A 57,671-nucleotide genomic window follows, 5' to 3' on the forward strand; every position below is an offset into this window, starting at 1 on the left:
CGGTGGCTTGAGCCTGGTCATGGACGATGCTGGCTTGCAACTGCGCCTGGTTAGTCTGCTGCGCTGCGGCACCACGCTCCCGGGCGATCAGGGCCTGGGCGCCAATCTGCGCCGCTTGCACGCCGTGATAGGCATTGGCGGCGCCGGCCGGCGGATGAATCGCTTCGACCACCGTTGCCAGAATTTCCACACCGCTGTCGAGCCTCTGCAAGTCAGCCTGTACTGCACGGCCGATTTCATCCGCCAGACTGACCCGATCGACACCCAGCAAACCATCGAGCGTCCGCGAGGCGAACTCATGCACCAGAACGCGGCTGGCGGTGCTGCCGATCAGCGCGGGCACATCGGCACTGTTGTAGGTGGCCGCCAGTGCCGCCGCGTCGGTAAGGCCGATGCGATAAATGAAACGTACGTCCATATTGACGATCTGGAAGCTCTGCTGGTCGGCTCGGCGGCTGGCAATGACTTGGGATTTTTCGTTCACATGACTGGCGTCCCACAATCGATTGGCAGCCGCGGGTGCCGGTCCTTCCGCTGAATCAGCCTCGGTAACCATCCGGTTGCCGCCGACGCTGGTGGCCAGTTCATGCACGACGCCGTTCTCGACGTTCAACACCCTGCCCAACGGCCACGGCAAGCCGACTTGCAGGCCAGGGCCGAATACTTCCACCGGTTTACCAAAGCGCTCGTAGATGCCCCGCCCTTGCAACGCAACCTCATGCACACCAGTCAGCAGCCACCCCACCAAGGACACTAGCGCCAGCACCGGCAAAAAGGCGCGACGCATGTAGTTGAACGCCCAGATCTGACGCAAGTCGATACCGAAATGACTGTGCAGCTCATGTTGCAGCGCCGACAACGGCTGTGGCGGCCAGCGCAGCAACTCGGCGATGACACTTCGGCCCAGCAATGATGGCTCCAGGGAATCCCGGCGCGGGCTGAACAACGACAGCAATGCGCGCAGTAACAATTCCGCCGCCACCAGAGCCGGCAGCACCCCCATCAGCACGGCCAGGCGCACCGGCCAGATGGACGTTTGTGCGGCGAACAGCACGCACAAGGCGCCCAGCACCAGTACGACAATCGCCACCCGGGTCAGCTGAGCCAGCGCCTGGGCCTCCGGCCATTGCTGAGGGGATTGCTGGACCCACTGACGCTCCAATACCAACAACCCGAACGCCAGCAGCAAAGAGAGCACCGCTCCCACACTGGCCGACACGCCGAGCTCGGTCGCAGGTAATTCCAGGTTCCAGGTTTGCTCCAGACTGAACAGCACCAGGAGTGCCCAACCGAGCAGCCACAATGTGGGGCCGCCGATGTGCTTGAGCAGGGCGATCCAACGGACACTGATTCGATCCAGCAGGCGCTCATACCAGCCATGGTCATCCACTGGCGGGGTTTCAGAAACCGGGATATCCATAACCGGCATCAGCGCCATGCCCCGCCACTGGGTGATCCACCAGGCCGATTGCAGACCCGCCACCAGCACCCATACTCCGGCACTTTGACTGACCAGCAGCGGCGGCCACATCGACTGCGGCGAGAACAACCCGATGAAAAACGCCACCACCAGACCCATGCCCGCTACGCCACCCAACCCGAAGGCGATCCGCCTCAAGCGACGCCCCTGAAAGAGCGCCTGCTGGAACCGCGGCAACTGGGCTACCTCTGCCCCCTCGACATCAAGATCGATTTGCATACCACCCCGACGCGGCTCTGTTACATATCGTTACCTTATAACGACTCTTGTGAAATTTATGTTTGAGCACCTTCTTGCAAATTCTCGACCCTGGCCCTTGACCGAGATATTCGAGAACGCACATATTACGATCATAATTTTTCTCAAGCAGAGCGGGAGAAGCGCCATGAGCAACTACGACGTGATCATTCTGGGCGGTGGCCCCGGTGGGTATAACGCGGCGATTCGCGCCGGACAGTTGGGCTTGAAGGCCGCCTGTGTCGAGGGCCGAGCCACCTTGGGCGGCACCTGCCTGAACGTCGGTTGCATGCCCTCCAAAGCATTGCTCCACGCCTCGGAGCTGTACGAAGCGGCCATGGGAACGCCATTCGCCAATCTGGGCATCGAAGTCAGCCCCACCCTCAACCTCGCTCAAATGATGAAGCAGAAGGACGAGAGCGTGGCAGGCCTGACCAAGGGTATCGAGTTCCTGTTTCGCAAGAACAAGGTCGAATGGATCAAGGGCTGGGGCCACATCGACGGGCCCGGCAAAGTGACGGTCACTGGTGAAGACGGCGGCAAGACCACACTGAGCGCCAAGGACATCGTCATCGCCACCGGTTCCGAGCCCACTCCCCTGCCGGGTGTGGCGATCGATAACCAGCGCATCCTCGACTCCACCGGTGCATTGTCCTTGAGTGAAGTGCCGCGTCATCTGGTGGTGATCGGCGCAGGCGTCATCGGCCTCGAACTAGGTTCGGTCTGGCGGCGCCTGGGCGCTGAGGTCACGGTGGTGGAATACCTCGATCGCGTCTGTCCTGGCGTGGATGGCGAGGCCGGCAAGACCTTGCAACGGGCCCTGGGCAAACAAGGCATCCAGTTCAAACTGAGTTCCAAAGTCACCGGCGCCACGTCTTCGGCCAGCGGCGTGCAATTGCAGGTTGAGCCTGCAGCGGGCGGCGAGACGCAGCTCTTGGATGCAGATTATGTGCTGGTCGCCATTGGCCGTCGGCCGTATACCCAGGGGCTGGGGCTTGAGAACGTCGGCCTCAGCACCGACAAACGCGGCCTGCTCGCCAACAAGGGCCACCGCACCGAAGCGCCCGGCGTGTGGGTGATCGGCGACGTGACATCCGGTCCGATGCTGGCCCACAAGGCGGAAGACGAGGCCATGGCCTGCATCGAACAGATCGTCGGCAAGGCCGGCGAGGTCAACTATGACCTGATCCCCAACGTTATCTACACCCGTCCAGAACTGGCCAGCGTCGGCAAGACCGAAGAACAGCTCAAGGCTGAAGGCCGCGCCTACAAGGTCGGGAAGTTTCCGTTCACGGCCAACAGCCGGGCCAAGATCAACCACGAGACCGAAGGTTTCGCCAAAGTACTGGCCGATGAACGGACCGATGAAATCCTCGGCGTACACCTGGTGGGGCCAAGCGTCAGCGAGATGATCGGGGAATACTGCGTCGCCATGGAGTTCAGCGCCTCAGCCCAGGACATCGCGCTGACTTGCCATCCGCACCCTACCCGCTCGGAAGCCTTGCGCCAGGCGGCGATGAATGTCGAAGGGATGGCGACACAGATGTAATGCGTGAACTTATCCACAACACGCGGGGAGCAAGGCTTGCTCCCCGCGTATCTGGATGTCTACAAAGCTTAACGAGCCAAATCCGGGCCTTGCGCTGTCGACGGCTGATCAATCCCAGCCCCAGCGCCACCACCAGCAGGCCACCGGCTATTTGCAGCCAAACCTTATAGGGCCGCAACACCGAACGAATCGGCTCCAGCGCCTGGGTCACGTAGCGTTTGTCCGCGTTACGAAAATCAGGATAAGGGCAGTGGCGGCCAAAATCCCAGGCCCACTCCACGTAAGGGCCATGCTGCACATAACGTTGATACAACGCACGTTGCTCCGCCAGACTGGAGTTGTACCCCACCGCGGCGCACAGCACCGCCGCAAACGCATGGCTGGTATGGGGCAGGTTGTCGGCCGCCTGGCTCGCCAACGCCGTGGCGACAAAACGGTAATGATAACGCGCGTCCGGTTGCGCGGCGCTGGCCTGCTGGCGTTGCCACTCGCCTTCGCTGATCAGCGGTCCAACCTTCAGGTCGGCGGGTTCAAGGCTATAGTTGCCGCCAAAGGTGGCGTAGTCCGGCGCCATCTCGTAACCGAGCAGTTCCATACCGTGGGTACGCGCGAACCAGGATGCATTGAAATACGCCTCGGCCCGTCGAGTGGGCCACCACCTGGACTCGGCCTCCTGGCGCAACTGCCCATACGCTCGGGCCTGGTTCTGTAGCTCGACGTTGTCGAAGTAGTCCGGCGCCTCGTCGTAGCGTCCTTCTCGGAGCAAGCGACGCCCCAGCAGATTGCGCAGGTTCGCGGCCACCGGCAGTTGCACGTAATTGTCGCGATCCTGCTGGCTCAACGGCGGCACCGCCGGGACTTGAGCATCGACGTACTGCTTGAGTTCGTCGACGGTCAGCACCCGCTCAGCGACCGTAGCGGCGTCATACCAATAAATGCTCTGGCTACGGTAGAGCTGATCGAAGGCTTGAAGGTAATCGCCCCGTTGCAAGGCCAGGATCGCGCTTTCGCCTTCGACCCGGCACTTGGGTTGCACGGACTCGTAATTCCAATCCGGCGTGCGTCGCTCGCCCCACGACTCGTCTTTGGGAAACGCCTGGGCGGCTTTGGCATAGGCCGCCGCCGCGGCGCCTTTGTCACCCTCGCGCACCGCCAGTTTGGCCCGCAGCCACCAGGCCAGCCCGCTATCCCCAGCCTTTTCCAGGACCGCCTTGGCGGCGACATAATCGCCTTGCTGATAATTCACCGCCGCCAGACGATCGGCATTATCGAGACTGTCACGGGTGCTGGCTTGCAGCAACTTGACCAGCCGCTTCTCGCCGGCCGGTTGCTCACCGAATGACCAACCGATACGGCTGAGCAACGAAGCGGTGAGCAGTTGCTGCACTGCTTTGCCTTTGAGCTGGCGCATCAACTGCTCGTCCGGCAGCTCGCTCAGATCACCGACCAATTGTTTCAACGAACTGTAGCCGACCTCGGAGCCCAGCCGGTTCTGGCTGGCGTAGAGTTCAATGGCACTGTTCCAATCGTCACGGGTGTAGGCAACCCGGGCTTCTTCGCCGAGGCTGGCGACACCCAGCTCCAACGGGTCACTGAAACCACTGATGCTCAACTGACGAGCCTGACGGAACGCCTCTTGAGCCTGCTCCAGCAATACGGCCGGTTCACCGTTGCCCGCCTCGCTGCTCATGGCGAACAAGGCTCGTCCCAGGGAATACGCGGCCCATGTGCTGCGCAACCGGCGCTCTTGCGATGGCAACGCGAGCAACTGACGGAACGAATCGACCGCCAGCGCATGCTCGCCGGCGTTGAAGGCTGTCGCGCCGATCGCGTACAACCGCAGTTCGGCAGGCAGATTCGCCGCTTCGGTGGTGACCTGCTGAACGTCGGTCAGCGCCCGCACCCGCTCCACCACCGCTTGCTGCGGCGGGGTCAGGCCAAGCCGTTCGGCCTTGTTGCGTTGTTCGACGTAGGCAGGCACATCACCATAACGCTGATCCGGGTTGGCCGTCGCATCGGTGGCCGACTTGAGCCCGGCTATGGCGTGGCCGAGGCGACTGATCTCGAAGCGAAAGCTGCCTTCGGGCAAATCCGCCAGCGATTGGCTGCGGTTATCCAGCAGGCGCATCGGGAAATCCGGTCCGCAGGCCAGCACCTGGCCCAACGGCAGGCTGAGGCTCAGACAGAGCAGACGACTGGGCCACTTACGGGTGGACATTGAAACCTCCTTGGTCAATTTTCGTACAGCGCGCCCAGCCAACGGCACGCTGGGCGCCGGCGGCCAGGCGGCCTTCCTGAATGCGGGTGAAGGTAAGCAGTCCGGGAGTTTGTTGCAACGTGTACCCCGCCAGCGCATCGGCACCGTCGCAGGCACCAACGACCAAGGTCAGGCGTTGCGGCCAGGGACTGTCGAGATTGCCCTGGTTAACCAACGCAATATCGTAAAGCCCGTCCTGTTCACGCACACGCAAGGCCAGGCGACTATCCAGGCGGTCTCCCCGCGCAACGGCACCGAGGGTGGTCAAGCTCCAGGCACGTCGGTCATCCGCCAGCGGCAGGCGAAACCAGATCAGCCCGGCCAGATGTGTCGGCGGGTCGGCCCGCAGTTCTGCCACCAGCCCGGCCACTTGCTGCGGGTCGGCCAGCAGCTCACGACGCTCGCCGCCTTGATCGATCGGCACTTCGCTTTCAACCACCGGCACACCACTGTCCTGAGTCAACAGCGCCATGCCGTAGGCTGGCAGGGCCAGATAGAACGGTCGCGTGGTAACACCGCTCCAGCGTTCGGCCCAGCGCAAAGCCTGTTTCGGGTCGAACAGCCCCTGCCGGGGATCACTGACCGCGTGGACCTGCAACACGCTGCTGTCCACCGTCCGCAGCAGCCCTGGCAACGCAGGGCTGTCGAGCCAGGCAGGTAATGCCGTGATGCTCAGCCCCAGCGTGGCGGGCAGGGCTTGCCGCAAGCGGTTCAAAAATGCGCCATAGGCAGGCAGTCGCGCACTACCGGCGTCGTGGTCGATCTCGATCCCTACTGGGGCCAGGCCTTGCGCTTGCCAGTCGCTCAGCAACTGCTGGATCTGCGCGATCACATCGTCCTGATCCAGAAATTTGAGCTGACCGTCCAGGCGTATCACTGCGATCAGCGGTCGACCGTCAGCCTTGAGCAGTTGCGCATCGATCCGCGCGCGGCTCCAACCGGCCCGGGGAAAGGCCTGCAAGGCAAGAATGCGCAGGCTGGAAAAATCCTTATGGCTTTGTTGGAGCGCCAGCACGTGGGCCGGCGTCCACTGGCGCTGCCAGACATAGAGTTGTTGATCGAGAGCCGGTGGCGGGGACTGTTCACAGCCGCTTAACAGCACTGCGGCAAGGATCAGCGATAGCCGGAAAAGAAAAGCCATGGAGTTTCAGCACCCAAAAAAGGCTGGCAGATTAACCCCTCCCGCGCCAGCCACAAATGAATTCATCCTCAGTCCCTGTCATCCAGGCTTACGCGCAATAATCACCTGACTCTTGGCCACCACCGCGTCCAGCGCCTGCTTGATCTGCGCGCCGCGTGGCGAATTGAGCACCGCTTGCCAGGTGTCGGCCCAATGGTTGAGCAACGGGTGGTCGGCATTGCTGAAATCGACTTTCGCTTCCCAGAACAACAGCATCCACATCGACCAGTAGAAACCGTACTGGCTGTGGCTCAACACCTCCAGCCCGGCCTCGCTGACCATCGCCTTGAACTGCTCTTCACTGATGATGCGAATGTGGTTGGGCTTCTGGAAATACTCCGGCGCGGCGATGTCTTTTTGCAGATCTTCGGAGCTGGGGTGCGGCACGCTCAACAGGTACAGCGCGCCGGGCCGGCCGACCCGGACCAGCTCGGCGAGAAACTGCGCCGGGTCGTCGACATGCTCAATGACTTCCGTGGACACCACGCGGGTGACCGTACCATCGGCAATGGGCAGCGGGTTGCAGTCGGTCACATGGCATTCGACGTCACGCGCCGGAGTGTCGCTCAAGCGCTGGCGGGTGGCCTCGACCTTGGCCGCGTCGATGTCGGCGATGATAATCTTCGCCCCGCGCATGCCACAAAAATGCACGTTGCCACCGTCGCCGCAGCCAACGTCCAGCAATATGTCCTCAGGCGCAACCGGGAAACCGCTGAACAGCTCTCCGGTTTGCTGATTGAACCAGCCGCTGAGCATCGCATCGTGCAACCCGAGCATATAGGGATCGACCTTGTCGGCCGCTGGTGTTGCGGGCGCGGGCGTACCCGTGGTGAGTTTCTTCAAAAGGCTCAGCATGAAGGGGCTCCAGAGACGGGAAGGACGGGACGGGCGGCACGCAGGCGTTCAACCAGTTGAGCTCCGCGCTGGCGCATGGGCATTTCAACCATCCGGTAGTTGAGTTCGCTCAACAGCCCGATCAGCGTCAAGGCACAGGCAAGGGCCAGCCAGGGATCACTCGCCACGTCCGGCGACCCCAACGGGGCGAAACGAAACCACAGCTCGCGCAGCAGGAAAAACACCGGGATGTGGATCAGATAAATCCCGTAGGAGCGGCTGCCAACCCAGGTCAACGCGGTTTTCAAAGGGCTGCGGGGCAGGAGATAGTCCCGGTCATAGGAGGCCACCCATACCAGCACGGCACTGAGCAGCGCGATGACCCCAAGACGGTAGAACGACAGATTGAAGTGTTCAGTGGCAATCCACGCCATCACGCCCCCCAAAACGACGATCAGCAACATCCCCGCTCCGGGCCAGCGCAGCCACTTGGGCTCGAACCGCCCGTACCCGTGCCGCAAGCTCCAGATCGACAGCAGCACGCCGAGGGCCAGGGCGTCGGTGCGGATCACCGAGAGCCATACCGCACGCCAGGTGAAAAACTGTACCAGCACCACCGCCAGCAACACCCAGACCAGATACCGGCGCGAGACGAACACCAGCAGCGGCAGAATCAAATAGAACTGCTCTTCCAGCGAGAGCGTCCAGTAAACAAAGCTCGCACCATATTCATACCGCATGAATGCATCGGCAAAACGCAAATTGGCGAATTGCAGAAAACCGGCCAGGGTCGCCTGTACGTTGGCTTGCACACTGCCAAACGCACCGGAACGATTAAAAAACAACGCAGCCAGCAGCATCAGCAGCAACCAGAGCCACGCCGACGGCAGCAGGCGAAACGCCCGGCGAATCCAGAATTCCCGGGCGGTGGCCCAGAACTGCCGAGAATTGTCACAACCGCGCAGTTGCGGGATCAGACTGCGGCCAATGACAAAGCCCGATATCGCGAAGAACAGATCCACGCCCCACCATAGTTGGAAGCTACCGGAAAGAGCCGACAGACGCGGCCATCCGCCGGGAAACGGCATGCCTTGTACGTGATGGAACAGCACACCCATCACCGCAACGGCGCGCAACAACTCGATGTCCATGATTCGCTTGCTGCTCATGCTGAGCTCCGGGTGGCAGGATCAGGTTTGCGGGCAATGATGACCTGGCTCTTGGGCATGAATTGATCGAGGACCTGCTTGATCGCCAGGCCATCGGGTCGTGTCAGCACGCCCTGCCAGAGAGTCGCCCAGCTCTCCATCAGCGGCGGGTAAGGTGCCTGGATCCGGTCACGCACCGCCCCCTCGAGGGCTCGTCCGGCCGCGCGTTCACTGGCCCAGAAAAAAATCATGCCCATGACCCAGAAAAAGCCGCTGGCCTGGCGATGCTCGATGACCAGCCCCGCGTCCTCCACCAATGCAGCGAATCGTTCGGCACTGAAAATCTGCACATGGTTGGGAGACTGGAAGTAACCCGGCGGTGCGATGCCCTGCTGTAAATGCTCGCCCACCGGGGCCGGCACGCTGAGCAGGTACTGCGCCCCTGGCCGGCCCATGCGCACCAGTTCGGCCAAGAACGGCTCGGGTTGGTCGACATGCTCGAGCACTTCCATGCACACGATTTTGTCAGCGCAGCCATCGGCCAGCGGCAGCGGCAGGCTATTGCTGACCAGACCCAGAAACGGCGCGCGGGTCTGGGCCTCGACCTGACGGGCCAGGCTGCGCACCTTGTCGTGCTCGCTGTCGGTAAAAATCACTGAAGCGCCTTGGCGTACTGCAAACAAGGTCGCCACGCCCTCCCCGCAACCAACGTCCAACAAGGTGTCCTGGGCGGTGATAGCAAAGCCTTTGAGCAGCTCGCCGCTGTCGTTGAGAAACCAGCCGTCGAGCATTGCATCGTAGAGGCCCACGTCACGGGGCGACACGGCGCCAGTCGATGGCGGCGCGGCAGGTACGACGGGCGGCCTGAGCCACGCCAGCAACCGCCCGATCATGGCTGCTGCGCGTTCCGGCGACGCTCCAATACCTGTTCAAAAAACACCCGCAGACGCTGCTCGGCGTTGGCCTGGCTGCAGAACGTTTCCAGACTGCGCACGGCATGGGCCGACATGCGGCGATAACGCTCGGGGTCGTTTTTGGCCGCGTCGTAGCTGGCGCGATAGGCCGAGCACAGCGAGTCCCAATCGGTGACATAGCGCAGGGTTCGAAACGCTGCACGCGGGTCATGGGGCCAGGCAGTCAGTTCCTCGGAGCACTCGACGACGAAGGCATTGTCGCGGTCGATGTAATCAGCCATCGCCGTGTTCAAGGGTGCAATTGCCGGCCGACCGCAGGACATGAACTCCATCAGGGGCAAGCACTGGCCTTCGCCGTAAGAGCAGTTGACCACATAGCGAGTGGCCTCCACCAACCGCTCATAGTCCGCGTCCGCCAGGTAACCGTGGATCAGCACGATGCGGCAGCGGTATGACTGGTTCTTGTAGACATGGTGCAGCATGTCGTTGAGTGCGGCAGTGACGTCGTGGTGGGTCAGCTTGAGTACCAGCGTTGCGTCAGGAACGTCGCGGAACGTCGCGCAAAATGCGCTGATCATGTCCTTCCAGTTCTTGCGTCCATCGTAAGGGTTGAAGACCGACGTATACACCACTCCGTCCAGAAGCAGCTCGCAATCCTGGGCCGGAGCATCAAAAACCAGCGCCGTACCGGCCTGGTGCGCTGGCGGGCCGTAGGGCCGCAAGTCGACGGTGCGGCTGTCGATCAACAGCCCGCGCAACTGCAGGCGCATGTGATCGACCGTAGGTCGCTGGGCCAGCATCGCACCGCGCGTGTAAAACCGGTCCCATACCGGAGCGGCAATGGCGACGATGGGGAAGTCCGCTCCCATTACCTCCCGCACGGCGTGGACGGTGAAGCTGGAATGGGTAATCGCCATGCCGGTCGCGCCAAGGACCACCCGCCAGTCGTGCCGCGGCTCACCCTGCCAGCTTTCGGTCGGGATGGTGCTGAACTCCCAGGCGAAGACGGGAATCGTCGGGCAGGCGTAGTGGGCATCTGTGCGATGGGGCGGGGAAAAGGACAGGAAGACACAATCCTCGCCGCGCCCCAGGCAATCGGCATATAGCTGATCGACTTCTTCTTCCGGCCGGGTCACTTCAATGACGTGTCCCAGCCGCTCCAGTACCGGGCGAAACTCCTTGAGCACGAAGTAATAGCTGTATTCGGGTTTGCCGAGGTTCGCCAGAATGTTGCTCTGATTGGTTTCCGAATAAACGATGATCAGCATGATGTGGAACTCACCTGGGCCAGCGGCGCATTCTCGGCACGGCCTTGCGGGGCCAGGAAATCCACCAGGCGCTGCTGCACCGGGGTAAAACCACAATAGCGACGCATGCGCTCATTCGCCGCCACCGCCATGGCCTGGTAGGCCTGCGGCTGATGCCGGGCCATGGCGTAGCTCTGTTGGTAAGCAAGTTTCAGCGATCCCCAGTCGGGCCGATGGCGCAGGGTGCGGTACAAAATGCGCGAATCTTCCGGCCAGATGGTGGGTTCATGGCTGGATTTGACGATAAAGGCCACCTCGCTATCGATGTAGTCACGCATCGCCGTGTGGTCCGGCGCGATGGCCGGGCGCGCGCAAGACATGAACTCCATCAGCGGCAGGCACAAGCCTTCGCAGCGCGAAGCATTGACGTAAAAACTCGCCGCACCGTACAACCGGGCGAATTGCTCGTCCTCCAGATAGCCATGCATCACCACTACCCGACAGCTGAACGGCGATAGCTGGGACAGCAGCGTGAGCAACTCGACGTAGTAGGTCGACAGGTCGTTCTGGGTCATTTTCAGCACCAGCGTGGCGTCCTCGACGTCCCGCAGCGCCCAACAAAATGCCGTGATCAAGTGATGCCAGTTCTTGCGACCGTCATCGGGGTTGAACACGCTGACATACACCACCCCGCTGACTTGGGTTTCCACCATCAGACTGGTGTCCGGTAGAGCCGCCTGGGGGTGTTCCGGTGGCGCCGGTTCTGGGATCGGTTCGACAACATCTGGCACCGGCGCCGCCGGCCCTCTTACAACCCGGCTCACCGAAACCCGCACCGGCACTGGCACCAAGTCGCGAACCGCTTCGCGATACCAGCACAACAGATTGTGCTTGATCAGCCACAACGGCCCTTGATCAGCCTTGCCGGTTACGGCGCGCAGCACTTCGCGCAGGTAATGTCGGGAGATGAAAACGCGGCGCCGCCACGTCAGGGCCGGTGGTTCGACGAGCGCTTGCACCGGCGCCTCTTCGATCAGCGGAGCAATCAAGCCATCTGCCGACAGCCCAAGGGGACGGCTGTCGATGATGCAGCCCTTGATCTGCAAGACCGTGCCCGGATTGACCGGTGTGATGGGATATTGCTCACGAACCGCAGCGAAGCGTTCCCACAGTGGCGTGGGCAAGACCAGCACCGGGAAATCCTCGCCCAACGTACGACGGATCGCCTCGGCCGTGTGGCTGGACAGGGTAATCACCCGGCCATGGCGCGCCAGCGTGCGGCTCCAGTCATGGCGCAGGTCGTCGTCCCAGTGCTCGGCCGGAATCGAATCGAATTCCCAGGCCACCACGCAGACCATGGGGCACAACAGATCGACGGGCGTCTTGTGGGGAGGTGAAAACGAGAGAAACAGACAGTCCTGCCCCGCCTGCTGCAACGTTTGATAGAGCGGATCGACCTCGGCGACCGATGACACCACATGCACCCGGCCCAGGCTTTCCAGCACGGGGCGATAAGCCTTGAGCACGAAGTAATAACTGTACTCAGGGCGGCCGAGGCTCTGGCTGATGGAGTGATCGTTTACGTCCGAGTAAAGAATGAAATTCATGGCATCCCATCATGGAGCGGCCATCCCGGCGACTCCACCTCATGACGGTCGACTCACGAACCGGCCCGGCCAGGAGGCCGTTGCTCGTCGATTGTCTGCGTACCCGTCTCGTTCTTGTTTTTAGTGGCCCTTGCCCCGTGGTTCGACTTGAAATCGACATCGCAGGGATCGTGACAAGGGGCATTCTAACCACATCAACCAAGGGTTCGTGAACAGGCGAATGAGAATAAACCGGCTATAAATATGAGAACTGACCGGTCACGATTTACATGGTTGAAATTGCTTCGAAATTGGCACAGATTGGCAACCAAACAACTACAACAAACGCTTCCTCTGGGCTGACTTTCGAATAGATTTCTCCGAACTTACGGAAATATCCTACTCAGATCCGCACCAGACGAAGTTTGCATCGAGAGGGCTGGTGCTTGAAAAAACGTCTGTTCGTAACAGGCCTCGGCGGTTTCGTAGGACGCCACATCAAATCTCGCCTGGATGCCCCCAATTCCAGTTGGCAGGTGATGTCCGTCCCAAGCCGTTATGACCTGACAGACGGTAGATCCCTGGAAGGTCTCTGGCCCGAGATCCCCGATGCCGTGATCCACCTGGCAGGCCAGACATTCGTTCCCGAAGCCTTTCGCGATCCGGCCCGCACCCTGCAAATCAACCTGCTAGGCACCTTGAATCTTCTCCAGGCCCTCAAGGCCCGGGGGTTCACCGGAACATTTCTGTATGTCAGCTCTGGTGATGTGTATGGCCAGGTCAGTGATGACGGATTTCCCATTACCGAACAACAGCCCCCAGCCCCATGCAATCCATATGCGGTAAGCAAGCTGTCAGCAGAACTGTTAAGTCTGCAGTGGGGAATCAGTGAAGGTTGGCCTGTTGTGGTCGCACGCCCGTTCAATCACATCGGAACCGGGCAGAAGGAACATTTCGTCATCGCGAGCGCCGCCCGACAGATCTGCCGTATCCGACAGGGACTGCAACCCCCCCAACTCGCCGTAGGTGATATTGATGTCACCCGCGACTTCCTTGATGTCGACGATGTTGTTTTGGCCTACCTCGCCTTATTGGAGAAAGGAACACCTGGCCGGATCTACAACATCTGTTCGGGCCGTGAGCAAAGCGTGCGCAGCCTGATTGAGCAGCTCGCAGATATCGCTCAGGTAGAAATACAATTGACCCAGGATCCTACGCGCTTGCGCGCAGTGAGCCAGCGCCGCGTCTGTGGCAGCCATGCCAGACTGCACCAGATAACAGGATGGAAACCTGATACCACAACACAACAATCCTTAAGAGCAATTCTGTCCGATTGGGAGATACGGGTGCGGCAGGAATGAAAACTACATGCATAAGGCATCCTCATGGCAGGGCCGTCTGATGTTGCTGACCTTGCACCGTGCGCTGTGGAGCTACCGCGGTTTTGTCCTCGGCAGCGTCAAGCGCGAATTCCAGGCGCGCTATCGCAACTCTTTGTTCGGCGCGTTGTGGACCGTGCTCAACCCGCTGTCGATGATCCTCGTCTACACCGTGATTTTTTCCCACATCATGCGCGCCCGCCTGCCGGGGGTGGACGATGGCATGGCCTACAGCGTCTACCTCTGCGCCGGGCTGCTGACCTGGGGGTTCTTCGCCGAGATCACGACCCGCAGTCAGGGCATGTTTCTGGAAAACGCCAATCTGCTGAAGAAGATCAGCTTTCCCAGGATCTGCCTGCCGGTGATTGTGCTGTTCAACGCCGGGATCAACTTCGCGATCATCCTCGGCCTTTTTCTCGGTTTCCTGTTGATCACCGGCCGCTGGCCAGGGATGACGTTGCTGGCGCTGGTGCCATTGCTGGCCCTGCAGGTGATGTTCGCCGCCGGGCTGGGCATGTTGCTGGGGATTCTCAATGTGTTCTTTCGCGATGTCGGGCAACTGTTCGGCATTTGCCTGCAATTCTGGTTCTGGCTGACGCCCATTGTTTACCCGATGACCATCCTTCCGCCGTCGATCCAGCAACTGCTGGCCCTCAACCCCATGACAGCGCTGATGCAGAGTTACCAGAATCTGTTTCTCTACAACCAGTGGCCGGTCTGGAGTTCGCTGACACCGCTGTTGGTCATCGGCCTACTGATGTGCGTCACCGGTTTGCGGATGTTTCGACGCCGCGGCGGTGAAATGGTGGATGAACTCTGATGGGGCATTTACGCGTCAGTGGCCTGGGCAAGGCCTACAAGCAGTATCCGAACCGCTGGAGCCGGTTGTTCGAATGGCTGATTCCCTTTTCCCGCCCGCGTCATCAATTGCACTGGGTCCTGCAGGGCGTCGATTTCGAGATCCAGCCCGGTGAAGCCGTCGGCATCGTCGGGGTCAACGGCGCGGGCAAAAGCACGTTGCTCAAAATGATCACCGGCACCACGCAACCCACCTGCGGCCACATTCAATTGCGTGGCCGCGTCGCGGCGTTGCTGGAGCTGGGCATGGGGTTCCACCCGGACTTCACCGGCCGCCAGAACGCTTTCATGGCCGGGCAGTTGCTGGGCATGCAGGTGGAGGAAATCGAATCGTTGATGCCCGAGATCGAAGGTTTTGCCGAAATCGGCGCGGCCATCGACCAGCCGGTACGCACCTATTCCAGTGGCATGCAAATGCGCCTGGCCTTCAGCGTCGCCACGGCCCGCCGCCCGGATATCCTGATCGTCGATGAAGCCCTGTCGGTGGGTGACGCCTACTTCCAGCATAAAAGCTTTGAGCGCATCCGCAGTTTTCGCAAGGCCGGTACGACGCTGCTGATCGTGTCCCACGACCGCTCGGCGATTCAGTCGATCTGCGACACCGCCATCCTGCTGGAGCACGGGCGCATGGCCATGCGCGGCAAGCCGGAAGAGGTGATGGATTATTACAACGCAATGCTGGCCCAGCGCGAGGGCCAGATCGTCCGCCAGGAAATGCTCGCCAACGGCCAGGTACGTACCATCTCCGGCACCGGCGAGGCCGGCATTGTTGATGTACAGCTGTTGAACAGTCAGGGCCAGCCGGTGGAAGTGGCCGAAATCGGCCAACCGATGGTGTTGCAGGTGCGGGTCGAAATCCGCCAGGACATCGAGCGGCTGGTGCTGGGTTTCCTGATCAAGGACCGCCTCGGCCAGCCCATGTACGGCATCAACACCCATCGCCAGGATAAAGCCGTGACCGACCTCAAGGCCGGCGAGCACGTCACCTTCCGTTTCAGTTTTGACATGCGCCTGGGCAAGGGCAATTACTCCGTCGCGCTGAGCCTGTCCCGACTGGACTCGCACTTGGACCGCAACTTCGAATGGCGCGACTACGGGCTGGTGTTCCACGTCATCAACAATCGCCAGGAAGATTTCGTTGGCTGTTCGTGGCTCCAGGCCCGTACCAGCATCCAGCGCACCGCATTACCAGCGGCCGAGGAACTGACGCAAAAGGAGTTGCCATGACCCGCCTGCTGGTGGACTGCACCTATGTGTACGATCATCCGAATGACAATTCCGGAATCCAGCGGGTGGTGCGCAACGTTATCCGCGAGCTGCCGACCATAAATCAGGAGTGCGAATGCATTCCCGTGGTGATGCTGCAAGGTAAGTTGTACGAAGTTAAAAGTCTGGCTCCTCTGCCCACAAAGGGGCTGGATCTGGTCGGCTTGCGAGCAGGGCTGGAACAGTTCGCCAACCTGTTATGGCTCAGACAGCGGACCCTCGAGCGGCGACGCCCATTCAACCAGTCAGTTTGGGCTCGTCGCCTGTTGTACGTCGGCTGCCGGTTGTTCGCTCTGGGGTGCCTGAGCATTCCGATCCGAGTACTCGATCGCCTCCTCAAACGCCAGCAAGTCCCGACACGTAGCGTACCGCTGGAGCATAGAGCCGGTGACCAACTGGTGTTGCTCGACTCCTCCTGGCACTCAGGCTTCTTCCCCTTGGCCGAAAAGCTCAAGCGTGAGGGCGTCGGGATCATCTCGGTGGTCTACGACCTGATTCCCCTGACCCATCCACAGTTCTGCGACGCCGGGCTGGTCAAGGTGTTCAACCATTGGTTCGACTGGATCGCCCGCACCGCCGATGGCTACATCGCGATCTCCACCACCATCCGAGACCAGCTTCGCGAGGAAATGGTACGGCGTATTGGCGAGCAACAGGTACGTGAACGTTGGTTCGACTATTTCCACTTGGGCAGCGAACTGGATTTGGTGGATGCCACCAGCGCCATCGACAGCAAACTGCTGCGAGTATTCACGCAGCCCGAGCCGGTGTTCCTGATGGTCAGCACCATCGAACCACGCAAGAACCACGCTTACCTGCTCGATGCGTTCGAACGCGCCTGGGCTGCCGGCTCAAAGGCAAGGTTATGCATCGTCGGAAAAATAGGCTGGAAATGTGAGGACTTGATCGAGCGCATAAGGCGTCACCCGCAACTCAACAGCCGCCTGTTTATGTTCAACAATCTTTCGGACCATAGCCTGGAACACGCTTACCAACATGCCACTGCGCTGGTGTTCCCCTCCTACGTTGAAGGCTTTGGTCTGCCGCTGGTGGAGGCCATGCAGCGCGGCTTGCCGGCGATGGGCAGCGACATTGAGGTATTTCGGGAAATCGGCGGTGAATTCATGGCCTATTTCAATCTCGAAGATCCGCAGAGCCTGGCAGACCTGGTGACCGGCATGGAAAACAGCGGGGTTTTCCCGGCCAGTCGTCCCCTCGATCAATGGCAATGGCTGAGCTGGCGCCAGGCCAGTGCGCAATTGGTGGAGCGAATCGAGCGACACATCGATGAAGTGATCCTCGACAGGGAAACAGCATGCGAATAGCTCTGAACGCCCGGATTCTCCAGGCGCCACGCACAGGCATCGGTCAATACGTGGCGGAACTGGCCACTGCCCTGGCCCAGGAGCCGGATGTACAGCTGTCATTGTTCCACGGCTGGGGCTGGAGCTCGCAGTTGCCGCAAGCGGCCACGCCTGGTTACTCGCGGCTTACACCTTTGCTGCGCCAGGTACCGGGGGCCTATCGGGCGCGGCGCTGGCTGGAGCAGAAACGCTTCGATCAGGGCCGTTCTCGCGCCATCGACCTGTATCACGAACCGAGCTTGTGGCCCCTGGCCTTCGAAGGGCCGACGGTGATGACGCTGCATGACCTGACGCACCTGCGCTACCCCGAGACGCAACCACCGGCACGACTGAGGGAAATCGAGCGTCGGCTCAGCCGTGCGGTTGAGCAGTCGCAGCTGATTCTGACGGACTCGCAGTTCATCGCCGATGAAGCCCGAGAACACTTCGGCCTTTGCGCGGAACGCTTGAGAGTCGCCCCGCTGGGGGCTGCTGCACGCTTCCATCCACGCGAACCCGAAGCCATCGATGGGGTTCTCAAAGCCCATGGGCTGGAAGCGGGTCGATATTTTCTGTGTGTTGGCACCCTGGAGCCACGCAAGAACCTGTCACTGGCCCTGCGCGCCCACGCCCGGCTGCCCGAATCCGTCCGTCAGACTTTCCCTTTGTTCATCGTAGGAATGAGCGGATGGCAACGCGCACAACTCAGCGACGAGTTGAAAAATGCCCTGGCCGGAGGTCATGTTTGTCTCGCGGGCTACTTGCCCGACGAACAGGTTGCCCAGCTATTGGCTGGGGCACGTGCACTGATTTTTCCGTCGCGCTATGAAGGCTTTGGCCTGCCGGTACTCGAAGCCATGGCCAGCGGCACCCCGGTGATTACCACCCGCTGCTCGGCGATGCCGGAAGTGGCCGGGGCGGCCGGCAATTATTGCGACCCCGACGATCCCCAAGGCATGCGCGAAGCCATGGACCGGTTGATCGAAGATCGCCTGCATTGGCAGGCGTGTCGTGAAGCCGGGTTGCAACAAGCAGCGCTTTTTTCCTGGCAACGGTGTGCAACGGTGACCGCCCAGGCGTATCGCCAGGTTCTGGGAGGTTGAATGCGAGTCCTGCACTTTTACAAAACCTATCTGCCTGACTCCATGGGCGGCATCGAACAGGTTATTTTCCAGCTGTGCGACAGCAGTGACCGATTGGGCATCGATAACACCGTGTTGACGCTGAGCAACGATCCGGCGCCGGGTCCGATCAGCATTCGACAGCATAAGGTTCATCAGGCCCGGATGGAATTCCAACTGGCCTCCACCGGTTTTTCCTACAGTGTTTTCAAGAAATTCCGCGAGCTGGCTGCCGAAGCAGACGTAATCAACTACCACTTCCCCTGGCCATTCATGGATCTGGTGCATTTTTGCAGCTCGGTGAAAAAGCCCTACGTCGTCACTTATCATTCGGACATCATTCGCCAGCGGCATCTGCTGAAGCTGTATCGCCCTCTGATGCGACGCTTCTTGAACGGCGCGGATCGCATCGTCGCGGCGTCGCCTAACTACGTGCATACCAGCGACGTGCTCAAGGAGTACCGCGATAAGACCCAGGTCATTACCTATGGCTTGAACAAAGCCAGTTATCCACAGCGTGACGCTGAACGCATCGCGCAGTGGAAGACCAAATTGGGCGAGCGCTTCTTTCTGTTCGTGGGGGTGATGCGTTATTACAAGGGCCTGCACATTCTGCTCGACGCCCTCAAAGGCGTGGATTATCCGGTGGTCATCGTCGGTGCAGGCCCGCTGGAGAAAGAACTGCATGCCCAGGCACAGGCGCTGGGCCTGCGCAACCTGCACTTCCTCGGACGCCTGGGCGATGAAGACAAGGTGGCATTGCTGGAGCTGAGCTACGCCATCGTGTTCCCCTCACACCTGCGCTCTGAAGCGTTTGGCATCTCCCTGCTCGAAGGCGCGATGTATGGTAAACCGATGATCTCCAGCGAGATCGGCACCGGCACCAGCTACATCAATATCCACAATGAAACCGGCCTGGTGGTGCCCCCCAGCAACCCCGAAGCTTTCCGGGAAGCGATGCGTACCCTGTGGGACAACCCGGCACAGGCCAGGGAAATGGGCATCAGGGCCGAAGAGCGTTACCGGCAGTTGTTCACCTCCGAGGAGATGGGCCGCAAATGGCTGCAACTCTATGAGGCGTTGCTGGAGCAAAAGGCGCTTTCCTACGCGTAACACTCACCGATGAGGCGAGTGGATAAATCCCCTCGCCTCAAGGTGACTCAGTGCATTTTCAGGCGTGCTGTTGCAACCCGGCAACCGTACGCGGCATACCGACGAACCCGGGCAAGGCCTCGATCCGCCCCAGCCATGCACGTACGTGGGGGTAGTCTTCCAGCGACACATTGCCCTCCGGCGCATGGGCGATGTAGCTGTAGCCGGCAACATCGGCAATCGTCGCAACGTCACCTGTCAGATACGCGCTGCTGCTCAAGTGCTGATCAATGACTTTGAGCAGGCTGTGGGAACGGGCGATCACCTCCTCTGCGTTGTAAGGCGCGCCGAACACCGTAATCAATCGCGCCGCGGCCGGCCCTGCATGGAGCGGCCCGGCCGCCACCGACAACCAGCGCTGTACGCGGGCGGCGCCGACCGGATCCGTTGGCAACCAGCGACCCTTGCCATACTTGCTTGCCAGGTACACCAGGATGGCGTTGGAATCGGCCAGCACCATACCGTCATCGTCAATGACCGGCACTTGGCCAAAGGCATTAATGGCCAGGAAATCTGCCTGTTTTTGTTCGCCTTTGGCCAGGTCAACAAAAACCACCTCGACGGGCAACCCGAGCAAGGAAAGCATCAACTGAACGCGATGCGCGTGGCCGGAAAGCGGAAAGTGATAAAGCTTGATGGGATTCATGGTCGACTCCGTTGCAAGTGACGCCATCAGCAGAACGGCGTCGATGGGGTCATCTTCCGCTTCGACTGAAGACTAGAGAATCACCCGAATATGCAATCCATTGTTTCAAACAGCGAAACAATGTCTCAGCCTTTCAAGGCCGGGTGCTCACGCAATGCACGGACGGTAAAGTCAACAAAACTGCGTACTCGCGCCGGCGCTTTGCGTCCACCTTGGTACACCACATGGATCGGCAGGGGCGGCAGTTCGAAGTCAGCCAGAACGATCTCCAGTTCCCCGTTGGCAACGTTGCCCGCCACCTGATAAGACAAGACCCGAGTCAACCCCAACCCCTGACAGGCCGCCGTGATTGCGGCCTGGTTGGCCGTGACCACCAGTCTCGGCGCGGGTCGCACAGAGAGCGGTTGCCCTGCGTCGATGAACGTCCAGTTTCTGATCTGACCGGTGGCCGATGAGGCGACTACCGGCATGTGCTCCAGATCCTGCGGGTGTGCGGGTCGGCCATGGCGAGCGAAGAGATCGGGGGAACCGCAAACCACCCGTCGTACTTCACCCACACGCACGGCGTGCTGACTGCTGTCGGGCAACTCGCCAATGCGTATGGCAATGTCGATGCCCTCCTCGACCATGCTGACGATACGGTCCAGCAATAAGGCATTGATGCCGACCTCGGGGAATTGCTGCAGGTAATCGACCAGCACCGGCGTGACAAACAACTGACCAAACAGCACCGGGGCGGTAATCGTCAATTGCCCGCGGGGCTGGGCGTGACTGCCGACCGCTGAATCCTCGGCTTCCTGCAAATCCGCCAGAATTCGGCGGCAGTCCTCGAGAAAGCGCTGGCCCGCTTCGCTCAGGTATACGTTGCGGGTGGTGCGCACCAGCAAGGGCGTACCGATACGCTGCTCCAACGCCGCCACGGCGCGTGTGACGCTGGCCGCCGACAGGCCCAGGCGTCGCGCAGCCGCCGAGAAACCGGAGTCCTGGGCCACGGCGACAAAAACCTGCATTTCCTGAAACCTGTCCATTCATCCCCCAATGAGAAACCTTGATACAAGTTGGCCGCGCACCTCAAATCAGCGCCGCACCGCCATTGTAGGGGGCTACGCCAGCGAACCACAGCGCAACGCGATCGGGCATCGGCACATCGACCCGGTCAATTGCGACTATGCTTGGTACCATCGAGCATACTTTCATGACAACTTAATGACTCGAACCATGGCGTAGGTCTTGTGGACACGGGCTTGCTCGCAAGCCCGTGTCCACAAGATGCGTGCCTGACTGGCGTCCATCGGAAGGCCCCTTTTTGTGAATGTTTTTTACCGCGGCTTCACGCACCCCCTTGCCCCTCTCATCGCCCTGGCCGGATGTGTATTAATCATCCCCATGGGCCTGCGCCTCTCGCTGGGATGGTCCGATCCGCTGGGCTATCTGTCTGACCTGGGCATGGGCGGGTTGCTGATCGTGCTGCTTTACCGTCGTCCCTGGTGGGTGGCATTACCCATTTTGCTGATCTGGAGCATGCTGACGCTGGCCAGCATCGAACTGGTCAGTGCTGTCGGGCGCATGCCCACCCCATCGGACCTGCATTACCTGACCGACCCGCAATTCGTCGAAAACTCCACCAGCGGCGGCTTCGCCCATCCCTGGCTGGCAGGGGTGCAACTGGCCGCGTTGATGGTCTGGCTGATCGTCCAATGGCCCCGCCGGTTGTATATGGCGCCTCGCTTGCCGCGCCACGCCTGGGCGCTGCCGGTAGTGCTTTTGCTGAGCCACAGTGTGGTGCAAACCTGGCGACCCAGTGAGGCAGACCAATGGAACCTGTTCAATCTTCCCCACCAACTCGTCACGGCAGCCGTTGCCGCCGGGCAGGATCGAACCCAGCTATGGCTTGAAGATGATGCGGTGGTTCAAACCCCGCCCATGGAGGGGCTTACCCGGCTCGATCTTGAAGGCCAGAAAATCCTGCCTGCACCGGGCCGGGCCCGCAACGTCCTGATCATCACCCTGGAAGGCGTTCCCGGCGCCTACGTGGGCGTCAACCGTCAGGCCCTGAAAAGCAGCTATCAGGAGGACCTGATGCCGCACCTCAGTGCCTGGGCCAAGCGCGGCATGAATACACCCGATTACGTCCTGCACAATCATCAGACCATTCGTGGCCTGTATTCGATGCTGTGTGGCGACTACGACAAATTCGACGACGGCACGCCCAAAGGCGTCGAGATGTTGAACCTGAGCCGGCGCAACCAGGCCTGCCTGCCGGCCCAGTTGCGCCGCAACGGGTTCTCCACGCACTTCCTGCAAGGTGCGGGCCTGCGGTTCATGGCCAAGGACCGGATCATGCCGCACATCGGCTTCGACACCACCCTGGGCATGGACTGGTTCACCAAACCTGCCTACCTGGAATTCCCTTGGGGCAAGGACGACAAGACATTCTTCGAGGGCGCGCTGGATTACGTCGGGCAACTGCAAAAGGCAAAGAAGCCCTGGATGCTTACGCTGCTGACGGTGGGCACGCACCAGCCCTACTCAGCGCCGGATGACTACCTGCAACGCTACGACACCACCAAGCAGGCGGCCGTCGATTACCTGGATGACGCACTGGACAGCTTCATGTCGGGGCTGGAACGCCAAGGCGTGCTGAAAGACACCCTGGTGATCATCACCTCGGACGAATCCCACGGCATCGACGATGTACGCCTGGCGTCATCCTGGGGTTTCAACCTGACATTGGCGCCGGAGCCATTGCCCCGGGTCAAGTCGGGGGTCTACGGTCATGTGGACCTGAGCGCCTCGGTCCTCGATTACTTCGGTTTCAAAGTGCCCAAGTCATTGTCCGGTCGCTCGTTGTTCCGGGAATACGCAACGGGCCGGGAAATCATGTCGTTCACCAATGGCAAGCTGCGCTACCACGATGGCAAGAGCACTTTCACCGAATGCGATTTCCTGCAGCGCTGCCGCTATTACACCAGCGAAGGTTTCATCACGGAGCGCGCCACTTACGGCGGGCAATACAGCGGTCAACGGGCCAGGTTGATCAGCGCGCGGGCCACGGCCCTGGACCGCACCCTGCTCCATACACCGCTCAACCAGCATTATCAGTTTGGTAGCGCCGATCAAATCCCGCTTCCGGCCCAAATCACCAACGACTGGACCGACAACCTGATCGGTGCCCAATACCTGGAGATGCCCAAGGGCTCACAGACCCGCGTCAGCCTGACCATCCGCGCCCTGGGTCCGGACAATGCGGCCTATATTTCCCTCAAGGCCAAAGAGTTCGAGCAGGATGTAGCGATCGACCTGCCGACGGAAGTGGCGGTGACGCCCGAACAGCCGCTGGTGATGAATATCCGTTTCGATAACCCGCAACCCCGCAAGGCTTTCTCTTTCCATCTGCTGGGGCACGGGGTGGGCGCCATCGAAATCAGTGACTTCAGTGTCGTGACCGAACTGCCGGAGCAGACAGAACCCTCGGATTACCTGAACCTCGTCCAGGAAGACAGTGACGCCCAGTCCAGTTGAATGACATCGCACAGCCAATGACCTACGCTGCGCCTTACATCGTCCTGGGCTGAATTGATCAATGAAGCAGGCTAATCCAGCAACCGATGCAGCTTGGCGTACTGCAACAGCATGATGGTCTTGCCGTCGCAGATATCCCCGGTTTCGATCATGCCCAGCGCCTTGTCGAGAGACATCTCCAACACTTCGATCTCCTCGCCCTCGGCTTCCAGTCCGCCGCCCTCATGCTGTTTATCTTCGTCGAAGTATTCGCCGACGAAAAAATGCAGGCGTTCTGTCACCGACCCTGGGCTCATGAATGCCTCGAACACCTTGCGTACATCCTGGACGATATAGCCGGTTTCCTCTTGGGTTTCCTTGCGGATGCAGGTGTGCGGGTCGTCGTTATCCAGCAAGCCGGCACAGGTTTCGATCAACAGACCATCGTGGTCATTGACGAAGGCCGGGAAGCGGAACTGCCGGGTCAGCACCACGGTTTGCTTGGCCTTGCTGTACAGCAGGATGGTCGCGCCGTTGCCCCGATCGTAGGTCTCGCGGGCCAGTTCGCGCCACTGGCCATCGCGGCCGAGGTAGTCGTAGGTGGTTTTGCGCAGCACGTACCAGTTGTCCGAGAGCACTTCGACTTTCTTGATGCGCACGCGATCTTTGGTGCTTATCTGAGTCATTCAGCCGTTCCATGTCCAGTGTCTGAAAGCGGCAGAGTGGCCGTAAAGGCCGACGGCCTGCCATGATTGAGGCAGGCTAGCAGAGGCAGGATCGATCACTCCAGCCCGGTGGCAAACACCTTGCCGGGGTTCATCAACCCGGTCGGATCCAGCGTGTGCTTGATGGCACGCATCAACTCGATCTCCAGCGGATCCTTGAAATGAGCCGCCGCGTCCGGCTTGGCTTGCCCCAGGCCATGTTCGGCACTGATGCTGCCATTGAAAGCGCTCGTCATCTGGTAGATGACCTGCATGATCGCTTGTTCCTGGGCCTTGAACGGGGCATCGGCATGGCCCAGCGGCTTGCTGATGTTGTAGTGCAGGTTGCCATCACCCATGTGACCGTAGGAAACAATGCGTACGCCGGGAAACGCCTGTTGCAAGGCGCTATCGGTACGCTCGATGAACGCCGGAATCTGGCTGACGGGCACGCTGATGTCATGCTTGAGGCTTGGACCTTCATGATTCTGCGCCTCGGAAATACCTTCGCGCAGAGCCCACAATGCCGCAGCCTGAGTCTGGTTGCTGGCGATCACGGCATCAATCACCCACCCGGTCTCAAATGCATGGCCCAGGCCACTTTCAAGCAACAGGTCCAAAGGTGCGTCGGGCACCGTGTCGCGCAATTCGATCAGGGCGTACCACGGGTGCGGCCCTTGCAAGGGGTCACTGCAACCGGCCACATGATCCAGGACGAACTCCAGGCTCTGGCGCGACATCATCTCAAAGCCCGTCAGACGGTCGGCGCACAGGCTGCGAACATGCCCGATCAGGTCCACCGCGGCCTGCGGCGTGGGCAGTGCGACCCAAGCGGTGGCCGTGCTATGGGTGGCCGGAAACAACTTGAGTACCGCCGCCGTGATAATCCCAAGCGTACCTTCCGAGCCAATGAATAGATGCTTGAGGTCGTAGCCGGTGTTGTCTTTGCGCAAACCTCGCAAGCCGTGCCAGACACGTCCATCCGGCAATACCACCTCAAGCCCAAGGGTCAGCTCGCGCATGTTGCCGTAACGCAGCACGGCCGTGCCGCCGGCATTGGTGGCCAGATTGCCGCCCACCGTGCAACTGCCTTCGGCCCCCAGTGACAGCGGGAACAAGCGACCGGCCTGGCTGGCGGCTTCTTGCAACTGCTGCAGAATCACCCCGGCCTCGACCGTTATGGTTTCATTGGCCAGGTCGATTTCGCGGATGCGCTTCATCCGGGTCAACGACAGCACCACCTGACGACCAGACGAATCCGGGATCGAGCCGCCACACAACCCGGTATTTCCGCCCTGCGGCACCAAGGCAACCCCGGCGTCATGGCAAAGCCGCACCACCGCCGCCACTTCTTCGGTTGTGGCCGGGCGCACCACCAGTGCGGCCCGGCCTTGGTAAGCATTACGCCAGTCAGTCAGGTAGCTGTGCATAAGTTCAGGATCACGCACCAGCCCCGCCGCGCCGACCACTTGCTCGACGCTTTGGATCAACGTCTCCCAGGCCATCGGGTCGAGATCGGCCGAAGAGAGAGAATTGGGGTTTTGCATGACTGTCTCCGGCGTTTGAATTCGGCTGCTGCAGCGCACATCGTGCGTTGCAGCAGTGGAAGCGACCGATTGAGATGAACTAGCTGCGCATCAGCTCAATGGCGGCACTTTTCTTGTGACGGATCACCGTCACCAGGTGCCAGGAGACAGACGCCGCTGCGAGGGCCAGGAAGACCGCTGAGATCGGCGTGGTGAGGAAACCACTGAAGTTGCCATCCGAGAGCATCAGACCGCGCCGCAGGTTGGTTTCAGCCATAGGGCCGAGGATGAAGCCAATGATGAACGGCGCAATCGGCAGTCCACCTTTGACGAAGCCATAGCCCATCAGGCCGAACAGCAGCACCGCCCAGACGTCGAAGATGCGGCTGTTGAGGCCGAACGCACCGACTACGCAGAGCACCAGGATGATCGGTAACAGAATGTGCTTGGGCACCGCCAGCAACTTGATGAAGATGCGCAGTCCGTAGAACTCCAGCACCAACATCAGCAACGAAGCCAGAATCAGCGCGGCAAAGATGGTGTAGACCAGCGATCCCTGACTGATGAACAACAGCGGGCCAGGCTGGATGCCGTGAATCATGAAGCCGCCAAGCATCACCGCCGTGGTGGTGTCTCCGGGAATACCCAGGGTCAGCAGCGGGATCATCGCACCGCCAATACCGGCGTTGTTCGCGGTTTCGCTGGCAACCACGCCCTCGATGGAGCCTTTACCGAATTCTTCCGGGTGCTTTGAGCGCTTTTTTGCCGCGATGTAGGAAACAATGTTCGAGGTACCAGCGCCGATGCCCGGCAGGATCCCGATGCCCAGGCCGATGAACGCCGAGCGGGTCGCGTTCGGCAATTGGCTTATGAACTCCTTGATGGAAAAACCAAACCCTTTCACGCCCTTCATGCTGATGTTCTGTGGCTTGGCACGGTGGCTTGAGCGGGCGCTCTCGGCGAATTTCAGCACTTCGGAGACCGCAAACATGCCGATCATGACGGTCAGCATGGCGAAGCCACCGTTAAGACTCGGCAGGTCGAACGTGAAACGCCGAATGGCGTCGACCGGGGCGATCCCGACGGTTGAAAAGGCAAAGCCCAAGGCGCCGGCGAACAGCCCTTTGACCAGCGAACCGGTAGACAGTGTGGCAATCAGAGTCAGCGAAAAAACGGCAATGGAGAAATATTCATGGGGACCGAAACTCAGGGCCACGTCCGCCAGGATCGGGGCGATAAACATCAACGCCGCAATGCTGAAAATCGTGCCCAGGAACGAGAACACCACGCCAATGCCCAGGGCTTTGACGCCCAGGCCCTTTTTCATCATCGGCGAACCATCGAACGTCGTGGCGATGGAGGCCGGCGTGCCCGGTATGTTGAGCAATATCGCTGAAATCAGCCCCCCCGAGGTGGCGCCGACAAACAGAGCAACCAGCAGTGACAGACCCGTGGCCGGGCCCATCGAATAGGTCAGCGGCAAGCACAGGGCGATGGCCATGGTGGCCGAAAGGCCGGGCACCGCACCAAAGACGATCCCCACTGCAACGCCGAGGGTGATCAGGACAAATACGTAGGGCGAGAATACGGCACCGAAGCCTTGTTGCAGGAGCTCAATCATCACCGTCCCCTAGAAATCCAATAGACCGGTGGGCAGCATCAAATCGAAGCCCTCACGGAAGATCACAAAAATCAACGCTGCTGAAACGACCGCGATCACGGCATACAGCCCGTGCTTGACCTTCTGATCCGCGGGGGTCAACACGATGAATTGGGCGTAGAGGTAAAGCGTGGTCATGATCACGAAACCGACAACTTCCAGCAGCGCGGTGAAGAGCGTCACCAGGGCGATGGATTTGATAACCGTCGGGTAATCGATCGATTCAGCGGCTTCGGCCGGCTCGACAGGCTCGGCACGTTGCTGGGGCAGTTTTCTCCAGGCCAGCAACTGCAACACGCCCAACAGGCACAGCGCGCCGGAAAGAATCCAGGGCACAAAAGCGGCGTCGACAAAACCGCGACGCGGCAGATTCGCGGTCAACAACATGTACGCCACACCAGCACCGAGCATCGCCAGGCCGGCGAACAATTCATTTCTTTTGTAGGTATCCATACAGGATCCTCTTTCACTTGAAGGGCCGAGCAAAGGGGCGCTGGCCAATTCGGTAAGCGCCCCATCCTGTTTCCCAGGATTTACTTGGCTTTACGCATTTCGTCCTTGAACTGCATGAAGTCGTCACGGGTCTTGGTCAGCGTAGCAATGGCTTCTTCGGTGCCCTGGAAGCTGACAGGCTGCTTGAAGGACTTCTTGAGCTCTTCAGCGTATTCAGGTTCTTCGGTGATTTTCTTCATGGTGTCAGCCATTTTCTTGACGATGGCCGGGTCTGTGCCTTTCGGGAAAGCGACGATGTAAGGCTTGTCCAGGACCAGGTCCACGCCTTGCTCCTTGAACGTCTTGACGTCACCCAGCAGCGGGTTGCGCTCTGCGTTAGGCTGCCCCAGAGCGGTCATCTTGCCGCTGGCAATGTAGTCCTGAACCGAACCATAGCTGATAGCACCCAGGTCAATGCGCTTGCCCAGCAAGGCCACCACTTTTTCCGAAACGGTGCCGCTGTCGACCATCTTCAGTTTGACGCCGGCGAGCTTCTCGAACATCAAGCCTTGCAGGTGCGAGAAGTTACCCATCTCGGTGCCGTAGGTGATGGTGCCTGGCTTGGCCTTGGCCTGTGAAATCAACTGATCGAGGGTGTCGATGCCCGAGCTTTTGGCGGAGACGAACACAGCGCCTTTATCGACGCCAGCGATGCAGGAGACATCGAATGCATCGAAGCGATCTTCGGACAACCCTGCCACTTCGTTAACGATCATCTGACCGGTGTGGGTGAACAGAATGGTGTTGCCATCTGGCGCCGCGCTCTTGACCGCGTCGGCAGCGATGGTGCCGCCCCCGCCGGCCATGTTGGTGACGACCATGGACTTACCGGTCAGCTTGGTGAAGTACTTGGCCATCATCCGTGCGTTGAAGTCGGTATCGCCGCCGGCGTTGGCAATGACCACCACCTGCACCGGACGTGTCGGCCAGTCGCTCGCATCAGCGGCAACGGCCGCTCCGGCGGTGAGGCTCAAGAAGGAAGCGACGAGAGAGGCGCATAGTGTTTTTCTCATTATTGTTCTCCAGAGATGCTGCCGTAGAAGGTGTTGGTAGGGAGTTGGGTATGGGTGTCGCGAGGATGAATCGCGCGTATTGCCAACCCGCGCGCAGTGGCAATGCCGTACTGGGGCGCAGCAGGAAGCGAACGATGCAAGGAATTTGGTTGAGTCGAACAAGTATGGCTTTCTAGACAGCCATGGCCCGCTTGGCTGGGATGCATAAGCGAGAAGAGATGTGCCCTTCTACGGTTATGCAGAATGGGCAGAGAGCGATGCTGATGAGCCGTCGGAGCGAATGGCATAGCAGGGCCTGCGTCAATTTTATTATTTTATGTCATACGTTGTCGTACGACTTGACCGATTATCGTCACCTAAAATAATTTTTGTCAACGCGGATATTTGTTGAATCGGTGAGAGGAGGAAGACGTGGCCTCATGTTTACGCTCATGAGGAGCAATGCGGGGGTGACGATCGGACGAGCGGCGATCAGCGGTGCCGCTCAGGATCCGGGTTCTGGATGGCAGCAACCGGTGACGCCAGGGTGCAGAGGAGCCGAAACCACCTCCGCGCCCCCGGCTGCCAGGGCTTACTCCACTGTCACAGACTTGGCCAGGTTTCGTGGCTGGTCGACGTCAGTGCCCTTGAGTACCGCGACATAGTACGACAACAACTGCAGCGGGATCGTGTAGAGGATCGGCGACAGGATGTCGTGGATGTGCGGCATGTGCACCACGTGAGTACCTTCACCATTGGTCATGCCGGCCTTCTCATCGGCAAAGACAATCAGCTGGCCGCCACGGGCGCGCACTTCCTGCAGGTTGGACTTGAGCTTTTCCAGCAGCTCGTTGTTCGGCGCCACGGTGACCACGGGCATATCGTTGTCCACCAGGGCCAGCGGGCCGTGCTTGAGTTCACCGGCCGGATAGGCTTCAGCGTGGATATAGGAAATTTCCTTGAGCTTCAGGGCGCCTTCCATCGCCACTGGGAATTGCGCGCCACGTCCCAGGAACAGGGTGTGGTTCTTCTCGGCGAACAACTCGGCGATTTTTTCCACGGTGCTGTCCATCGCCAGGGCTTCGCCCAGACGGGTCGGCAGGCGGCGCAGTTCTTCCACCAATGTTGCCTCGACACCCTCGCCCAAGGTCCCGCGCACCTGTCCCAGAGACAGGGTCAGCAAAAGCAGGCCCACCAACTGCGTGGTGAACGCCTTGGTCGACGCCACACCGATTTCACGGCCAGCCTGGGTCAGCAGGGTCAGGTCGGATTCGCGCACCAACGAGCTGATGCCCACATTGCAGATCGCCAGGCTGGCGAGGAAACCCAGCTCCTTGGCGTTACGCAGGGCGGCCAAGGTGTCGGCGGTTTCACCGGACTGGGAAATGGTGACGAACAGGGTGTCGGGTTGCACCACCACTTTGCGGTAACGGAACTCGCTGGCGACTTCGACCTGGCACGGAATACCGGCCAACTCTTCCAACCAGTAACGAGCAACCATACCGGCGTGGTAGCTGGTGCCACAGGCAACGATCTGCACGTTGCGAACCTTGGCGAACAGCTCGGCGGCCTGTGGCCCGAACGCCTGGACCAGCACCTGACTCTGGCTCATGCGGCCTTCCAGGGTGCGTTGCACCACGGCCGGTTGTTCGTGGATCTCCTTGAGCATGAAGTGCCGGAACTCGCCCTTGTCGGCGGCTTCGGCGCCGTCACGGTATTGAACGGTCTCGCGCTCCACGGCTTTGCCGTCGATGTCCCAGATCTGCACGCTGTCGCGGCGAATTTCGGCGATATCGCCCTCTTCCAGGTACATGAAGCGGTCAGTGACCTGACGCAGCGCCAACTGATCGGAAGCCAGGAAATTTTCCCCCAGGCCCAGACCGATCACCAACGGGCTGCCGCTGCGGGCAGCAACCAGTCGATCCGGCTGTTCGGCACTGATCACCGCCAAGCCATAGGCACCGTGGAGCTCCTTGACGGTGGCCTTGAGCGCCGCAGTCAGGTCCATCAACTCCTTGAGCTTGTGATTGAGCAGGTGGGCAATGACTTCGGTGTCAGTGTCGGAGGTGAACACATAGCCGAGTGCCTTGAGTTGCTCACGTAGCGCTTCGTGATTCTCGATAATGCCGTTGTGCACGACCGCCAGGTTGTCGGAGAAATGCGGGTGGGCGTTACGCTCGCACGGCGCACCGTGAGTGGCCCAGCGGGTGTGGGCGATGCCCAGGCGCCCCACCAGCGGCTCGGCGTCCAGCGCTTGCTCCAGCTCACTGACTTTGCCAGGGCGTCGCATGCGCTCAAGCTTCTCGTCGTTGGTAAACACCGCCACACCGGCACTGTCATAACCACGGTATTCGAGGCGCTTGAGGCCTTCGAGCAAGATTGCAGTGATATTGCGTTCAGCAACGGCGCCGACAATTCCACACATGCTATTTCTCCTGGCTGGCAGACGCGCAGATCACATTGATTCCACGGGCCTGAATCTGATCGCGGGCCTCCACGGGCAGGCGATCATCGGTAATGAGGGTATGGACGCTGCTCCACGGCAGTTCCAGGTTGGGAATTTTTCGGCCGATCTTGTCGGCCTCCACCATCACGATCACTTCGCGGGCAACCTCAGCCATCACACGGCTCAGGCCCAACAGTTCGTTAAAGGTGGTGGTGCCTCGGACCAGATCGATGCCGTCGGCGCCGATAAACAACTGGTCGAAATCGTAGGAGCGCAGGACCTGCTCCGCGACTTGGCCCTGGAACGACTCGGAATGAGGATCCCAGGTACCGCCGGTCATCAACAGCACCGGTTCATGCTCCAGCTCGCTCAGGGCACTGGCGACATGCAGGGAATTGGTCATCACCACCAACCCCGGCTGCAGTCCGAGCTGAGGAATCATTGCCGCAGTGGTGCTGCCACTGTCGATGATAATCCGCGCATGTTCGCGGACCCGCTTCACCGCGGCCCGGGCAATGGCTTGTTTGTATTTGGAGACGGCTTGCCCGTTATCGGCGACCAGTTCCTGCGGCATGGGGACCGCACCACCGTAACGACGCAGCAGCAAACCATTGGTTTCCAACGCGGCGAGATCCTTGCGAATCGTAACTTCCGAGGTTTCGAAGCGCTTGGCCAACTCATCAACACTGACTTCGCCCTGCTCTTGAAGCAAGGCAAGTATGTTGTGGCGGCGCTGTGGTGTGTTGCGCTTGGACATACGGATAAGTTTCGATTCGAAAGATAACGTAAGTAATCAAAACCTATTGGAAGCATGTCGTCAAGACAAGAGCAGAAAAATTCAGAAACTGGGTGAACATGAACGCCATCGCGAACAGGCTCGCTCCCACATTGATTGCAGCGTCCACGGGGCCCGTGTCAGCCGAGAATTCAGTGTGGGAGCGAGCCTGCTCGCGATGGCGGCGACAGGAGTTGTGGATAACTCAGGTTTTCTGGATTTTGACTGGGCGCTTCCAGCCATCGATGTTGCGCTGCCGCGCACGGGCCACAGCCAGTTGAGACTTATCCACATCCTGATTGATGGTTGAACCTGCTGCGGTGTTTGATCCATCACCGATGGTCACCGGTGCAACCAGCGAATTATTGGAGCCAATGAACACGTCCTCACCAATAGTCGTCTGATACTTATTGGCGCCGTCGTAATTGCAGGTGATGGTACCGGCACCAATGTTCGTGCGTGCGCCGATTTCAGCGTCACCCAGATAGGTCAGGTGACCGGCCTTGGCGCCTTCGCCCATGTGGGCATTCTTGAGCTCGACGAAGTTACCCACATGGGCGTGGGCTTCCAGCACGGTACCCGGACGCAGGCGAGCAAATGGGCCCGCGTCGCTGCCTTCGCCCATGACGGCGCCATCGAGGTGACTGTTGGCTTTGATCACCACGCCTTTTCGCAGGGTGCTGTCCTTGATCACACAGTTCGGGCCGATGACCACGTCGTCTTCGATGATGACCTTGCCTTCAAGGATAACGTTGATGTCGATGACCACATCGCGGCCGACGCTGACTTCACCGCGCACATCGAAACGGGCCGGGTCGCGCAGGGTCACGCCCTGAGCCATCAGGCGGCGGGCGGCGCGCAATTGATAGTGACGCTCCAGTTCGGCCAGTTGCCGGCGATCGTTGGCGCCCTGCACTTCCATGGCATCCAGCGGCTGCTCAGTGGCGACCACCAGCCCGTCGCTGACCGCCATGGCAATCACGTCGGTCAGGTAGTACTCGCCCTGGGCATTGTTGTTCGACAAACGACTCATCCAGTCGCCCAGGCGTTCAGCCGGTACGGCAAGAATGCCGGTGTTGCCTTCGGTGATCGCGCGCTGGGCTTCGTTGGCGTCCTTTTGCTCGACAATCGCTGTCACCTGGCCGTCGGCGTTGCGCACAATGCGGCCGTAACCAGTGGGGTCATCCAGCTCGACGGTCAGCAGGCCCAATTGCTGTGGAGCAGCATGCTTGAGCAGGCGCTGCAAGGTATCGACTTCGATCAGCGGCACGTCGCCGTAGAGAATCAGTACCGTATCGGCGGTAATAAATGGCACCGCCTGGGCCACCGCGTGGCCGGTCCCCAGTTGTTTATCCTGCAGGACAAAATTAAGGTCATCCGCCGCCAAGCGCTCACGCACAGCATCCGCCCCATGGCCGATCACCACGTGAATGCGCTGTGGATCAAGTTGCCGGGCGCTGTGGATAACATGACCGAGCATGGAGTTGCCGGCCACCGGGTGCAATACCTTGGGCAGCGCCGAACGCATGCGAGTGCCTTGACCCGCCGCGAGGATAACGATTTCGAGAGACATGACTGGCTACCAATCCTGGGTGGTCAGCGGCTGCGACCAGATGATGAGTGTCGGAAAAAGAAAAAAGGGTAGCCGAGGCTACCCTTTTTAATCAATCGCACAGAAAGCAGACGGCTTAGCCGCCGAACTTCTTGCGGATCTGCTGGACGGTGCGCAGCTGGGCTGCGGCCTCGGCCAGACGTGCAGCAGCAGAGCCGTAATCGAACTCGGCGCCGCGCTCATGCAAGGCCTTCTCAGCAGCCTTGACGGCTTCCTGAGCGGAGGCTTCGTCCAGGTCGGCAGCACGTTGCACGGTGTCGGCAAGGACCTTGACCATGTTCGGCTGAACCTCGAGGAAACCACCGGAGATGTAATACACCTCGGATTCCCCGCCCTGCTTGATCAAGCGGATCGGACCTGGTTTCAGATTAGTGATCAGCGGTGCGTGACCCAGAGCGATACCAAGATCGCCCAGCTCACCATGCGCAACCACCATCTCGACCAGACCGGAGAAAATTTCCCCTTCCGCACTGACGATATCGCAATGGACTGTCATAGCCATCTGATTGCCTCAACCTAAATTAGCGCCCGTTTCCGGGCGCCGGGATTACAGTTTCTTGGCTTTCTCGATCGCTTCTTCGATGCCGCCGACCATGTAGAACGCTTGTTCTGGCAGGTGGTCGTAGTCACCGTTGAGGATGCCTTTGAAGCCAGCAATGGTGTCTTTCAGGGAAACGTATTTACCCGAGGCACCGGTGAAGACTTCAGCCACGAAGAACGGCTGCGACAAGAAGCGCTGGATCTTACGAGCGCGGGATACCAACTGCTTGTCGGTTTCCGACAGCTCGTCCATACCCAGGATCGCAATGATGTCCTTCAGCTCTTTGTAGCGCTGCAGCACGTACTGAACGCCGCGAGCGGTGTCGTAGTGCTCCTGGCCGATCACGTTCGGGTCCAGCTGACGCGAAGTCGAGTCCAGTGGGTCTACCGCTGGGTAGATACCCAGGGAAGCGATGTCACGGGACAGAACGACGGTGGCGTCCAAGTGGGCGAAGGTGGTCGCTGGCGACGGGTCGGTCAAGTCGTCCGCCGGTACGTATACCGCCTGGATCGAGGTGATCGAACCTTCCTTGGTCGAAGTGATGCGCTCTTGCAGCACGCCCATCTCTTCAGCCAGGGTCGGCTGGTAACCTACTGCCGAAGGCATACGGCCCAGCAGTGCGGATACTTCGGTACCGGCCAGGGTGTAACGGTAGATGTTGTCGACGAACAACAGTACGTCGTTACCTTCGTCACGGAACTTCTCGGCCATGGTCAGACCAGTCAGGGCTACGCGCAGACGGTTTCCCGGCGGCTCGTTCATCTGACCGTAAACCAGTGCCACTTTGTCCAGAACGTTGGAGTCCTTCATCTCGTGGTAGAAGTCGTTACCCTCACGAGTACGCTCACCCACACCGGCGAACACGGAATAACCGCTGTGCTCGATGGCGATGTTACGGATCAGTTCCATCATGTTTACGGTCTTGCCGACACCGGCACCACCGAACAGACCGACTTTACCGCCCTTGGCGAACGGGCAAACCAGATCGATAACCTTGATGCCGGTTTCCAGCAGGTCGTTGCCGCCTGCCTGTTCAGCGAAGGATGGCGCAGGACGGTGAATGCCCCAGCGCTCTTCGGTGGCGATCGGACCTGCTTCGTCGATCGGGTTGCCCAGTACGTCCATGATCCGGCCCAAGGTCGCTTTACCGACCGGTACGGAGATGGCTGCGCCAGAGTCGACAACATCCAGACCGCGCTTCAAGCCTTCGGTGGAGCCCATCGCAATGGTACGTACCACGCCGTCGCCCAGCTGCTGCTGAACTTCCAGAGTGGTTTCCGCGCCTTGTACTTTCAGCGCGTTGTAGATGCTCGGTACGCTGTCGCGTGGAAATTCCACGTCGATAACGGCGCCGATGATTTGAACGATACGTCCGCTACTCATAGCTGGATCCTCTGAATATTTGAACCGTTAAACCGCGGCAGCGCCGCCGACGATTTCCGAGATCTCTTGGGTGATCGCAGCCTGACGCGCCTTGTTGTAGATCAGTTGCAAATCACTGATCAGATCACCGGCGTTGTCGGTAGCGTTCTTCATCGCGATCATCCGCGCCGCTTGTTCAGCTGCGTTGTTCTCGACCACCGCCTGGTAAACCTGCGATTCCACGTAGCGGACCATCAAGCCGTCAAGCAGCTCTTTGGCATCCGGTTCGTAGAGGTAGTCCCAGTGGTGCTTGAGTTCCTGTTCCGGGGTCGCCACCAGTGGAATCAACTGCTCCACGGTAGGCTGTTGCGTCATGGTGTTGATGAATTTGTTGGATACCACGGACAGGCGGTCAATACGGCCTTCCAGGTAAGCATCCAGCATCACCTTGACGCTGCCGATCAGATCATTGATCGACGGCTCTTCACCCAGGTGGCTGATAGCAGCGACGACGTTACCGCCGAAGTTGCGGAAAAAAGCCGCACCCTTGCTACCAATCACGCACAGATCGATCTCGACGCCTTGTTCACGGTTTACAGCCATGTCCTTGACCAGGGCCTTGAACAGGTTGGTGTTCAAGCCACCGCACAGACCACGGTCACTGCTCACCACAACGTAACCGACGCGCTTGATGGCGCGGTCGATCATGAACGGGTGGCGATATTCCGGGTTGGCGTTGGCCAGATGACCAATTACCTGGCGGATGCGCTCCGCGTAGGGACGGCTAGCAGCCATGCGCATTTGTGCCTTGCGCATTTTGCTGACCGCCACTTTTTCCATGGCGCTGGTAATTTTTTGCGTGCTTTTGATGCTCGCAATCTTACTGCGAATCTCTTTTGCGCCTGCCATGTAACACCTATCAGGTTAGCAAGCGGGAGCCTTGCGACTCCCGCTGCGGCTTACCAGGTTTGGGTGGCCTTGAACTTCTCGATACCGGCTTTCATGCCAGCGTCGATTTCGTCATTGAAGTCACCCTTCACGTTGATCTTCGCCATCAAATCGGCGTGATCGCGGTTGAAGTAAGCAATCAGCGCTTGTTCAAAGCTGCCGACCTTGGCGATTTCGACGTCAGTCAGGAACCCACGTTCAGCGGCATACAGCGACAACGCCATGTCAGCGATCGACATCGGAGCGTATTGCTTCTGCTTCATCAGCTCGGTAACGCGCTGACCATGCTCAAGTTGCTTACGGGTCGCTTCGTCCAAGTCAGACGCGAATTGGGCGAATGCCGCCAGTTCACGGTACTGAGCCAGAGCGGTACGGATACCACCGGAGAGCTTCTTGATGATCTTGGTCTGAGCGGCACCACCCACACGGGATACCGAAACACCGGCGTTCACAGCAGGACGGATCCCGGAGTTGAACATGGCCGATTCCAGGAAGATCTGACCGTCGGTGATGGAAATCACGTTGGTCGGAACGAACGCAGAAACGTCGCCAGCCTGGGTTTCGATGATCGGCAGTGCGGTCAGGGAACCGGTTTTGCCGGTCACTGCGCCGTTGGTGAACTTCTCTACGTACTCTTCCGAAACGCGGGATGCGCGCTCCAGCAGACGGGAGTGGAGATAGAACACGTCGCCTGGGTAAGCTTCACGGCCTGGTGGACGGCGCAGCAGCAGGGAAATCTGGCGGTAAGCCACTGCCTGCTTGGACAGATCGTCATAAACGATCAGCGCGTCTTCACCGCGGTCGCGGAAGTATTCGCCCATGGTGCAACCGGAGTACGGTGCCAGGAACTGCAGCGCAGGAGATTCCGAAGCACTGGCAGCCACGATGATCGTGTTGGCCAGGGCGCCGTTTTCTTCCAGCTTGCGAACCACGTTGGCGATGGTCGATTGCTTCTGACCGATTGCCACGTAGACGCAGAAAATGCCGCTGTTCTTCTGGTTGATGATCGCGTCGATCGCCAGAGCGGTTTTACCGATCTGACGGTCACCGATGATCAGCTCACGCTGGCCACGGCCGACAGGGATCATGGCATCGACAGCCTTGTAGCCAGTCTGTACAGGCTGGTCTACCGACTTACGCCAGATCACGCCTGGAGCAACTTTCTCGACCGCATCGGTCTCGGTGTTGTTCAGCGGACCTTTGCCGTCAACTGGGTTACCCAGTGCGTCGACTACGCGACCCAGCAGTTCCTTACCAACCGGAACTTCGAGGATGCGGCCGGTGCACTTGGCGCTCATGCCTTCAGCCAGAGACGTGTACGCGCCCAATACCACGGCACCTACAGAGTCTTGCTCCAGGTTGAGGGCCATACCGTAGACGCCGCCCGGAAACTCGATCATCTCGCCGTACATGACGTCGGCCAGACCGTGAATCCGCACGATGCCGTCAGATACGCTGACGACAGTGCCTTCGTTACGGGCTTGGGAGGTCACATCGAGCTTGTCGATGCGGCCCTTGATAATTTCACTTATTTCGGAAGGATTGAGTTGCTGCATTGCTCTGCTGCCCCTTCAAACTCAAGATTTCAATGCTTCGGCAAGTTTCGCGATTTTGCCGCGAATCGAGCCATCGATAACCAGGTCACCGGCGCGGATAACGACACCACCAATCAAGGCAGGGTCTTCCGTAACGTCCAGACGCACTTCCCGGTTGAGTCGTGCACTGAGAACCTTGGCGAGTTTGTCTTGCTGTTCTTGGTTCAATGCAAAAGCACTGGTCACTTCCACGTCTACCGACTTCTCTTGCTCAGCCTTGTACAGGTCGAACAATGCGGCGATCTCCGGCAGAAGCGGGAGACGGTCGTTTTCGGCAACGACGTGAATGAAATTCTGTGCCTTGGCATCGAACTTGTCGCCGCACACGTCAATGAACGTGGCGGCCTTTTCTGCGCTCGTCAGTCGCGGGGCCTTGAGCACGCGCTGCATGGTGTCATCTTGCGACACCGCTGCTGCCAGGCCGAGCATGGCTGACCAATTGGCCAGTTGCTGGTGGGCCTGAGCGTGCTCGAAGGCCGCCTTAGCGTAAGGTCGGGCCAACGTGGTCAGTTCTGCCATGATCGCCCTCGCTTAAATTTCAGCAGCCAGTTTGTTTACCAGCTCTGCGTGCGCGTTTTGATCGATTGTGGCACCCAGGATCTTCGAAGCACCGCCAACAGCCAGGGCACCCACTTGGGCACGCAGGGCGTCTTTGACACTGTTCAGTTCCTGTTCGATCTCGGCTTGAGCCTGAGCCTTCACACGGTCAGCTTCGACGCGAGCCTGTTCACGGGCTTCGTCGACAATCTGGGTACCGCGTTTCTTGGCTTGCTCGATGATTTCAGCTGCCTGAGCTTTCGCTTCGCGCAGTTGCTGACCCACTTTCTCATGGGCCAACTCCAGGTCGCGAGCTGCACGGCTGGCAGCGTCCAGACCATCCGCGATCTTCTTTTGACGTTCGTGCAATGCCGCAATGACCGGAGGCCATACGAACTTCATGCAGAACAGTACAAAAATCAGGAACGCAACGGACTGGCCAATCAGGGTCGCATTAATGTTCACGCCAACACCTCGCAGTTACGTTGTCCATCACACCAATCTACTCGAGACATCCGAGTAATTAGCCAGCGATTTGACCAACGAACGGGTTCGCAAAGGTGAAGAACAGAGCGATACCAACACCGATCATGGTCACGGCGTCGAGCAGACCAGCCACGATGAACATTTTAACTTGCAGCATTGGAACCATTTCTGGCTGACGCGCGGCGCCTTCCAGGAACTTGCCGCCCAGCAGGCCGAAACCAATTGCGGTACCCAGTGCGCCCAGGCCGATCAACAGTGCAACAGCGATAGCGGTTAGACCAACTACAGTTTCCATCTTTCCTCCCGACTTTTACGTCGTATGGTTTAGGTTTTTTAGATTAAAGCGGTAAAACAAATCGTTTCATCAAGCCCGTTCGGGCCCCTTCCCGTGTGACCGGGAAGGACATCAGACTAGTCGAGACTGGCCTTAATGGTTTTCTTCGTGCGCCATCGACAGGTAGACGATGGTCAGCATCATGAAGATGAACGCCTGCAGGGTGATGATCAGGATGTGGAACACAGCCCACGCCCACTGCAGAACTACACCCAGGCCGCTGAGCCAGAGCAGACCGCTGCCGAACATCACGGCGATCAGGATGAACACCAGCTCGCCGGCATACATGTTGCCGAACAGACGCAGGGCCAGGGAGATCGGTTTGGCGATCAGGGTCACGAACTCCAGAAGGAAGTTCACCGGGATCAGCAGGGCCTGAACGAGAATGTTCTTGCTGCCGAACGGGTGCAGGGTCAGTTCGCCGATGAAGCCGCCGATGCCCTTGACCTTGATGCTATAGAAAATGATCAGTGCGAAAACCGAGAACGCCATGCCCAGGGTCGCGTTCGGGTCGGTAGTCGACACGGCGCGGAACGGGATGTGCGAATCGCCGGAGATCAGGATGGCCAGCTGAGGAATCCAGTCGACCGGTACCAGGTCGATGGCGTTCATCAGGAACACCCAGACGAAGATGGTCAGTGCCAGCGGTGCGATCACCGGGCTACGGCCATGGAAGCTGTCTTTCACGCTGCCATCGACGAATTCGACCAATACTTCAACGAAGTTCTGCAGTGCACCAGGCTGACCGGAAGTCGCCTTCTTCGCCGCCATGCGGAAAAGAAGCACGAAGATCAGACCCAGTGCGACCGACCAGCCGAGCGTATCGACGTGGAAGGCCCAGAAGCCCATTTCCTTGGCTTCTGCTGCGGTGTGAGCAAAGCCCCAGCCGCCATTGGGTAGCTGCCCGAAGGTCAGGTTCTGCAAGTGGTGCTGGATATAGCCCGAAGCGGTTGTCTCTGCCATGGTTGCCTCAAACGCCCTAAGGTCTCGAAAGTCTTGTTCTCATTAGCAGGGGAGCGAACCAGCTAACCAGTTGGGTCAGCACGAAGACGCTGAATACAGCCAGCGGCGCCAGTGGCTTCACACCTGCGAACGTCAATGCAAACAGCACTGCCGTCAAAATCAGTTTCCCCGCCTCACCGGCATAAAAAGACCGGACGATGGCTTGGGCTGCCCGGGCGCCGGAAAACCGAAATGCCCTGTGAGCGAAATAAATATTGGGAAGCAAGGCTATCAGGCCTCCGCAAAGCCCTGAGTATCCGGCGACGACTCCCTTCCATTGCCAGAGCGCCAAAGCAGCGATCAGTACAACGACGAATTGGGTCATCAACACCGGGAAAACAGCCAGACGATGGAACGGCAAGCGGTTTGGCGTGCGTGTTTCCATCGCTTTTGCTCTCCAATGATCGGCCGCCATAATTCAATAACTTGGCATAATTTGTGCCGACAAAATGCGCGCAGAGTATAGGGGCGGTTCTGCCCCTATTCAACTGCCAGGTAGTGATTTCCGACTGCGCGCTACAAGAGCAATTGTTTCAGCGAATGTGCGCAAGGACACCTTGCAGCTCATCGAGGGAGTTATAACCGATCACCAATTGCCCTTTGCCCTTCTTGCCGTGGCGAATCTGCACCGCAGAGCCTAGGCGCTCGGCCAGGCGCTGTTCCAGGCGTGCGATATCCGGATCGGTTTTCGGTGCTTCGACAGGTGCCGGTTTACCACTGAGCCACTGACGAACCAGTGCCTCGGTTTGGCGCACAGTCAGGCCTCGTGCGACAACATGTCGCGCCCCTTCAACCTGTTGATTTTCCGGCAAACCGAGCAACGCCCGGGCATGCCCCATTTCCAGATCACCATGGGACAGCATGGTCTTGATGACTTCCGGCAACGCAATCAGGCGCAACAGGTTGGCCACGGTCACGCGGGACTTGCCCACCGCCTCGGCGACCTGCTGTTGAGTCAGCTGGAACTCCTGCTGCAAACGCTGCAGGGCCACAGCCTCTTCGATCGGGTTGAGGTCTTCGCGCTGGATATTCTCGATCAGCGCCATGGCGATGGCGGTTTCATCCGGTACATCGCGGACCATCGCCGGAATGGTTTCCTGACCCGCCTGCTGGCTGGCACGCCAGCGGCGTTCGCCGGCGATGATCTCGAAGCGCCCGTTGGCGATCGGCCGAACCACGATCGGCTGCATCACGCCCTGGCTCTTGATCGACTGGGCCAGCTCTTCCAGTGCCTGCGGATCCATGTCCCGACGCGGCTGATACTTGCCGCGCTGGATCAGGTCCAGGGGCAAGTGTTGCAGCTCGCGCTGATCGACTTGTACGGCCTGCTCTTCCAGCGAACTGACAGTGGGGCCACTGAGCAGTGCATCCAGTCCACGTCCGAGACCTCGTTTCTTGACGGCCATGGGGTTTCCTTAAGTTGGCTGGGCAGCAGCGGTGCGTGGGTTTCGGCGCTGGCGGCGAACCATCTCGCCCGCCAGGGCCAGGTAGGCCAGCGCGCCCCGGGATTGTTTGTCGTAGGCCAGGGCCGGCATGCCGTAGCTCGGCGCTTCGGCCAAACGGATGTTACGCGGAATGACCGTATCGTAGAGCTGCTCGCCGAAGTGTTCCTTGAGCTGGGCCGATACGTCGTTCATCAGGCTCAGGCGCGGGTCATACATGGTCCGCAGCAGGCCCTCGACTTTCAGCTCCGGGTTCAGCAGTTCGGCAATGCGCTTGATGTTATCCACAAGGTCGCTCAACCCTTCAAGGGCGAAGTACTCGCACTGCATGGGGATAATCACCCCATCAGCGGCCACCAGGGCGTTGAGGGTCAGCATCGAAAGCGACGGTGGGCAGTCGATCAGGATGTAATCGTAATTTTCCCGAATCGGCGCCAAGGCGCTGCGCAGGCGGCTTTCCTTCATCTGCATTTCCAGCAGAACCACTTCGGCCGCCGTCAGGTCACGGTTGGCCGGCAGCAGTTGATAACCGCCGTGTTCGGAGAAATGCATGGCCTGGCCCAGATCGCATTCGCCGATCAGGACATCGTAAATGGAGTTTTCCAAGCCATGTTTATCCACACCGCTACCCATGGTGGCGTTGCCCTGTGGATCGAGATCGATCAGCAACACCCGGCGCTTGGTCGCGACCAGGGATGCTGCGAGGTTGATGCAGGTGGTGGTTTTACCCACACCACCCTTCTGGTTCGCTATCGCGAATACCTTAGCCATTGTTGCTTGTATTCCCAATCATGCCGTGCGGCGCAGTATCAGCAGATGGCGTTGGCCTTGGCAACCGGGTACGGCCAGGGCGTGTTCGCTATCGAGGTGGAAGTCTGCCGGCAATGCTACCAGCTCATCGGCCGGATGAACGCCCTTCATTGCCAGCCAGCGCGTATCGGCATCGCCCAGGTGGCGAGTCCAGTTGCTGAAGTTTTCCATGCTGCTGAACGCCCGGGAGATGATCCCGTTGAAAGGCTGGGCAGGCTGGAACGCTTCGACGCGGCTGTGGATAACTTGCAGGTTATCCAGTTTGAGTTCGAGTTTGACCTGGGTCAGGAAGCGGGTTTTCTTGCCGTTGCTGTCCAGACAGGTCACTTGCGAGCCAGGAAACAGGATCGCCAGCGGGATACCCGGCATGCCCCCGCCACTGCCGACATCGAGCCAGCGGCCGTCTTCGATGAAGGACATGACGCTGAGGCTGTCGAGCAGATGCCGCGAGACCATTTCATCCGGATCGCGCACCGCGGTCAGGTTGTAGGCCTTGTTCCATTTGATCAACAGGGCCAGATAGCCCAGCAGCTGCGCGTGCTGGGCTTCAGTCAGGCTGACGCCGAGCTGACGGGCACCTGTGGATAACTCTTCGGCGTGTTGCGAGGTGACCATCGAACTCAAGCGCTTTGCTCCAACTGACGGCCCGCGCCGCGTTTTTTCAAATGAATCATCAACAGGGAAATGGCCGCCGGGGTCACACCGGGAATGCGCGAAGCCTGGCCCAGGGTCTCGGGACGAGTTGCACCGAGCTTGCTCTGGATTTCCTTCGACAACCCGGAAATGCCGGTGTAATCGATATCCACAGGCAGTTTGGTGTCTTCACTGGCGCGCAGACGGGCGATTTCGTCTTGCTGACGGTCGATGTAACCGGCGTATTTGGTCTTGATCTCGACCTGCTCGGCCACCTGCGGATCCTCCGCGCCCTGACCGGTCACTTCCACCAGCCCGGCATAATCGATTTCCGGGCGGCTCAACAAGTTGAGCAAGTTGTATTCGTGGGTCAGCGGTGTGCCGAATTTGGTTGCGATGGCATCGCCCTGCTCGGTACCGGGACGAACCCAAGTGCTTTTCAGGCGCTGTTCTTCCAGCTCGATACTCTCGCGTTTCTTGCAGAACGCGGCCCAGCGAACGTCATCGACCAGCCCCAGCTCGCGACCTTTCTCGGTCAGGCGCAGGTCAGCGTTGTCTTCACGCAGGATCAGACGATATTCGGCACGGGAGGTGAACATCCGATACGGTTCCTGGGTACCCAGGGTAATCAAATCATCCACAAGCACACCGATATACGCCTCATCGCGGCGCGGGCACCAGCTGTCTTTGCCCTGGGCGCGCAGCGCTGCGTTGGCGCCAGCCAGCAGGCCTTGGGCACCGGCCTCTTCGTAACCGGTGGTGCCGTTGATTTGTCCGGCAAAGAACAGGCCGCCGATGACTTTGGTTTCCAGGCTGTACTTCAGGTCCCGCGGGTCGAAGTAATCGTATTCGATGGCATAGCCCGGACGAACGATGTGGGCGTTTTCCATGCCGCGAATCGATTGGACGATCTGCAGTTGCACGTCGAACGGCAGGGAAGTGGAAATCCCGTTCGGGTACAGCTCGTGCGTCGTCAGGCCTTCGGGTTCGATGAAGACCTGATGGCTTTCCTTGTCGGCAAACCGATGGATCTTGTCTTCGATCGATGGGCAATAACGCGGGCCGATACCTTCGATCACGCCGGAATACATGGGCGAGCGATCCAGGTTGGCAGCAATGATTTCGTGAGTGCGGGCGTTGGTATGGGTGATCCAGCAGCTCACCTGTTTCGGGTGCTGCGCTTTGGAGCCCATGAACGACATGACCGGAATCGGCGTATCGCCCGGCTGCTCGGTCATCACCGAGAAATCCACAGAGCGGCCATCGATGCGCGGTGGCGTACCGGTTTTCAGGCGACCGACACGCAACGGCAACTCACGCAGGCGCTGGGCCAGTGCGATTGAGGGTGGATCACCTGCGCGACCGCCGGAATAGTTCTGCATGCCGATGTGGATAAGTCCACCGAGGAAGGTCCCGGTGGTCAGCACCACGGAATCAGCGAAGAAGCGCAGGCCCATCTGGGTCACAACACCACGCACCTGGTCCTGCTCGACGATCAGGTCATCGGCTGCCTGTTGAAATATCCACAGGTTCGGCTGGTTTTCCAGGATTTCGCGGACAGCGGCCTTGTACAGGACACGGTCGGCCTGGGCACGAGTAGCCCGCACGGCCGGGCCTTTACGGCTGTTCAATACACGAAACTGAATGCCACCTTTATCCGTGGCCATGGCCATCGCGCCACCGAGGGCATCGATTTCCTTGACCAGATGGCTTTTGCCAATCCCACCAATGGCGGGGTTGCAGCTCATGGCGCCGAGGGTTTCCACGTTATGCGTCAGCAACAGGGTTTTAGCCCCCATGCGTGCTGATGCAAGTGCTGCCTCGGTACCGGCATGACCGCCGCCGATGACGATCACTTCAAAACGGGAAGGGAAATCCACCACGCACCTCGTGCCTGCTTAATTCAGGTAATTCGGAAAATAGGTTTGAGCCTGGCTTTGGGCGTTTTTCGAGCCAGGTCGGCAAGTATAGGGACTTCCCCTTTCCTAAAGAACCCTTTGCACAAAATTTAACCAGCTGTGGAGAAGTCGAGGTAAAAGAAATTAAAAAGAAAGAAATTTATAAAACCTTTGTTTTTATGTTTATTCTTACTGAGCCTCACTTCTGTGGATAAAGCTCTGAAGGCCTTTATATTCAATATGTACAGAGATTCAAAACCCTGTGGTCAGGTGCGGCTGAGGGGCTTGGATAACCGGTGTAAGCCTGTGGATGAATGGGGTGGTTATCCACAGAGGGGGTTATCTTCAGTTTTGAAGGGGGTTTATCAACCGAGCTCAGGGCCAGTTATTCACAGGGCTTAATCCACAGGAAAACTGGCTTTTGATCCAGACACCGCCCACAGGCAAGCCGCCATGCAGGGCAATCGTTCCAGAAAAGGGAAAAAACCGGCTGCATGGACTCGTTGTAGGGTCGATAGCAGCCGGGTTCTTAAGGAATGGGTTATTTACCGATGCAGAAGCTGGAGAAGATTCGACCAAGCAGGTCATCAGAGCTGAAGGCCCCGGTAATTTCCCCGAGAGCTTGCTGGGCCTGACGTAAATCTTCGGCCAGTAGCTCACCGGCTCCGGCAAGGGTCAGTTGCGCGCGACCGTGCTCAAGCGCCGCGCTGGCATGGCGCAGCGCCTCAAGGTGCCGACGACGGGCGCTGAAGCTGCTTTCCGAAGTCTGCTCGTAACCCATGCAGGCCTTTAAATGTTCGCGCAGCAACTCCAGTCCCATATCCGCGGATTTCGCACTGAGGCTAATGGTGACGTGGCCATCAGCGCTGACCTCCAGGGTCACGGGTTCCCCGGTCAGGTCGGCCTTGTTTCGAATCAGCGTGACTTTCGAAGGGTCAGGCCGGGTTTCCAGAAACTCTGGCCACAAAGCGAAAGGATCATCCGCTTCCGGGGCCGTGGCATCGACCACCAACAACACGCGGTCAGCCTCGCCGATGGCTTTGAGCGCACGCTCCACGCCGATTTTTTCCACATGGTCGTCGGTATCCCGCAGGCCGGCCGTGTCGACCACATGCAGGGGCATACCATCGATGTGGATATGTTCGCGCAGAATATCCCGGGTGGTGCCGGCGATCTCGGTAACAATCGCGGCCTCACGGCCTGCCAAGGCGTTGAGGAGGCTGGATTTGCCGGCATTTGGCCTTCCGGCGATCACCACCGTCATCCCATCGCGCAACAAAGCACCCTGCCCGGCTTCGCGCAGTACTGTGGATAACTCATCGCGGACCTTGTCGAGCATGCTGAGCACGTGACCATCGGCGAGAAAGTCGATCTCTTCCTCGGGAAAGTCGATCGCGGCCTCGACGTAGATCCGCAGGCCGATCAGTTGCTCGGTGAGGTTATGCACACGCTGGGAAAAAGCGCCCTGCAGGGATCGCAAGGCATTGCGCGCGGCCTGTGCGGAACTGGCTTCGATCAGATCAGCAATGGCTTCGGCCTGGGCCAGGTCGAGCTTGTCATTGAGGAATGCGCGTTCGCTGAACTCGCCTGGTCGCGCAAGACGACACCCCAGTTCGAGGCAACGCTTGAGCAACATGTCCAGGACGATCGGACCACCATGGCCTTGCAGTTCCAGCACATCTTCGCCGGTGAACGAGTTGGGACCAGGAAAATACAAAGCCAGGCCTTCATCGAGCACCTGCTGGTCATCACTGAAAAAAGGGCCGTAGTGAGCAAACCGCGGTTTGAGTTCTCGACCGCTGATGGCCTTTGCCGCGACGCTGGCCAACGGTCCCGAAATACGGACGATGCCGACTCCGCCGCGACCTTGGGCAGTGGCAACGGCGGCGATGGTTTCACGAGGTGCGCTCATAAACCGGTATCCAGACAAAAGTGGCAGATAGCAAAACGCCCCACTAGGGGGCGTTTTGTGTGGTTATCCACAGAGCAAGTTACGCCTCGGCTTTTTTCGTAGCCGCTTCGATCTTACGCGTGATGTACCACTGCTGGGTAATCGACAACACGTTGTTCACAACCCAGTACAGCACCAGGCCCGCAGGGAACCACAGGAAGAAGAAGGTGAAGATGATCGGCATCATCTTCATGACCTTCGCCTGCATAGGGTCCGGAGGCGTTGGGTTCAGCTGCTGCTGAATGAACATGGTCGCGCCCATGATGATCGGCAGGATGAAGAACGGATCCTTGATCGACAGGTCGGTAATCCACAGCATGAACGGTGCCTGGCGCATCTCGACGCTTTCCAGCAGCACCCAGTACAGCGCCAGGAACACAGGCATTTGGACAAGAATCGGCAAGCAACCACCCAACGGGTTGATCTTCTCTTTCTTGTACAGCTCCATCATGGCCTGGGACATTTTCTGCCGGTCATCGCCATGTTGTTCTTTCAGGGCGGCCAGTTTCGGTGCCACTGCGCGCATGCGAGCCATGGATTTGTAGCTGGCTGCCGACAATGGGAAGAAGATCCCCTTGATCAGCATGGTCAGGAAGATGATCGACCAGCCCCAGTTACCGACGATGCTGTGGATATGTTGCAGCAGCCAGAAGATTGGCTGGGCAATGAACCACAGGAACCCGTAGTCCACGGTCAGTTCCAGACCTGGGGACAACTCTTTCAACACCGCTTGGCTTTTTGGACCGGCATACAGAATCGCGCTGGTCTCGACTTTTGCACCTGGTGCAGCGGTCAATGCCGGGCCGGTATAACCGACGATGTAGTTGCCTTTGCTGTCTTTACGCGTCTGGACGACGTTGTTCTCGCCTTTCTGCGGGATCCAGGCGGTTACAAAATAGTGCTGCAACCAGGCAACCCAGCCACCTTGTACGGTTTCCTTGAGCTGCGCCTTGTCCATGTCTTTCATGGACACTTTCTTGTACGGCTCCGAACTTGTCCACAGGGCAGCGCCCAGGTAAGTCGCGGTACCGGTGGCGGTGCTGGAGGAAGGATCATCGCTGGCGTCACGCTTGAGCTGCGCGAACATCGCACCAGACCAGGGCTGTGCGCTCTGGTTGTCGATCAGATAGGAAACAGTCACGTCATACAGGCCACGTTTCAAAGTGAAACGCTTGATGTAATTGACGCCGTCCTTGCTGAACTTCAGGTCCACGACCAACTGGTCCTGACCGTCAGCCAGTTGATAAGTCTTCTTCTCGGAGGAGTAAACCGGCCGGCCGGCCGGGTTTGCATCCGGGCCGTTGGTGCCGATCAGACCACTTTGGGCCAGATAGGTCCGCTCATTGCCGTTATCGAACAACTGGAATGGAATTTCCGGATGGTCCTGGCGGCGCGGATACAACGGCAGCTTCAACTGAGCGACGTCACCACCTTGTGGATCGATTGCCAGCTCAAGCACGTCAGTCTTGATCTGGATCAGATCCTTGCTTGCAGCCACAGGGGCTTCGGCAGGAGCAGTGGTATCGTTTGCCGCGCGGGGGATGTCGTCATTGCTGGCGGTGCTATTGCCAGTCGTGGTGTCCGGCAAGCTCGGTGCGGTATTGCTGGCTGCAACATTCTGAGTCGGCAGGGCAGCCTGGCCATAGTCCTGGTTCCATTTAAGAACCATTACGTAGGACACGATTGCCAGGGCGACGATCAGGATCGTGCGTTTGATATCCATGATTACTCGGCCATCGAAGAAGAACGGGAGGTAGGGATAGGCGGAACCGGGTCATAACCGCCGGGATTCCACGGATGACAGCGACCTAAACGACGAAAGGTCAGCCAGCCACCGCGCAGAAGGCCATGATTTTCTATGGCTTCATACGCGTAGCAAGAACAACTGGGGTAGAAACGACAGTGACTGGCCATCAGGGGACTAATGGCGTAGCGATAAAACTGGATCGGAACGAGTGCCAGTTTACGCATCGGGACTGTCTACCCCTACAGTTTCGGTGTTGACTGCTGGCGGTGCTGGCTTGTTACGAGCCAAGCGCTTCCAGAGTTTGCCGAAATGCTGAATCAATTCGGGGTTTTCTACGTCACCCAAACCTTTGCGCGCGACGATAACAATGTCCCAACCGACCAGAGAATCCTGGTTCAGGCGAAACGATTCGCGCATCAGACGTTTGAGGCGATTGCGCTGAACGGAGAGCTTGACGCTCTTTTTCCCGATAACCAGCCCTAGTCGGGGGTGATCAAGATCGTTGCTGCGCGCAAGGAGCAGGAGATTATTCCCCGGAACCTTGCCGGTAGGGGAGTCAAAGACTGCCTTGAAATGCCGGGGTGTAAGCAGACGCTTTTCCCGACTGAAGTCCTGACTCACCTCCAGTGCCGGATTATCAAACTGCCAGACGCGCACGACCTTTGGCGCGACGACGCGACAGGACGGCACGACCGTTCTTGGTAGCCATGCGAGCACGGAAACCGTGGGTACGAGCGCGTTTGATAGTGCTTGGTTGGAAAGTACGTTTCATGTCGTGTTACCTGGGTTCGTCCACAACGGGCCGGAATGGCCCCCGTTTTAAGAGACCGGGGATTCTAGAGAAAGCAAGCCTCTAGGTCAATTTCCAACCAGCGTTTACTTCAAATAGATATCGCGCCTGGATAGCGGCTTCATCGCAGGACTCCAGATATAGAAATAAAAAGAAAGGAATTATTTAAAGCTTTTCTGTAAAGCTTATAAAAGCAAGGCTGGCACCTATCTGTGGATAACCATCCCTAGGCCTTGTAGTACGCCATGTACAGAGAATGACAACTACAGGGGAAAGCGGTGTTCAGCCTGTGCTGCGCTGTCGGATAAGCTGTGTGTGGAATGGCTACTTATCCACAGGGAGGTTATCCACCGACTTCAACCCCCACTTGTGCAACGACCTCACGGGCGGTTATCCACAGAGCTTATCCACCGACCGCCTGTCGTCTTGCTCGTTGTTAAGGCATTGATAAATCATGGTGGATGAGCAACCTGCATGTGGATAAGTGGGCGTCCGCTCGCTACAATGGCCGCTTGTTTTTGCCTCACCGGCTTTCAACTTAGGGGATATCCGTGTCAGTGGAACTTTGGCAGCAGTGCGTGGAGCTTTTGCGCGATGAGCTGCCTGCCCAACAATTCAACACTTGGATCCGTCCGCTACAGGTCGAAGCCGAAGGCGACGAGTTGCGCGTCTATGCACCGAACCGTTTCGTTCTTGACTGGGTCAACGAAAAGTACCTGGGACGGGTCATGGAACTGCTCGATGAGCATGGCAATGGCATGGCGCCTGCGCTGTCCTTATTAATAGGCAGCAAACGCAGCTCTGCGCCGCGCGCCGCCCCCAACGCCCCGTTGGCCGCTGCGGCCTCCCAGGCCCAGGCTGTCGCGGCGCCGGTTAACCATGCCGCACCGGCCCCCACGCCGGCACCGAGCAAGCGTAATGCACAAAAAGTGGCCGAGGTCAGCGAAGAGCCCTCGCGGGACAGCTTCGACCCAATGGCCGGCGCCAGCTCCCAACAAGCTCCGGTACGCGCCGAACAGCGCACCGTCCAGGTCGAAGGCGCGCTCAAGCACACCAGTTACCTGAACCGCACCTTTACCTTTGAGAACTTCGTTGAGGGCAAGTCCAACCAACTGGCGCGAGCGGCAGCCTGGCAGGTCGCGGACAACCCAAAGCATGGCTACAACCCACTCTTCCTTTATGGTGGCGTAGGCTTGGGTAAAACCCACTTGATGCACGCGGTGGGTAACCACCTATTAAAGAAGAACCCGAATGCCAAGGTCGTGTACCTGCATTCCGAGCGTTTCGTGGCCGACATGGTCAAGGCGCTGCAGCTGAACGCGATCAACGAGTTCAAGCGCTTCTACCGTTCGGTGGACGCCTTGCTGATCGACGATATTCAGTTCTTCGCCCGCAAGGAGCGTTCCCAGGAAGAGTTTTTCCACACCTTCAACGCATTGCTTGAAGGCGGGCAGCAGGTCATTCTTACCAGTGACCGCTACCCGAAAGAAATCGAAGGTCTGGAAGAACGTCTCAAGTCGCGTTTTGGCTGGGGCCTGACGGTTGCCGTCGAGCCGCCGGAGCTGGAAACCCGGGTGGCGATCCTGATGAAGAAGGCTGATCAGGCCAAGGTCGAACTGCCTCACGATGCCGCATTCTTCATTGCCCAGCGTATCCGCTCGAACGTACGTGAGCTCGAAGGCGCCCTCAAGCGGGTCATCGCTCATTCGCACTTCATGGGCCGCGACATCACCATCGAGTTGATTCGCGAGTCCTTGAAGGATTTGTTAGCGCTCCAGGACAAGTTGGTTTCTGTGGATAACATTCAGCGCACTGTCGCTGAATACTACAAAATCAAGATATCCGACCTGCTGTCCAAACGCCGATCGCGTTCGGTGGCTCGCCCGCGTCAGGTGGCGATGGCCTTGTCCAAGGAGCTGACCAACCACAGTCTGCCGGAAATTGGCGATGTGTTTGGCGGACGCGACCACACCACGGTGTTGCACGCCTGTCGTAAGATCAACGAACTTAAGGAATCCGACGCGGACATCCGCGAGGACTACAAGAACCTGCTGCGAACACTGACCACTTGATGACCACCAGCGCAGCTTATTAAGGCAAGGGACTAGACCATGCATTTCACCATTCAACGCGAAGCCCTGTTGAAACCCCTGCAACTGGTCGCAGGCGTCGTCGAACGCCGCCAGACCTTGCCGGTACTTTCCAACGTGCTGCTGGTTGTCGAAGGCCAGCAATTGTCGCTGACCGGTACCGACCTGGAAGTCGAGCTGGTCGGTCGTGTACAGCTTGAAGAACCGGCCGATCCAGGTTCCATCACCGTGCCGGCGCGCAAGCTGATGGACATCTGCAAAAGCCTGCCCAACGATGCGCTGATCGACATCAAGGTCGATGAGCAGAAGCTCGTGGTCAAGGCCGGTCGCAGCCGTTTCACCTTGTCGACGCTGCCGGCCAACGACTTCCCGACTGTGGAAGAAGGCCCAGGCTCGCTGACCTGCAGCCTCGAGCAAAGCAAATTGCGCCGTTTGATCGAACGCACCAGCTTCGCCATGGCGCAGCAGGACGTGCGTTACTACCTCAACGGCATGCTCCTGGAAGTGTCCGCCGGTATCATCCGCGCCGTCGCCACCGACGGTCACCGTCTGGCCATGTGCTCGATGCAGGCCGATATCGGTCAGCCAGACCGCCACCAAGTCATCGTTCCGCGCAAAGGTATCCTGGAGCTCGCGCGCCTGCTGACCGAGCCGGACGGCAATGTCAGTATCGTGTTGGGCCAGCACCATATCCGCGCCACCACGGGTGAGTTCACCTTCACCTCGAAGCTGGTCGATGGCAAGTTCCCCGACTACGAGCGCGTGCTGCCAAAAGGTGGCGACAAGCTGGTCCTGGGTGACCGCCAAGCCTTGCGCGAGGCGTTCAGTCGTACCGCGATCCTGTCCAACGAGAAGTACCGCGGCATTCGTCTGCAATTGGCCAACGGTCAGCTGAAAATCCAGGCGAACAACCCGGAGCAGGAAGAGGCGGAAGAAGAAGTGGGCGTTGAATACAACGGCGGCTCTCTGGAAATCGGCTTCAACGTCAGCTACCTGCTCGACGTACTGGGCGTGATGACCACTGAGCAAGTGCGTCTGATCCTGTCGGACTCCAACAGCAGTGCGCTGGTGCAGGAATCCGATAACGACGACTCGGCCTACGTTGTCATGCCGATGCGTCTGTAATCAGCTAGATGTCCTTAAGTCGCGTCTCGGTCACCGCGGTGCGCAATCTGCACCCGGTGACCTTCTCCCCTTCCCCCCGCATCAATATCCTTTACGGCGCTAACGGCAGCGGCAAAACCAGTGTTCTGGAAGCTGTTCACCTGCTGGGGCTTGCTCGTTCGTTTCGTAGCACCCGTCTGTTACCGGTCATCCAATACGATCAGTTGGCCTGCACCGTGTTCGGACAGGTGGAGTTGGCGCAAGGCGGTCACAGTGCCTTGGGGATATCACGGGACCGGCAAGGCGAATTCCAGATCCGCATCGATGGGCAGAATGCCCGCAGCGCCGCGCAACTGGCGGAGATCCTGCCGTTGCAGTTGATCAACCCGGACAGTTTCCGTTTGCTGGAAGGCGCGCCGAAGATTCGTCGACAGTTTCTCGACTGGGGCGTGTTCCACGTGGAACCGCGGTTCATGGCCACTTGGCAGCGCTTGCAGAAGGCGCTGCGCCAGCGAAATTCCTGGCTGCGGCATGGTACACTTGACGCCGTTTCGCAAGCGGTTTGGGACAGGGAACTGTGCCAGGCCAGCGCTGAAATAGATGAATACCGCCGCGCTTACATCAAAGCCTTGAAACCGGTCTTCGAGCAGACCTTGAGCGAACTGGTTGAGCTTGAGGGCCTGACGCTCAGCTATTACCGAGGCTGGGACAAGGACCGGGAACTGAGCACCGTACTGGCTGGCTCGCTGCAGCGGGACCAGCAGATGGGCCATACCCAGGCTGGACCGCAACGCGCTGACTTGCGCCTTAGATTGGGCGCACATAATGCCGCGGACATCTTGTCCCGGGGGCAGCAGAAGTTGGTGGTGTGTGCCTTGCGTATTGCCCAGGGCCATTTGGTCAGCCAGGCTCGACGCGGTCAGTGTATTTATCTGGTGGATGACTTGCCGTCCGAATTGGACGAAGCCCACCGCCGCGCACTCTGCCGCTTGCTGGAAGACTTACGCTGCCAGGTTTTTATCACCTGTGTAGATCACGAATTATTGAGGGAAGGCTGGCAGACGGAAACGCCAGTCGCTCTGTTCCACGTGGAACAGGGCCGTATCACCCAGACCCACGACCATCGGGAGTGAAGGCATTGAGCGAAGAAAATACGTACGACTCAACGAGCATTAAAGTGCTGAAAGGCCTGGATGCCGTACGCAAACGTCCCGGTATGTACATTGGTGACACCGACGATGGCAGCGGTCTGCACCACATGGTGTTCGAGGTGGTCGACAACTCCATCGACGAAGCCCTCGCCGGTCATTGCGATGACATCAGCATCATCATCCACCCGGATGAGTCCATCACTGTTCGTGACAACGGTCGTGGCATCCCGGTAGACGTACACAAGGAAGAAGGCGTTTCTGCAGCCGAGGTCATCATGACCGTGCTGCACGCCGGCGGTAAGTTCGATGACAACTCCTACAAGGTTTCCGGCGGTCTGCACGGCGTAGGTGTATCGGTCGTGAACGCACTGTCCGAAGAGCTTGTTCTTACCGTTCGCCGCAGTGGCAAGATCTGGGAACAAACCTACGTCCACGGTGTGCCTCAGGCGCCGATGGCGATCGTAGGCGACAGCGAAACCACCGGCACCCAGATTCACTTCAAGGCTTCCAGCGAAACCTTCAAGAACATCCACTTCAGCTGGGACATCCTGGCCAAGCGGATTCGTGAACTGTCCTTCCTCAACTCCGGTGTCGGTATCGTCCTCAAGGACGAGCGCAGCGGCAAGGAAGAGCTGTTCAAGTACGAAGGGGGCCTGCGTGCATTCGTTGAATACCTGAACACCAACAAGACTGCGGTCAACCAGGTGTTCCACTTCAACGTCCAGCGCGAAGATGGCATCGGCGTGGAAATCGCCCTGCAGTGGAACGACAGCTTCAACGAGAACCTGTTGTGCTTCACCAACAACATTCCACAGCGCGATGGCGGTACTCACCTGGTGGGTTTCCGTTCGGCGCTGACCCGTAACCTGAACAACTACATCGAACAGGAAGGTCTGGCGAAGAAACATAAAGTCGCCACCACCGGTGACGATGCCCGTGAAGGCCTGACGGCGATCATTTCGGTGAAAGTGCCGGATCCGAAGTTCAGTTCCCAGACCAAGGACAAGCTGGTTTCTTCCGAAGTGAAGACTGCGGTCGAACAGGAAATGGGCAAATACTTCTCCGACTTCCTGCTGGAAAACCCCAACGAAGCCAAGCTGGTGGTCGGCAAGATGATCGACGCCGCCCGTGCCCGTGAAGCAGCGCGCAAGGCCCGTGAGATGACCCGCCGCAAAGGCGCGCTGGATATCGCAGGCTTGCCGGGCAAACTGGCCGACTGCCAGGAAAAAGACCCTGCCTTGTCCGAACTGTACCTCGTGGAAGGTGACTCTGCTGGCGGTTCCGCCAAGCAGGGCCGCAACCGCCGCACCCAGGCCATCCTGCCGCTCAAGGGCAAGATCCTGAACGTCGAGAAGGCGCGCTTCGACAAGATGATCTCCTCCCAGGAAGTCGGCACGCTCATCACTGCGCTGGGCTGTGGCATCGGCCGCGATGAGTACAACATCGACAAGCTGCGTTATCACAACATCATCATCATGACCGACGCCGACGTCGACGGTTCGCACATCCGCACCCTGTTGCTGACGTTCTTCTTCCGTCAGTTGCCGGAGCTGATCGAGCGCGGCTACATCTATATCGCCCAGCCTCCGCTGTACAAGGTCAAGAAAGGCAAGCAAGAGCAATACATCAAAGACGACGACGCCATGGAAGAGTACATGACGCAGTCGGCCCTGGAAGATGCGAGTCTGCACCTGAACGAAGAGGCCCCAGGCATTTCCGGCGAAGCCCTTGAGCGCCTGGTCAACGACTTCCGCCTGGTGATGAAGACTCTCAAGCGCCTGTCGCGCCTGTACCCACAGGAGCTGACCGAGCACTTCATCTACCTGCCGGCTGTCAGCATGGAACAGCTGTCCGATCACGCTGCGATGCAGGATTGGCTGGCCCAGTACGAAGTTCGTCTGCGCACCGTAGAGAAGTCTGGCCTGGTGTACAAAGCCAGCCTGCGTGAAGACCGTGAGCGTAACGTCTGGCTGCCAGAGGTCGAACTGATCTCCCACGGCCTGTCCAACTACGTCACCTTCAACCGCGACTTCTTCGGCAGCAACGACTACAAGACAGTCGTCTCCCTGGGTGCGCAACTGAGCACCCTGCTGGACGAAGGCGCGTACATCCAGCGTGGTGAGCGCAAGAAAGCCGTTACCGAGTTCAAGGAAGCCCTTGAGTGGCTGATGGCCGAAAGCACCAAGCGCCACACCATCCAGCGCTATAAAGGTCTGGGTGAAATGAACCCGGACCAGCTATGGGAAACCACCATGGACCCAGGCTCGCGCCGGATGCTGAAAGTCACCATCGAAGACGCCATTGGCGCGGACCAGATCTTCAACACCCTGATGGGTGATGCGGTCGAGCCTCGTCGTGACTTCATCGAGAGCAATGCGTTGGCGGTGTCTAACCTGGATTTCTGATCCACAGCCACCCTGCCCCAACGAAAAAGGCCAACGCATATGCGTTGGCCTTTTTTTTCGCCCGTTGGCCCTAACCCTAACTCGCCACCGAAGCCTCACTTCCCGCCGCCACACTCTCCAACCGATACCCATACCCATAAATCGTCAGCAACTGCCAACCCCGATCTGCCGTCAGCCCGAGTTTGTTGCGCAGACGGTAGATGTGGGTGTCGAGCGGGCGCGACGAGGTCATTTCCTCGTGGGTCCAGAAGCGTTCATAGAAATACTCCCGGGACAGTGGACGGCCCAGGTTGGCGAACAGGCAGCGGGCCAGCCGGTATTCCCGTTCAGTCAGGCTGATGGGCATGCCGGCGCGGGTGACGGTCAGTTCGGCGTCGTCGAATTCCAGGTCGTTGAATACCAGCACGTCGCTGGCTGGAGCACGTTGAAGGTTATGGCGTCGCAACACGGCTGTGACCCGGGCCTTGAGTTCGTTAGGCCTGAAGGGCTTGCTCACGTAGTCGTCGGCTCCGGCATTGAGGGCCTGGACCACATCGTGCTCGCCGTCGCGGCTGGTGAGCATGATGGCGGCCGGGGGCGAGTCCATGTGCTCCCGCGTCCAGCGCAGCAGCGACAACCCGCTGATGTCGGGCAATTGCCAGTCGAGGATCAACAGGTCGAAGGTTTCCCGGCGCAGCTGCCGCAACAGGTCTTCGCCGCGCTCAAAACTGTGCAAGGTCCAGGCTTGCTCGCCCCTGCCGGGGATTTGTTGCAGTGTCTGTTCCACCCGGCGCAGCTCGGCCGGTTCGTCATCCAGTATGGCGACACGCATGGGATGCGATTCCTTGATCTCGAGAGTAACGGACATCATCAGGGTGGCCTGCAATCTGAACAAATATTCCACTTGCCCGATGTAACCTCGGCGGGCCGATAAGTTGTCGGGTTGCAGGTCCCCTGTCGC

The 57,671-nt window shown here is 59.2% G+C and carries 49 protein-coding genes (1 of these 49 cut by a window edge); 12 read left to right on the forward strand and 37 right to left on the reverse strand.

Annotated elements, in window-relative coordinates:
• Positions 1-1,699: the 5' portion of a protease modulator HflK gene (gene hflK / locus PSEUDOMOFG3G_RS22560; RefSeq protein WP_139048687.1), read on the reverse strand. It extends 263 nt beyond the left edge of the window; only the first 1,699 of its 1,962 coding nucleotides appear in the window; the start codon lies at positions 1,697-1,699; the stop codon falls past the left edge of the window.
• A gap of 166 nt (positions 1,700-1,865) precedes the next feature.
• On the opposite strand from hflK, the gene lpdA reads away from it, so the two are divergent.
• The gene (lpdA, locus tag PSEUDOMOFG3G_RS22565) at positions 1,866-3,266 is read left to right on the forward strand and encodes a dihydrolipoyl dehydrogenase (RefSeq protein WP_076383184.1); all 1,401 of its coding nucleotides are present in this window, start codon (positions 1,866-1,868) and stop codon (positions 3,264-3,266) included.
• Here lpdA and PSEUDOMOFG3G_RS22570 read toward each other — a convergent pair.
• The 7 genes from PSEUDOMOFG3G_RS22570 to PSEUDOMOFG3G_RS22600 form a co-directional block, all read right to left on the reverse strand.
• Positions 3,202-5,484 carry a hypothetical protein gene (locus PSEUDOMOFG3G_RS22570; RefSeq protein ID WP_257220620.1) on the reverse strand — a complete coding sequence of 761 codons (2,283 nt, stop codon included), beginning with the start codon at positions 5,482-5,484 and terminating at the stop codon, positions 3,202-3,204. The two genes, lpdA and PSEUDOMOFG3G_RS22570, sit on opposite strands and share 65 nt — an antisense overlap.
• Complete coding sequence (locus PSEUDOMOFG3G_RS22575) at positions 5,471-6,664, reverse strand: DUF3142 domain-containing protein (RefSeq protein WP_139048688.1); 1,194 nt, start codon at positions 6,662-6,664, stop codon at positions 5,471-5,473. The genes PSEUDOMOFG3G_RS22570 and PSEUDOMOFG3G_RS22575 overlap by 14 nt, the downstream gene beginning before the upstream one ends.
• Positions 6,665-6,742: 78 nt before the next feature.
• Complete coding sequence (locus PSEUDOMOFG3G_RS22580) at positions 6,743-7,558, reverse strand: class I SAM-dependent methyltransferase (RefSeq protein WP_047226671.1); 816 nt, start codon at positions 7,556-7,558, stop codon at positions 6,743-6,745.
• Complete coding sequence (locus PSEUDOMOFG3G_RS22585; RefSeq protein ID WP_139048689.1) at positions 7,552-8,706, reverse strand: acyltransferase; 1,155 nt, start codon at positions 8,704-8,706, stop codon at positions 7,552-7,554. The genes PSEUDOMOFG3G_RS22580 and PSEUDOMOFG3G_RS22585 overlap by 7 nt, the downstream gene beginning before the upstream one ends.
• The gene (locus PSEUDOMOFG3G_RS22590; protein ID WP_139048690.1) at positions 8,703-9,578 is read right to left on the reverse strand and encodes a bifunctional 2-polyprenyl-6-hydroxyphenol methylase/3-demethylubiquinol 3-O-methyltransferase UbiG; all 876 of its coding nucleotides are present in this window, start codon (positions 9,576-9,578) and stop codon (positions 8,703-8,705) included. The genes PSEUDOMOFG3G_RS22585 and PSEUDOMOFG3G_RS22590 overlap by 4 nt, the downstream gene beginning before the upstream one ends.
• On the reverse strand, positions 9,575-10,867 hold the full coding sequence (locus PSEUDOMOFG3G_RS22595; protein WP_139048691.1) for a glycosyltransferase: 1,293 nt from the start codon (positions 10,865-10,867) through the stop codon (positions 9,575-9,577). Before PSEUDOMOFG3G_RS22595 ends, PSEUDOMOFG3G_RS22590 begins: the two co-directional genes overlap by 4 nt.
• On the reverse strand, positions 10,861-12,453 hold the full coding sequence (locus tag PSEUDOMOFG3G_RS22600; protein ID WP_139048692.1) for a glycosyltransferase: 1,593 nt from the start codon (positions 12,451-12,453) through the stop codon (positions 10,861-10,863). The genes PSEUDOMOFG3G_RS22595 and PSEUDOMOFG3G_RS22600 overlap by 7 nt, the downstream gene beginning before the upstream one ends.
• A 425-nt stretch (positions 12,454-12,878) precedes the next feature.
• Between PSEUDOMOFG3G_RS22600 and PSEUDOMOFG3G_RS22605 the strand changes: the two genes are divergently transcribed.
• The 6 genes from PSEUDOMOFG3G_RS22605 to PSEUDOMOFG3G_RS22630 are packed head-to-tail and all read left to right on the forward strand — an operon-like array spanning position 12,879 to position 19,512.
• A complete protein-coding gene (locus PSEUDOMOFG3G_RS22605) occupies positions 12,879-13,793 on the forward strand; it encodes a GDP-mannose 4,6-dehydratase (protein WP_139048693.1) in 915 nt (304 codons plus the stop codon).
• 40 nt (positions 13,794-13,833) lie between these two features.
• The gene (locus tag PSEUDOMOFG3G_RS22610; RefSeq protein ID WP_047226663.1) at positions 13,834-14,631 is read left to right on the forward strand and encodes an ABC transporter permease; all 798 of its coding nucleotides are present in this window, start codon (positions 13,834-13,836) and stop codon (positions 14,629-14,631) included.
• Positions 14,631-15,896 carry an ABC transporter ATP-binding protein gene (locus PSEUDOMOFG3G_RS22615; protein WP_139048694.1) on the forward strand — a complete coding sequence of 422 codons (1,266 nt, stop codon included), beginning with the start codon at positions 14,631-14,633 and terminating at the stop codon, positions 15,894-15,896. The genes PSEUDOMOFG3G_RS22610 and PSEUDOMOFG3G_RS22615 overlap by 1 nt, the downstream gene beginning before the upstream one ends.
• Positions 15,893-17,260: a glycosyltransferase family 1 protein gene (locus PSEUDOMOFG3G_RS22620; RefSeq protein WP_139048695.1), complete on the forward strand. Its 1,368-nt coding sequence runs from the start codon at positions 15,893-15,895 to the stop codon at positions 17,258-17,260. Before PSEUDOMOFG3G_RS22615 ends, PSEUDOMOFG3G_RS22620 begins: the two co-directional genes overlap by 4 nt.
• Positions 17,251-18,381: a glycosyltransferase family 1 protein gene (locus PSEUDOMOFG3G_RS22625; RefSeq protein WP_139048696.1), complete on the forward strand. Its 1,131-nt coding sequence runs from the start codon at positions 17,251-17,253 to the stop codon at positions 18,379-18,381. The genes PSEUDOMOFG3G_RS22620 and PSEUDOMOFG3G_RS22625 overlap by 10 nt, the downstream gene beginning before the upstream one ends.
• Positions 18,382-19,512, forward strand: a complete 1,131-nt coding sequence (locus PSEUDOMOFG3G_RS22630) for a glycosyltransferase family 4 protein (RefSeq protein WP_139048697.1) — start codon at positions 18,382-18,384, stop codon at positions 19,510-19,512.
• 58 nt (positions 19,513-19,570) lie between these two features.
• On the opposite strand, the gene PSEUDOMOFG3G_RS22635 is transcribed toward PSEUDOMOFG3G_RS22630, so the two are convergent.
• Positions 19,571-20,197, reverse strand: coding sequence for a glutathione S-transferase family protein (locus PSEUDOMOFG3G_RS22635; RefSeq protein ID WP_139048698.1), 627 nt, complete (start codon positions 20,195-20,197; stop codon positions 19,571-19,573).
• A 125-nt stretch (positions 20,198-20,322) separates the two neighbouring features.
• Positions 20,323-21,225: a LysR family transcriptional regulator gene (locus PSEUDOMOFG3G_RS22640; protein WP_047226657.1), complete on the reverse strand. Its 903-nt coding sequence runs from the start codon at positions 21,223-21,225 to the stop codon at positions 20,323-20,325.
• Between the two features lie 280 nt (positions 21,226-21,505).
• On the opposite strand from PSEUDOMOFG3G_RS22640, the gene PSEUDOMOFG3G_RS22645 reads away from it, so the two are divergent.
• Positions 21,506-23,719, forward strand: a complete 2,214-nt coding sequence (locus PSEUDOMOFG3G_RS22645; RefSeq protein WP_171061288.1) for an LTA synthase family protein — start codon at positions 21,506-21,508, stop codon at positions 23,717-23,719.
• Positions 23,720-23,790: 71 nt separating this feature from the next.
• On the opposite strand, the gene nudK is transcribed toward PSEUDOMOFG3G_RS22645, so the two are convergent.
• From nudK to rpmH, 26 genes are all read right to left on the reverse strand, one after another.
• Positions 23,791-24,384 (reverse strand): GDP-mannose pyrophosphatase NudK, encoded by a 594-nt coding sequence (nudK, locus tag PSEUDOMOFG3G_RS22650; protein WP_139048699.1) that lies wholly within the window; start codon positions 24,382-24,384, stop codon positions 23,791-23,793.
• Positions 24,385-24,479: 95 nt separating this feature from the next.
• Positions 24,480-25,907, reverse strand: coding sequence for an FAD-binding oxidoreductase (locus PSEUDOMOFG3G_RS22655; RefSeq protein ID WP_139048713.1), 1,428 nt, complete (start codon positions 25,905-25,907; stop codon positions 24,480-24,482).
• A gap of 121 nt (positions 25,908-26,028) precedes the next feature.
• Complete coding sequence (locus PSEUDOMOFG3G_RS22660; RefSeq protein WP_047226654.1) at positions 26,029-27,549, reverse strand: tripartite tricarboxylate transporter permease; 1,521 nt, start codon at positions 27,547-27,549, stop codon at positions 26,029-26,031.
• A gap of 9 nt (positions 27,550-27,558) precedes the next feature.
• Positions 27,559-28,041 (reverse strand): tripartite tricarboxylate transporter TctB family protein, encoded by a 483-nt coding sequence (locus PSEUDOMOFG3G_RS22665; RefSeq protein WP_107323169.1) that lies wholly within the window; start codon positions 28,039-28,041, stop codon positions 27,559-27,561.
• A gap of 80 nt (positions 28,042-28,121) precedes the next feature.
• The gene (locus PSEUDOMOFG3G_RS22670; RefSeq protein WP_076383165.1) at positions 28,122-29,093 is read right to left on the reverse strand and encodes a tripartite tricarboxylate transporter substrate binding protein; all 972 of its coding nucleotides are present in this window, start codon (positions 29,091-29,093) and stop codon (positions 28,122-28,124) included.
• Between the two features lie 571 nt (positions 29,094-29,664).
• Positions 29,665-31,497: a glutamine--fructose-6-phosphate transaminase (isomerizing) gene (gene glmS / locus PSEUDOMOFG3G_RS22675; RefSeq protein ID WP_107323171.1), complete on the reverse strand. Its 1,833-nt coding sequence runs from the start codon at positions 31,495-31,497 to the stop codon at positions 29,665-29,667.
• Between the two features lies 1 nt (position 31,498).
• Positions 31,499-32,275: a DeoR/GlpR family DNA-binding transcription regulator gene (locus tag PSEUDOMOFG3G_RS22680; protein ID WP_107323172.1), complete on the reverse strand. Its 777-nt coding sequence runs from the start codon at positions 32,273-32,275 to the stop codon at positions 31,499-31,501.
• Between the two features lie 223 nt (positions 32,276-32,498).
• Positions 32,499-33,866 (reverse strand): bifunctional UDP-N-acetylglucosamine diphosphorylase/glucosamine-1-phosphate N-acetyltransferase GlmU, encoded by a 1,368-nt coding sequence (gene glmU / locus PSEUDOMOFG3G_RS22685; protein ID WP_107323173.1) that lies wholly within the window; start codon positions 33,864-33,866, stop codon positions 32,499-32,501.
• Between the two features lie 115 nt (positions 33,867-33,981).
• Positions 33,982-34,407: a F0F1 ATP synthase subunit epsilon gene (locus tag PSEUDOMOFG3G_RS22690; protein ID WP_047230094.1), complete on the reverse strand. Its 426-nt coding sequence runs from the start codon at positions 34,405-34,407 to the stop codon at positions 33,982-33,984.
• A 45-nt stretch (positions 34,408-34,452) separates the two neighbouring features.
• On the reverse strand, positions 34,453-35,829 hold the full coding sequence (gene atpD / locus PSEUDOMOFG3G_RS22695; RefSeq protein ID WP_047230095.1) for a F0F1 ATP synthase subunit beta: 1,377 nt from the start codon (positions 35,827-35,829) through the stop codon (positions 34,453-34,455).
• A 27-nt stretch (positions 35,830-35,856) separates the two neighbouring features.
• Positions 35,857-36,717: a F0F1 ATP synthase subunit gamma gene (gene atpG / locus PSEUDOMOFG3G_RS22700; RefSeq protein ID WP_003207090.1), complete on the reverse strand. Its 861-nt coding sequence runs from the start codon at positions 36,715-36,717 to the stop codon at positions 35,857-35,859.
• A gap of 50 nt (positions 36,718-36,767) precedes the next feature.
• Positions 36,768-38,312 carry a F0F1 ATP synthase subunit alpha gene (gene atpA, locus PSEUDOMOFG3G_RS22705; protein ID WP_025216279.1) on the reverse strand — a complete coding sequence of 515 codons (1,545 nt, stop codon included), beginning with the start codon at positions 38,310-38,312 and terminating at the stop codon, positions 36,768-36,770.
• A 21-nt stretch (positions 38,313-38,333) separates the two neighbouring features.
• Positions 38,334-38,870 (reverse strand): F0F1 ATP synthase subunit delta, encoded by a 537-nt coding sequence (locus PSEUDOMOFG3G_RS22710; RefSeq protein ID WP_047230096.1) that lies wholly within the window; start codon positions 38,868-38,870, stop codon positions 38,334-38,336.
• 12 nt (positions 38,871-38,882) lie between these two features.
• Positions 38,883-39,353 carry a F0F1 ATP synthase subunit B gene (locus PSEUDOMOFG3G_RS22715; RefSeq protein ID WP_047230097.1) on the reverse strand — a complete coding sequence of 157 codons (471 nt, stop codon included), beginning with the start codon at positions 39,351-39,353 and terminating at the stop codon, positions 38,883-38,885.
• A gap of 58 nt (positions 39,354-39,411) precedes the next feature.
• Positions 39,412-39,669 (reverse strand): F0F1 ATP synthase subunit C, encoded by a 258-nt coding sequence (gene atpE, locus PSEUDOMOFG3G_RS22720; RefSeq protein ID WP_003097235.1) that lies wholly within the window; start codon positions 39,667-39,669, stop codon positions 39,412-39,414.
• A gap of 132 nt (positions 39,670-39,801) precedes the next feature.
• Positions 39,802-40,671: a F0F1 ATP synthase subunit A gene (gene atpB / locus PSEUDOMOFG3G_RS22725; protein WP_047230098.1), complete on the reverse strand. Its 870-nt coding sequence runs from the start codon at positions 40,669-40,671 to the stop codon at positions 39,802-39,804.
• 16 nt (positions 40,672-40,687) lie between these two features.
• Positions 40,688-41,095 (reverse strand): F0F1 ATP synthase subunit I, encoded by a 408-nt coding sequence (locus PSEUDOMOFG3G_RS22730; protein ID WP_047230099.1) that lies wholly within the window; start codon positions 41,093-41,095, stop codon positions 40,688-40,690.
• A gap of 148 nt (positions 41,096-41,243) precedes the next feature.
• Positions 41,244-42,116 (reverse strand): ParB/RepB/Spo0J family partition protein, encoded by an 873-nt coding sequence (locus PSEUDOMOFG3G_RS22735; protein ID WP_003207098.1) that lies wholly within the window; start codon positions 42,114-42,116, stop codon positions 41,244-41,246.
• A 9-nt stretch (positions 42,117-42,125) separates the two neighbouring features.
• Positions 42,126-42,923 carry a ParA family protein gene (locus PSEUDOMOFG3G_RS22740; RefSeq protein ID WP_003187199.1) on the reverse strand — a complete coding sequence of 266 codons (798 nt, stop codon included), beginning with the start codon at positions 42,921-42,923 and terminating at the stop codon, positions 42,126-42,128.
• Between the two features lie 18 nt (positions 42,924-42,941).
• On the reverse strand, positions 42,942-43,577 hold the full coding sequence (rsmG, locus tag PSEUDOMOFG3G_RS22745) for a 16S rRNA (guanine(527)-N(7))-methyltransferase RsmG (RefSeq protein WP_171061291.1): 636 nt from the start codon (positions 43,575-43,577) through the stop codon (positions 42,942-42,944).
• Positions 43,578-43,582: 5 nt separating this feature from the next.
• The gene (gene mnmG, locus PSEUDOMOFG3G_RS22750) at positions 43,583-45,475 is read right to left on the reverse strand and encodes a tRNA uridine-5-carboxymethylaminomethyl(34) synthesis enzyme MnmG (RefSeq protein WP_047230101.1); all 1,893 of its coding nucleotides are present in this window, start codon (positions 45,473-45,475) and stop codon (positions 43,583-43,585) included.
• Positions 45,476-46,034: 559 nt separating this feature from the next.
• Entirely contained in the window at positions 46,035-47,405 is a 1,371-nt protein-coding gene (mnmE, locus tag PSEUDOMOFG3G_RS22755; RefSeq protein ID WP_107323176.1) for a tRNA uridine-5-carboxymethylaminomethyl(34) synthesis GTPase MnmE, read from the reverse strand.
• Positions 47,406-47,484: 79 nt separating this feature from the next.
• A complete protein-coding gene (gene yidC / locus PSEUDOMOFG3G_RS22760) occupies positions 47,485-49,167 on the reverse strand; it encodes a membrane protein insertase YidC (protein ID WP_047230103.1) in 1,683 nt (560 codons plus the stop codon).
• A gap of 2 nt (positions 49,168-49,169) precedes the next feature.
• Positions 49,170-49,415, reverse strand: a complete 246-nt coding sequence (gene yidD / locus PSEUDOMOFG3G_RS22765; RefSeq protein ID WP_010465488.1) for a membrane protein insertion efficiency factor YidD — start codon at positions 49,413-49,415, stop codon at positions 49,170-49,172.
• Entirely contained in the window at positions 49,408-49,812 is a 405-nt protein-coding gene (gene rnpA / locus PSEUDOMOFG3G_RS22770; RefSeq protein ID WP_218938987.1) for a ribonuclease P protein component, read from the reverse strand. The genes yidD and rnpA overlap by 8 nt, the downstream gene beginning before the upstream one ends.
• Positions 49,813-49,828: 16 nt before the next feature.
• A complete protein-coding gene (gene rpmH, locus PSEUDOMOFG3G_RS22775) occupies positions 49,829-49,963 on the reverse strand; it encodes a 50S ribosomal protein L34 (protein WP_003213577.1) in 135 nt (44 codons plus the stop codon).
• Between the two features lie 569 nt (positions 49,964-50,532).
• On the opposite strand from rpmH, the gene dnaA reads away from it, so the two are divergent.
• The 4 genes from dnaA to gyrB are packed head-to-tail and all read left to right on the forward strand — an operon-like array spanning position 50,533 to position 56,731.
• Positions 50,533-52,053 (forward strand): chromosomal replication initiator protein DnaA, encoded by a 1,521-nt coding sequence (dnaA, locus tag PSEUDOMOFG3G_RS22780; protein ID WP_047230104.1) that lies wholly within the window; start codon positions 50,533-50,535, stop codon positions 52,051-52,053.
• Positions 52,054-52,092: 39 nt separating this feature from the next.
• On the forward strand, positions 52,093-53,196 hold the full coding sequence (gene dnaN / locus PSEUDOMOFG3G_RS22785; RefSeq protein WP_007903001.1) for a DNA polymerase III subunit beta: 1,104 nt from the start codon (positions 52,093-52,095) through the stop codon (positions 53,194-53,196).
• Between the two features lie 8 nt (positions 53,197-53,204).
• Positions 53,205-54,308, forward strand: a complete 1,104-nt coding sequence (gene recF / locus PSEUDOMOFG3G_RS22790) for a DNA replication/repair protein RecF (protein WP_047230105.1) — start codon at positions 53,205-53,207, stop codon at positions 54,306-54,308.
• Positions 54,309-54,313: 5 nt separating this feature from the next.
• Entirely contained in the window at positions 54,314-56,731 is a 2,418-nt protein-coding gene (gyrB, locus tag PSEUDOMOFG3G_RS22795; RefSeq protein ID WP_047230120.1) for a DNA topoisomerase (ATP-hydrolyzing) subunit B, read from the forward strand.
• Between the two features lie 76 nt (positions 56,732-56,807).
• On the opposite strand, the gene PSEUDOMOFG3G_RS22800 is transcribed toward gyrB, so the two are convergent.
• On the reverse strand, positions 56,808-57,542 hold the full coding sequence (locus tag PSEUDOMOFG3G_RS22800; protein ID WP_047230121.1) for a response regulator transcription factor: 735 nt from the start codon (positions 57,540-57,542) through the stop codon (positions 56,808-56,810).
• Positions 57,543-57,671: the final 129 nt, after the last annotated feature.

The sequence above is a fragment of the Pseudomonas sp. FG-3G genome (genome assembly GCF_901007645.1).
GTDB classification, from domain to species: Bacteria; Pseudomonadota; Gammaproteobacteria; order Pseudomonadales; family Pseudomonadaceae; genus Aquipseudomonas; species Aquipseudomonas rhizophila.

Excerpts from the sequence above, each read along its gene's own strand:
- yidD (WP_010465488.1), bottom strand. The coding sequence starts at position 49,415 with ATGCGTAAACTGGCACTCGTTCCGATCCAGTTTTATCGCTACGCCATT.
- PSEUDOMOFG3G_RS22570 (WP_257220620.1), bottom strand. The coding sequence starts at position 5,484 with ATGTCCACCCGTAAGTGGCCCAGTCGTCTGCTCTGTCTGAGCCTCAGC.
- PSEUDOMOFG3G_RS22635 (WP_139048698.1), bottom strand. The coding sequence starts at position 20,197 with ATGAATCCCATCAAGCTTTATCACTTTCCGCTTTCCGGCCACGCGCAT.
- PSEUDOMOFG3G_RS22585 (WP_139048689.1), bottom strand. The coding sequence starts at position 8,706 with ATGAGCAGCAAGCGAATCATGGACATCGAGTTGTTGCGCGCCGTTGCG.
- atpA (WP_025216279.1), bottom strand. The coding sequence starts at position 38,312 with ATGCAGCAACTCAATCCTTCCGAAATAAGTGAAATTATCAAGGGCCGC.
- atpD (WP_047230095.1), bottom strand. The coding sequence starts at position 35,829 with ATGAGTAGCGGACGTATCGTTCAAATCATCGGCGCCGTTATCGACGTG.
- PSEUDOMOFG3G_RS22735 (WP_003207098.1), bottom strand. The coding sequence starts at position 42,116 with ATGGCCGTCAAGAAACGAGGTCTCGGACGTGGACTGGATGCACTGCTC.
- lpdA (WP_076383184.1), top strand. The coding sequence starts at position 1,866 with ATGAGCAACTACGACGTGATCATTCTGGGCGGTGGCCCCGGTGGGTAT.
- PSEUDOMOFG3G_RS22730 (WP_047230099.1), bottom strand. The coding sequence starts at position 41,095 with ATGGAAACACGCACGCCAAACCGCTTGCCGTTCCATCGTCTGGCTGTT.
- atpB (WP_047230098.1), bottom strand. The coding sequence starts at position 40,671 with ATGGCAGAGACAACCGCTTCGGGCTATATCCAGCACCACTTGCAGAAC.
- rsmG (WP_171061291.1), bottom strand. The coding sequence starts at position 43,577 with ATGGTCACCTCGCAACACGCCGAAGAGTTATCCACAGGTGCCCGTCAG.
- dnaN (WP_007903001.1), top strand. The coding sequence starts at position 52,093 with ATGCATTTCACCATTCAACGCGAAGCCCTGTTGAAACCCCTGCAACTG.
- PSEUDOMOFG3G_RS22660 (WP_047226654.1), bottom strand. The coding sequence starts at position 27,549 with ATGATTGAGCTCCTGCAACAAGGCTTCGGTGCCGTATTCTCGCCCTAC.
- PSEUDOMOFG3G_RS22615 (WP_139048694.1), top strand. The coding sequence starts at position 14,631 with ATGGGGCATTTACGCGTCAGTGGCCTGGGCAAGGCCTACAAGCAGTAT.
- PSEUDOMOFG3G_RS22590 (WP_139048690.1), bottom strand. The coding sequence starts at position 9,578 with ATGATCGGGCGGTTGCTGGCGTGGCTCAGGCCGCCCGTCGTACCTGCC.
- PSEUDOMOFG3G_RS22665 (WP_107323169.1), bottom strand. The coding sequence starts at position 28,041 with ATGGATACCTACAAAAGAAATGAATTGTTCGCCGGCCTGGCGATGCTC.
- mnmE (WP_107323176.1), bottom strand. The coding sequence starts at position 47,405 with ATGAGCGCACCTCGTGAAACCATCGCCGCCGTTGCCACTGCCCAAGGT.
- nudK (WP_139048699.1), bottom strand. The coding sequence starts at position 24,384 with ATGACTCAGATAAGCACCAAAGATCGCGTGCGCATCAAGAAAGTCGAA.
- PSEUDOMOFG3G_RS22640 (WP_047226657.1), bottom strand. The coding sequence starts at position 21,225 with ATGGACAGGTTTCAGGAAATGCAGGTTTTTGTCGCCGTGGCCCAGGAC.
- PSEUDOMOFG3G_RS22625 (WP_139048696.1), top strand. The coding sequence starts at position 17,251 with ATGCGAATAGCTCTGAACGCCCGGATTCTCCAGGCGCCACGCACAGGC.
- PSEUDOMOFG3G_RS22580 (WP_047226671.1), bottom strand. The coding sequence starts at position 7,558 with ATGCTGAGCCTTTTGAAGAAACTCACCACGGGTACGCCCGCGCCCGCA.
- PSEUDOMOFG3G_RS22690 (WP_047230094.1), bottom strand. The coding sequence starts at position 34,407 with ATGGCTATGACAGTCCATTGCGATATCGTCAGTGCGGAAGGGGAAATT.
- glmS (WP_107323171.1), bottom strand. The coding sequence starts at position 31,497 with ATGTGTGGAATTGTCGGCGCCGTTGCTGAACGCAATATCACTGCAATC.
- atpG (WP_003207090.1), bottom strand. The coding sequence starts at position 36,717 with ATGGCAGGCGCAAAAGAGATTCGCAGTAAGATTGCGAGCATCAAAAGC.
- PSEUDOMOFG3G_RS22740 (WP_003187199.1), bottom strand. The coding sequence starts at position 42,923 with ATGGCTAAGGTATTCGCGATAGCGAACCAGAAGGGTGGTGTGGGTAAA.
- rpmH (WP_003213577.1), bottom strand. The coding sequence starts at position 49,963 with ATGAAACGTACTTTCCAACCAAGCACTATCAAACGCGCTCGTACCCAC.
- PSEUDOMOFG3G_RS22800 (WP_047230121.1), bottom strand. The coding sequence starts at position 57,542 with ATGCGTGTCGCCATACTGGATGACGAACCGGCCGAGCTGCGCCGGGTG.
- PSEUDOMOFG3G_RS22670 (WP_076383165.1), bottom strand. The coding sequence starts at position 29,093 with ATGAGAAAAACACTATGCGCCTCTCTCGTCGCTTCCTTCTTGAGCCTC.
- PSEUDOMOFG3G_RS22620 (WP_139048695.1), top strand. The coding sequence starts at position 15,893 with ATGACCCGCCTGCTGGTGGACTGCACCTATGTGTACGATCATCCGAAT.
- PSEUDOMOFG3G_RS22610 (WP_047226663.1), top strand. The coding sequence starts at position 13,834 with ATGTTGCTGACCTTGCACCGTGCGCTGTGGAGCTACCGCGGTTTTGTC.
- PSEUDOMOFG3G_RS22575 (WP_139048688.1), bottom strand. The coding sequence starts at position 6,664 with ATGGCTTTTCTTTTCCGGCTATCGCTGATCCTTGCCGCAGTGCTGTTA.
- yidC (WP_047230103.1), bottom strand. The coding sequence starts at position 49,167 with ATGGATATCAAACGCACGATCCTGATCGTCGCCCTGGCAATCGTGTCC.
- glmU (WP_107323173.1), bottom strand. The coding sequence starts at position 33,866 with ATGTCTCTCGAAATCGTTATCCTCGCGGCGGGTCAAGGCACTCGCATG.
- PSEUDOMOFG3G_RS22630 (WP_139048697.1), top strand. The coding sequence starts at position 18,382 with ATGCGAGTCCTGCACTTTTACAAAACCTATCTGCCTGACTCCATGGGC.
- PSEUDOMOFG3G_RS22710 (WP_047230096.1), bottom strand. The coding sequence starts at position 38,870 with ATGGCAGAACTGACCACGTTGGCCCGACCTTACGCTAAGGCGGCCTTC.
- PSEUDOMOFG3G_RS22680 (WP_107323172.1), bottom strand. The coding sequence starts at position 32,275 with ATGTCCAAGCGCAACACACCACAGCGCCGCCACAACATACTTGCCTTG.
- atpE (WP_003097235.1), bottom strand. The coding sequence starts at position 39,669 with ATGGAAACTGTAGTTGGTCTAACCGCTATCGCTGTTGCACTGTTGATC.
- PSEUDOMOFG3G_RS22600 (WP_139048692.1), bottom strand. The coding sequence starts at position 12,453 with ATGAATTTCATTCTTTACTCGGACGTAAACGATCACTCCATCAGCCAG.
- recF (WP_047230105.1), top strand. The coding sequence starts at position 53,205 with ATGTCCTTAAGTCGCGTCTCGGTCACCGCGGTGCGCAATCTGCACCCG.
- PSEUDOMOFG3G_RS22655 (WP_139048713.1), bottom strand. The coding sequence starts at position 25,907 with ATGGCCTGGGAGACGTTGATCCAAAGCGTCGAGCAAGTGGTCGGCGCG.
- PSEUDOMOFG3G_RS22595 (WP_139048691.1), bottom strand. The coding sequence starts at position 10,867 with ATGCTGATCATCGTTTATTCGGAAACCAATCAGAGCAACATTCTGGCG.